This window comes from Microcoleus sp. B3-A4 (assembly GCF_036705385.1).
Lineage (GTDB): Bacteria > Cyanobacteriota > Cyanobacteriia > Cyanobacteriales > Microcoleaceae > Microcoleus.
The window spans coordinates 93,554-151,224 of the sequence record NZ_JAUBUI010000002.1 but is presented as its reverse complement, the minus strand read 5'-3'; the positions used below and the strand labels follow the sequence as shown (position 1 = coordinate 151,224).

Here is a 57,671-nt window from a genome sequence, read left to right as displayed (position 1 = left end):
TTGTCAATTCAATATCTTCACCCTATCTTTTATCTAAAACTGTATCATCAAAGGTTAAATCAGCGTCAAGATAAGCTGTAATCAGCGGTTCCACATGATCCCATAACAACTGAGGGGTGAGTTTTTATTGGATGAGATACCTATTAATCAAATCATGAATAATTTTTTATAATAAATGGTCTGCTAAAATGGGTTAACGTGTAGTTGATAGAACTGCTTAATAAATATTGACAGTAGGTGAGTTTTGTAAATCTCATCGGTACTGTAATTAAAATATTCTGATTATAGCGGTTGTCAATTGACCGGGGCAGCCGGATCAGTTATTTGCTCTGAAAGACTACATACACTCTTGGAATTCGATTTGTCAAGCCGTGTACGTAAGCGTTGCCCTCGTAGAGGATCGCACTTTCGGGCGATCGAAAATCCCTACAATGTTTTGCTCAGGTTGTCAACTTGTAGGTTAAGAGGACGAGTTGCGGTGAGGAGTGAGGGCCTGAGCACTCCTCACCATGTGCCAGTTGCGTAAGTCCTGACGAACTATGAACGGAATCTTTCCTTTTCCAGGGGGAGAGTTCCTCAATAAATAGACTTTTCGTTTAACCCTAGGCGATCGCATTCCTCCTAAACAGAAAAGAGTGGACTCTTTTCTAAGATCCACTCTCTGTTAAACTCTCTTAGGGCTAGCTTTAACAAGCTGGAGTTAAGCCCTTACTTTACCTAGTCCTTAATGATTCTCTTGTCATTAATGACCACTTTGTCTTTGAGTTCAGGACTGCCGGAGATGTGAAGATCACTATCCTTATTTTCCTCGGCGGATTCGGCTAGATATTGGGCAGATGACTTAACATCGTGCGCTGCACGTTTAGCAGATTGGGCTGCATTTTGGGCAGATGATTTAAAATCCTGCGCTGCACTTTGAGGAGATGGGGTTGCATTTTGGGCAGAGGACCTAAAATCAGGCACTGGAGGTTTAGCAAATTCGGCTGCATTTTGGGCAGATGATTTAAAATCATGCGCTGTACCTTTAGCAGATTGGGCTGCATTTTGGGCAGATGATTTAAAATCAGGCGCTCCACCTTGAGGAGATGGGGTTGCATTTTGGGCAGATGACTTAACATCCTGCTTAAACTCCTGCGCTGCACCTTTAGCAGATTGAGCTGCATTTTGGGCAGATGACTTAACATCCTGCTTAACATCCTGCGCTGCATTTTTAGCAGATTCGGCTGCGCTTTGAGCAGATGACTTGATTGATTCGGCTGCACTCTTGCCGGATGACTGAAGCGATTCGGCTGCACTTTTTATAGATGGCTCCACTGCCTTCGCTGTATCTTTTACAGTGGATCTAAGATCCTGAGTGGCACCCTCAATTTCCTGAGCTACAGCTTTGACAGAAGGCTTAACTTCATCAGCAGTACTCTTAATAGAGTCCGCTGCACTTTGTATAGAAGGCTTGACACCTTCGACTGTCTGCTTGACTGAATCTTTTACTTCTCTAATCGTAGGTTTGACTTCCTCGGATGCACTCTTGACTGCATCTACTACAGAAGGCTTGGCTTCCCTAACTGTCTCATTGACTGATTCGGCTATACCTTTAATCGAAGGCTTCGTTTCCTCAACAGTCTCCTTGACTGCTTCTGCTGTAGCTTTGATAGAGGGTCTAACTTCCTCAGCAGTTTCCTTTGCTACTGTCCCTAGCTCTTCTACAGTGTGTTTAATACCATCTGCTACGGTGTGTGCTGCATCCCCTAAATTATCTACAGCACGGTTAACAGTATCAGCAGTACCTTTACCAATCATAGCGCCAGCAACTGAGCCTGCTACAGCACCAATAATGCCTCCAGAGCGAGCACCTAGTATACCACCGACTGCTGCTCCAGCTATCCTCGCACCAATGCCTGAGCCTGATGATTGATCTTCCTGTGATTCTGCATTTTCCTTAGTCGGAACCTGAAGCTGCTGGTTCTCGCTATTTTCAACATTCTTTTCCTGGAAGTCAGGATTGGCTTCAGGCTGGTTAAAAGGCTGCTTATTATCAGTCATAGATATCCTTGGGTATTACTGCTACATTTACTAGGCTAACTATATACTTCTCCGAAAATGTACTGCCTAAGAACTAGATTTTGAGTGTTACTTAAGAAGTAGATTCTTAAAGGTACTGACCACTACGGCGCTAGCGGCTCGCTGTTCCTTCGACCATGAAGAAGCTGGAGGTGCGCGTTAGCGAAGCCCTCGAAGAGGAGCGCACATCTGGAACAGTCTTAGCTGAGCGAGCCAAAAATAACTCATTTATACAGACTTGCTTACAGATTAAATGATTAAGAAATCTTCTAAAATAATGTGGAGTCTCAGCTTATAATTTAACCTCGAAAAAAGTAAATAATAATATTTTTTAGAAAAATGGCGACTATTAAATAATTAAATTAAGTGAATTGTTTTGTAGACGTTGCTGATTTCCGGTAGGAAAGGCTAAATATCCAAGTCAGAGAAACCAGTATCCACAAAGATTGGGAATTTTCAACTGATTTTTTTCATACCCTGATTAAGCAACGCCAGATTTTGGAGCGATCTAACTCACGAGGAGAGATCTTTGAACAGCAACTTGACCGCTTTAGCCACCAGAGGCGATCGCACTTACGTGTAATTGGGGATAAGTTCGATCGCCCCCAACAACCCGCAAAACTTCAATTACTACCGGATCGTCGATCGAAGTGACAGAGATCGACTAAAGTAAACAGAAATTATTATTGGCGGTAATTAGAGTGATCGAGACTTTAGCAACAGGAGTCGCAGCAGCAGGTTCGCTGCTAGCATTGGGCGGGTTAGGCCTAGAGTTGAACTATCGCCGGACTGAAAGTCCAAATAAACTAGAACTAACAGCCGGAGAATGGCACTTAGCCATCTCGGAACCCAACCGCTATCTTTTAGTCGGGGAAATGGAGTTCCGCAACCTGACACAGCGGTTTGAGATTATGTTGCCGGAAGTGCGGGCGCAGGTGAAACTGCTGTCTGACGGAAGTTTAGATGGCGTTACTTCCGAGACAAAGGTGATTCCTTGCCACAAAGAGGCAGCAGCCAGAGCAGACGATTACTGGTTCGGCTATATTGTTAAAGCCCAAAAAACCACGAAAATTAAAGTTTCTGTAGACATTCAAGGGCAAGATTTAACCAAATTGCAATCAGCTTGGGTGCAAGTAAACTTCGTCACCTACGGCCCGGGCGGGCGCATCCCCAAAGTCCGTAACGTAGTAGTTCCCCTGCAATTTCCCAACTCGGACACCGTACCCATCGCCAGAAATGTCGGAGTTGCAGAAGTCTTGCCGATTCGCACTCACATACTGGCGGAATTGGACAATCCAGTCGAAATTGTCAAGCGGTACGTGCTGCCGCGCGCCCAGAAAGGCGATATTGTCGCCCTGGCAGAAACTCCCCTAGCTTTGATGCAGGGACGCTACCGCCATCCCAGCGAAGTCAAACCCGGATGGGCGGCAAAGCGAGTGTGCTTGTTTTTCTTGCCCACTTCGAGTTTGGCCACGGCTTGCGGGATGCAGACGTTGGTTGATGTAGTAGGCCCTTGGCGCGTAGTAGCGGCATTTGCGATCGGCGCTGTGGCCAAAATATTTGGCAAACCGGGAGTCTTTTACCAACTAGCAGGGGAACAAGCAAGGCTGATTGACGACGTTACGGGGACTTTGCCTCCCTTCGACCAATTTATTGTCCTAGGCCCGGACAATCCCCAGCAAGTTGTAGAAGAAATTCAACGAGAAACCGGACTTGCGGCGGCGATCGTAGACGCTAATGACTTGAAAGCAGTTAAGATATTAGCAGCGACCTCCGATTTATCGGTAACATTCTTAGAGCAAGCCTTGCGAAGCAACCCCGCCGGGAATGGTGACGAGCGCACACCGGTCGTTGTAATCCGACCTCTGCCACAAAAATCTTGAGTTGAAAACAGAAAATTAAAAATTCAAAAAGATGATTTGAAATTTTTAATTTTCGATCGCGCAAGAAAGGGAGAAGAATCAAAAGTTATAAGTTTTGAACTCAAAATTTACCCATTCAAAACTCAAAACTTCTCTAACTCTTCCCCTTTCTGAATTTTTATTTTTAAATTTCCATTCTCCACTTTTATGCTATGACTTCATTTCCCTCCCAAAACCAAAACCAGGTTGTGATTCGCCCGTTTCAGTATCGCGACATCGAGGTGATGGAACAACTGTGCGCGGAAACAGCCGAAGAGCCAGAAAACAGCAAGGGCGGAAGCTGCGATGTGGTACTAGGTAGAAAGTTGCAGCAGATTCGTCGCTGGTACGGACTACTAAAGATTTTTAGCTTGTTTCCCAACCCTTGTCAGTCCCTGTTCCGTGCCCACGTTGCCGAAGAAGAGGGGAGCGTTAAGGGCATAATTCAGATTTCTCCCTTCAACCGCACCCGCAGCACTTGGCGGATCGATCGCATAGGAGTAGACCCGGAAGCCCGCAGCAAAGGAATTGGTTCCATGCTGCTGCGGTACTGCTTTGAGGCAGTCTGGGAGGCGCGGACGTGGCTGTTGGAAGTGAATGTCGGCGACAAAACTTCCTTGGCTTTGTATCGGCAGAACGGGTTTCAGCCTTTGGCCCAGATGACATACTGGACGATCGCCCCAGAACGCCTGCAAGAAATGGCAAACTCGACGCCAGATTTGCCCAACCTGCTGCCCGTCAGCAACGCCGACGCTCAGTTGCTCTACCAACTGGATACCGCGTCTATGCCGCCCCTGGTGCGCCAAGTATTCGATCGCCACATTCAAGATTTCAAAACCAGTTTTTTCGGCGCTTTAGTCGAAGGTGTCAGACAGTGGCTGGGCAAAACCGAGGTAGTCAGCGGCTACGTGTTTGAACCGCAGCGCAAAGCCGCGATCGGCTATTTTCAGGTGCAGCTATCCCGCAACGGCCAGCAACCGCACGTCGCCCAGTTGACTGTACACCCGGCCTACACTTGGCTGTACCCAGAACTGCTGTCCCAGATGGCGCGCCTCGTTCAAGATTTCCCGGTTCAAAGCCTGCAACTGGCTTCCGCTGACTATCAGCCGGAACGGGAAGCTTATTTAGAGCAATTTGGAGCAGTGCGCGTGGAACACAGTTTGCTGATGTCGCGATCGGTGTGGCACAAATTGCGCGAGTCCAAGTTGGTCTCTCTCGAAGGACTCCAGCTATCAGAAATGTTGCAAAGCTTCCAGCCAACTCGCAAACCCGTACCCGGTCGGATGTCCTGGCTCGGCCCGATGGCTGGGGAAGCAGCAGCAGGGCCACCGTCCTGTGAGATTAAACCTCTGTTGGCTGACTCAGGAAACAGTCAAACGAATCAAGTTAACCCCTTGGGCGGCCAAAATTCAGAATCAGCAGCAACTGATGGCAGCAGCATTTTGCCTTTAAATCTGCCAGAGTTGCCTCTAGACGGCGGCTGGCCGGGAGAACTCAATTCTTAATAAGTGAAAGCAGAAGGTAAAAGGTATAAGGCAGAAAAAAAGAGAATTAATCATCCAAAAAATTCCTTTTTTCTGTCATAACCCGAAAATATCCCTTCTGCTTTTGATTAAAATTAACTTAAGATTACCTATCTTCTTCTTACTTCATTCTCTTATTCCTTCGCGTTCTTCGCGTCTTCGCGGTTGGTTAAATAAGATTATTTCCGCAAAAAACACTAAATCTAAAATCTAAAATCTAAAATCTAAACTTGATTGATTGATAATGTCCAACGATAAATTATGGATTTCAGCTCTGGGATTAGATATCGGGCTCAAACGAGTCGGCATCGCCGGGTGTGACGGCACTGGTTTAATAGCTACGGGCATTACAACACTGGTACGATCGTCCTTCGATCGAGACGTAGCTTATCTCCGAGAAATCGTGCGAGAGCGGAGAGTTCAAATTTTGGTTGCAGGTTTGCCCTACTCCCTGAGCGGAGAATTAGGCACTCAAGCCCGACAAGTGCAGAAATATGCTACTCGCATCGCCACAGCCTTAGAGCTCCCCCTAGAATACGTGGACGAGCGCCTGACTTCGGTTGAGGCAGAGGAATTGATGAAAACACAAGGGATTTCGGTGTCGCAAAATAAGGGTGCGATCGATCGCAAAGCAGCCGCCCTGATTTTGCAGCAGTGGTTGGACGAGCGGAGGCAAAATATCTGCACGCCTCCCAATCCTTGATAGCTGGTAACAAAGGCGTGATATCCTGGTTGTGCAAGTTTGCTACGCACACCTGTAACCCTTGACAAACTGGAGAAAATTCTGCTGTACCCCGGTACTGAAGAAGCACAAAATCGTGATTTGTCCTCAGTGTCGCTTGCTGACTCGACTGAGATTTAAACGCTGCACTCCTCGCCTGTGGAAAAGGCCGCGAGTCTCGCGGTTTAAGCTGGTGGACTGGCGATCGCCCACTTAGCCAGAATATCGCCACGAAAATTCCCCATTGTCAAGCAAACGTTACTGAATTATTGACGGAAAATAAGATACACGCGATGTCCTCATCCCCATACCGCAAAAAAGAGAATGGCAATTCCAACGAAGAGTCCGTCACCCTGACGGATGAAGTTGGGCGATCGCTGACTTGCCACATAGAATATTCTATGAATCTAGAAGGTCAAGAATACGCTTTGCTGCTTCCGATTGACTCGCCCGTAGAAATTTTTACTTGGCAGGGAGACGATAACGACGAAGCAGCAATTCCTGTAGAAGACGAGACCGAAATTGACAAAATTTTTGAGACAGCTAAAGTTGTGCTGCAAGAGCAGAACTTGACGCTCCGACGCACGGCGGTGACGCTGACTGTGGTTGGCGAATTGCCGGAATTTCCCGAAGAGGATATGGCATCCGATGTCGATCCGGATGAGGAGTCGGATTTCGAGGAGCTCATGTGGCTGACCAGTTTCTACCACGAAGAACAGGAATATGCCATTTATACGCCTCTAGACCCGTTCTTTATCTTGGCTAGAATGGATGACGACGGCAAGCCAGAATTGCTTTCGGAAGAAGAGTTCCAAAGGCTGGAACCGATGTTACCTATGCTGGAAGACCAGTTCTTTGACGATCTTGATTAGAGATTAATTGCAGACACAAGGTCTGATGGCAAAAAGCAGAATTTTTTACTATTTTATAAAAAAGTAAACTGCTCGCCCGATCGAACTTTTTGGAGATGGCCACTTCTGCCTTCGCGATCGGGCGTTTGAATTGGGCCGCGTGAATAGGGTCTTTTAAAGGGCTTGTATTCGTAACTTTTCGGTCATCAATCGCAGGTCATCAGTCATTAGTCGCTAGTTAACCGCCGCTTATCCAGGACAACGGACTATGAGTAAAGAACAAATGACAAAAGGCAGCGCGCGCGAGAGCCGAAAAGGTAATCCGCAAGTCTCTAAATGGTTGTTTTATCTGGCGTTGCTGCCGGCAATCTGGGGGGTTTGCGCTTGGCAGGGCTGGGCTTGGTGGAGCTGGGCTTCCGCCCCGCCTAAAATAGCTGAAACGTCAACTTCTCCGCCAGAGGATGCTGCTGTTTTGCTCCAAATCCCGGAGGGTACTCCCAGTCAAAAAATCGGGCGGGATTTAGAGGCTGCGGGGTTAATTCGATCGAGCTCGGCATGGAATATGTGGGCCCGCTGGCTGACTCTGCAAAACCGCGAGGGAGGTTTTCAAGCAGGAACTTACAAACTGTCGCCGACTCAGCCTCTGAGTGCAGTTGCTGACAAAATTTGGAAGGGCGAAGTCGTACAGCAGAGTTTCACGATTCCAGAAGGGTGGTCGCTGCAACAAATGAGCGCTTATTTTGAAGCGCAAGGTTTTTTCCCGGCTAAGGATTTTATGGCGGTGGCGAGTCAAGTTCCCTACGCTCAGTACCCTTGGCTGCCGAGCGGCCTGCCTCACTTGGAAGGGTTTTTGTACCCGGATACTTATCAGCTAGACGGCGATGCAATTAGCCCGGAAGCTGTCATTAAGCAAATGCTGGGTCGCTTCGAGGAGTTGGCTTTGCCGATATATCAAAAAAATCAGAAGAAAACTAAGCTGGATTTGAAAGAGTGGGTGACGCTGGCGAGTATTGTCGAAAAAGAGGCTGTGGTTGCGGGCGAGCGCAATCGTATTTCTGGGGTATTCAACAACCGTCTGAATAAGGGTATGCCTTTGGGTTCTGACCCGACGGTTGAATACGCCCTCGGCATTAGGCAAACGAAGGAAAAGCCTTTGACTTTCAAGCAGGTGGAAACCCCTTCTCCTTACAATACTTATATCAATGTAGGGCTGCCGCCAACTCCGATCGCATCTCCGGGAATAGCAAGTCTGGAAGCGACTCTGACTCCGGAAAAGACAGAATACCTGTACTTTATGGCTCGATACGACGGCACTCACATTTTTAGCCGCACGCAGGCGGAACACGATGCTGCGATTGCTAAAGTTGACCAGCAGTTGCGATCGACTCAATAGATAGGGGATGACTAATACAAAAGTAAAAAGTCAAAAGTCACGTAAAAGCAATAATTATTCACTTTTGATTTTTTACTTTTTTAATCTTTAACTTCCAATTTCTTATTTCTCAATCTAAACCTAAAATCTAAAATCATTATGACTTGGGGTAAAATACTACAGCCTGACTTAGTTCTCGGCGATTCAGTCATGAAGTTAACGGCTGATATTCTGCAGAAATATAATATTAAAGGATTAGTTTTGGATGTGGACGAAACTCTCGTTCCCATCACGGCAATGAATGCTTCTCCTGAACTCACCCTGTGGGTGGAACAAATAAAACCCGTAGTATCGCTGTGGTTGGCGAGCAATAATTTAAGCCAGACTCGGATCGGTCGAATTGCTGAGTCTTTGAATCTACCATACATCACGGGTGCGGCTAAGCCGTCCCGCCGCAAGTTGCGAAAGGCTATTAATGCAATGAATTTGCCGGTGGAACAGGTGGCGATGGTGGGCGACCGGCTTTTTACTGATGTTTTGGCAGGCAATCGTTTGGGTATGTTTACTATTTTAGTGGAACCAATGGTTGATGCTGGGTATGCGCTTCGCAAGTATCCGGTGCGCTCTTTTGAAGTTTGGGTTTCTCAAGCTTTGGGGGCTTCTCTGAAAATTAAAGATTAAAATGGGGAATTGGGCATGGGGCATGGGGCATGGGGCATTGGGAATTGGTAATTAGGAATTGGGAATTGGTAACTAATGGCAACCGACAACAGTCAACAGTCAACAGTCAACAGTCAACAGTCAACAGTCAACAGACAACAGACTAAAACTATTGTTGTTAAAATAGGAACTTCGACGCTGACTCGATCGACTACGGGAAACTTAGCTCTTTCAACTATTGGTGCGTTGGTCGAAATTTTAGCTGATTTGCGGCAGCAAGGTCATCGAGTAGTTTTGGTTTCTTCGGGTGCGGTTGGGGTTGGCTGCGCGCGCTTGGGTTTGACGGAACGCCCGCGAAATATTGCTCTGAAACAGGCTGTGGCGGCTGTGGGCCAAGGGCGGCTGATGCGGGTGTACGATGACTTGTTTACTACTTTGCAACAGCCGATCGCTCAAGTATTGCTCACCCGGGGCGATTTAGTGCAGCGTAACGGTTATGTTAACGCTTGCAATACTTTTCAGCAACTGCTCAGGTTGGGCGTGATTCCGATCGTCAATGAAAACGATACTGTGGCGGTAGACGAGCTTAAATTTGGCGATAACGACACGCTTTCGGCGCTAGTAGCGAGTTTGGTAGAAGCAGATTGGTTGTTTGTGCTCACAGATGTCGATCGGCTGTATTCCGCCGATCCGCGCAGCAATCCAGACGCGCAGCCGATCGCCCTAGTCCAAAGTATGGCACAGCTCACAGAATTTCAGGTGCAAACAGGAGATTCCCGCAGCGGTTGGGGAACCGGCGGAATGGTGACAAAAATTGAAGCGGCGAGAATAGCAACTGCATCGGGAGTGCGTACAGTCATCACTGACGGCTGCTTTCCTGGTAATATCCAGAAAATACTCAACGGAGAGTCGATCGGCACTCAATTTGAGCCTCAACCGCGCCCTGTAAACGCTCGCAAACACTGGATAGCTAACGTGCTAATTCCGGCAGGGAAACTATATTTAGACGCGGGTGCTGTCAAGGCAATTTCTCAGGGCGGAAAATCGCTTTTAGCTGCGGGTATTGCTCAAGTAGAAGGAGAATTTCAAGCTGATGATTCCGTGCAGTTGTGCGACGCAACGGGCAAGCAAATTGCTAGAGGGCTTGTGAATTATAGCAGTTTAGAATTGAGACAAATCCAGGGCTGCAAGTCCGACAAAATTGCTGAAATTTTAGGCTATGCAGGCGTAGAAACGGCGGTACACCGAGATAATTTAGTGATTGTTTAAACTAGCAAATATCGAGACAGTCGATCGCGCAATGAGCGAAGGCAGGAATTGAGGATATTTGCAACACAGTCTTGCAAGAATTTGTTTGGCTGTGTCGGAACAGCTCGTTCATCGCTTCTGTAAACAGTTCAAATACATTTTGTGCTAATTCTAAAGCTGCTTGGCATTCCGCATTAGTAAGTTTGATCTCTGCTAAAAGTTGCAACATCTCTGGCGCTTTTAAAATGTGATAATTTTCTAAACCCCCATAACCTCCTCCAAAATCAACAGATTCTTTTTGGGTAATTGGCTGTAATTCTCTTACCACTGCTAGCGCCGCTTCAAAAAAAACTTGGGCCGTTCCTTCGAGGGCTTCCACTAACACCAGTTTCTGAATGGGAGACGCTTTCCAAGCGTAGCGTTCGAGCACTGAACAAAGCGATCGAGTTTTTTTAGTTTCTTCACCCCAAAGCAGTCGGAAATCGCCGTAACTCATTAATTGGTTTAAGCCCAGTTCCTCTAGGTATTCTAGATAGTCGTGCCAATAATAGTTTTTTTTATAAGTATATTTATTAATGAGTTCCTGAACTTTGCTATTACTAGAAGATTCTCGCAGTACATATTTATTTAAATCGAGCAATCCCACAGCCAAAGGAGCGAGTACAGGCGCAAAAATTAGTCGTTGATTCGCGTGAATGTGTTTATTGGCTAGAAAGTCAAACAAGGGCAATTTTGCAAACTCTTGCTTTTTGGGTTCAATGAATGCTACAATGGCTTTCATACTTTTTTCGCCTGAATAGTTGCTGTCAAGATCATCTTCATACATCTGTTAATTATCTATATTTTCGAGCCTAAATAATTGTGTTTCTTATCATAGATATTTGTATTTTAGATCATAGGTAAGAGTGTTTGCAGTCACAGTAAATTGTGACTTGTATCATATTAGACCAGAAGTTCGAGCATCTTGTTCGCTAGAGATAAAATGTTCTACATTTAGATTGGATATTTCGGGCGTTGCTCAAAGCCACCCCACAAGAGTTTGATTATTTATTGACCGACAATTTGAAGGCTGATTAACTTATATAGACCAGTGAGCATTCTGCTCGCACTGCTAAAAAATGCTGTTTACACAATCGGGATGTTCCCTGCAAATCAGTCCTAGACGCAGAGGAGTCTCGAAACCAGGTTTCTTCGGATATTCATCGCTGCTCAACAAAAATTTTTCTGAGAAACCCGGTTTCTTTAACCCTTGGTTTTATTGCTTCTTCCCTCTTTCCTCTTCCCTCTTCCTTCTTCCTTCGGCCAGAAGCCTCAAAATGACAATTTCCAATTCTCAGAATTGCCTTTAGGTGCGTTGTGAGTTACTCTATCTTTTGGATCAGTTAACACAATTATAGGAGTTAATCTTGGAACGAACTTTTTTAGCGATTAAGCCCGACGGCGTACAGCGCGGACTCGTCGGCGAAATTATCGGTCGTTTTGAAGCCAAGGGCTTTAAGCTAGTTGGTATGAAGCTAATGACGGCGAGTCGCGAACTTGCCGAACAGCATTATGGCGTACACAAAGAAAGACCCTTTTTTGCGGGGCTGGTAGACTTCATCACTTCCGGGCCGATTGTGGCGATGGTGTGGGAAGGCGACGGCGTTGTGGCCTCGGCGAGGAAAATGATTGGCGCAACAAATCCTCTGAATTCAGAACCGGGGACAATTCGCGGCGATTTGGCTGTGAATGTCGGTCGCAATATTATTCATGGTTCTGATGCTGTAGAAACTGCCCAGCAGGAAATTAGTCTCTGGTTCAAGGAAGAAGAATTGAGTGCTTGGACACCTTCTTTAACTCCTTGGATTGTGGAGTAGTTTTGATATTCTCCCGATTGATTAATCGGGAGATATATCCTTTATCAAACAGATGAAATATCATGTTTCTGGCTGACTCAGAACGGTAAAATATAGAAGAGTTTGACATTTTTACTTGTTACCAAGCTATTCGTAGTAACGAGAAGAAAAAACGTTAATCGGAATTTAAAAACTCCAAATAATTATTAGTCAATTCTTTGACTGCTAATTCGTAAAACTGCTGACCGTGTTCGGGGGTTGCTAAGCCCGGATTTGAACCCATTCTCCCGTCGGGAAAGCGGCGGCGGAAGTCAGCAGCACCGTAAATTTTGTGCCCGGAACCGACTTCTTGCGAAAGCGGAGCTTGCTTGATTGCTTCTGGATAAAGATAGTGGGTTAAGGCGACTTCGCTGGGGGTGGCGTGGGAACCTTCTTGGTTTCCGTATAATTCTTTTGCTAGTTGGTAAACTGAACCGCACATGAACCAGTTGCCGATTTGACACTGGATTCGATCGGCAGTCGGTAAATTTAAGTCTGACAAATGCGCGTATGTCTCGGAAAATGCTGCTTTCATTGTCGCAATGTTGCCGCCGTGACCGTTAATGAAAAAATATTTCTCAAATCCCGCTTTTGCCAAAGATGTGATACAGTCCCTGATTACCAGTATCAGGGTCTGCGGTCGCAGGCTGATTGTGCCGGGAAAGCTGGTGTGGTGCAATGCCATCCCGACATTAATTGTCGGGCCGATTAAGGCATTGGCAGCTTCGCCGACACCGCGGGCGATCGCCTCGGCAGCAATGGCGTCAGTCCCGATCAAGCCGGTGGGCCCGTGCTGTTCGGTGGAGCCGATCGGGATAATTATGCCTCGGGAGCTTTCGAGATAAGCTTCTACCTCGGGCCAGGTACTCAAATGCAGCAACATGATAGGCAGTCTACAGAATTTTTACTTGCTATCGTCGATCGTAGCCGGCACGGGAAGAAAAAGGAATTTAGACCAACTTATTATTGTATTCTTAAAAAAAGCTCTACAGTGCGATCGCACCTTTACCGTTATATTACTTAACCTTAATAATTTAACGACTTGATTACCCAAACTTTACCTTTTAATAACCTTTTAAGAGTAGTATAGCAAGCATCTCCCTATAGATTGGGTGTTACGTGGTCAATTAACAGCGGGCAATGTTTTATGAAATTAACAGCGACCCCTAAAAATGACCAGACTTCTGAGGCCAGGACGCAGGCAGACAGCGCGACTTCGGCAACTGCTCTACGGCTGTATTCCTTACACGAGCAAGTAGCAAAGGTCGAGCGCGTGTCTGTGGGATGGACTGGCGAAGGATTCTAAGCGATCAAAGTTTCTGGCGATCGTCGTACAAATGATCGCAGCGCGAGAGTGCCTCAGCTACCGAACAAGGCCCCTCTCGCTAGCCACATACAAACATAACTCCCCCTGATATTTATGCCTTCTGCTGAATTAAGCGAAAGTCCTTCTAGGTTGGCTGTTGGACAAGCCGGCCGTATCTTGTTATTGGAAGGTGAAGACCTGTTGCGGGAAATGCTAGCTTTAGCCCTTAAAGAACAGGGCTACGAGGTGATGGTTACTAGCGACGGGCGCAACGCTCTGCCTTCTGTACAGGCTTCTTCGTCGTACCACGGTGAATTTGCCTTCAACCTGTTAATTATGGATTCAATTAACGGTTTGGATCTGTGTCGAATGTTACGGCATCAAGGAAATCCCGTCCCTATTTTGATTATCGGTGCTAGAGGAAGTGCCAACAATTGCGCTTTTTACCTAGAAGCCGGATCGGATGATTATCTGACCAAGCCTTTTGGAATGCGGGAGTTTATCGCTCGCTGTCGGGCGCTGATGCGACGCCAGCGCCTCAGTAGGTTACCGGAACCGAGGACGCTGCAATATAAGAGCATAACTCTGTATCCTGAAGAGTGCCGCGTGTTGGTTCGTGGTCTGGAAGTGAAATTTTCTCCTAAACAGTTTCGCTTACTAGAACTATTTATGAGTTATCCCCGGCGAGTTTGGTCTCGCGATCAGTTGCTAGAAAAAATTTGGGGCCAAGATTTTATCGGAGACAGCAAAACAGTTGACGTTCACATCCGTTGGCTACGCGAAAAGTTGGAAATAGATCCGGGCCAACCGGAATATATCATTACGGTACGTGGATTCGGCTATCGATTTGGTTAAATTTTTAAATCAGTTGTAGGGTTGCAAGTGGCAGTGGAATTGACGTAAGGACACAACATTTTTGTGTCCTTATTTGTCTGTGTAGGGTGTGCAATGCAAGAGCTTGAAGGCTCAACCTGTAGACCTATTGTAGCGACCGTTGCCGTTATCTTTTACTCTTGGCGATCGGTATAACTCAAAACCCCCCTGTCCACTCCCAACAATGAAGTTTCGAGCAATCTCCTGCAACCGCAACAGCCGCCACCATATCTGAACTGGGAATTAATTCAATTAAAGACCATCTCGATGCTTCTTCGGGGTTGTCTTCAACATTTAACAGCGCTGCAGGTTCTCCTGGTGCGAGGCTGACATCAAACTGATTCAGGGGAAGAGAAAGTCCTTTACCGACTGCTTTGATATAGGCTTCTTTGCGAGTCCAGCAGGTGAAAAAAGCGCGGGGTTGGAGATGTTCTGGGAGCGAACGCAGCACAGAGTTTTCTAAGGGCGAAAAAAACTTTTCAGCAATTTCCAGGCAAGGAAAGTTGGGATTGATGCCTTCAATATCGACACCAATATCTCGATTTTTGGTAATAGCAATTAGAGCCATGTTCCCTGAGTGAGACAAATTGAAACGCAGGGTATTTCCACCTTGGGCGGCGATGAGAGAAGGTTTGCCGTAGGGATTGTAGTCAAAGCGCAAAATGTGAGAATTTATGTTAAGATAGCGACTGAGAATTTCTCTCAGCGCGCCACGACTCACAATAAATTGCGATCGACCTTTTGGAAAGCGAAAACCCTCGGCTTTTGTCCGCTCGTCGGTAGAGAGAGTCTCTTTTAAACTCTGCAAGCAAGATTCTGTTTGAGCTAGAGAGACGCGCCAAACATGAATTTCGCCCAGATCCAATGTCAAGTCTAGGGGTGGAGAATTCCACGAATCAAAAGCAGTAATCATGTATTTATCTTTTTTTCTGAGTCACCTCATCTAGCATTCCCAGAAACAGGCGTCTGGCCTGTTCTACTTTTAGAAACAGGCAAGATGCTTGTTCTACAACAGATGAATTTCAATTGCAAGAATTAATAAATCCAGCGTTGTACAACTTTTCCTGCTAATTGCTGTCCCAACCAAGGCGTATTTGCCGATCGCGACTTGAGACTTGGCCCGTCAACATTCCAACTCATTTGTGGGTCGAACAAAATCAGCTCAGCAGAGACTCCCGGTGCAACCATGGGAGGGGTTTGTCCGAGACAAACGGCAGGGCCTGCGCTCAACACTCGCCACAGTTCTAAAGCCGAAAATTCGCCAGTTTCTACCAGTCCGTGCCACAGTAAAGGCAAAGCTAATTCTAAGCCGATCGCCCCGGGCGGACTATCAGCAAAAGCCACAGTTTTCTCCTCATAAGTATGCGGATTGTGGTCGATCGCGATCGCATCAATTACGCCATCTTTCACAGCTTGAATCAGCGCTAATTGGTCGCTGAGATTGCCCAACGGCGGTTCTAGGCGTAAATTCGGATCGTAGGGCAACGAAGCAGTCAGAGCATTTTTCCCGCCGGAATCTTTAGAGTTTCCTGAAATTGCCCCGACATTCAACAGCAAGTGCATCCAAGTCACACTCGCAGTCACCGGCAAACCCCGCGCCTTGGCATCCCGGATCAATTCCACGCTGCGCGCCGTAGAAACGCGCATAATGTGCACCGGAGTGTCCGCAGATGCCACCAACTCCAGAATTACCGCCAAAGCCGAAGTTTCCGCACTCGCCGGAATTCCAGGCAAACCCAAGCGCACCGACATCGCACCTTCTCTCACCGCGCCATTTCCTGCCAAAGTTCGATCGCACGGCCACAAAGCCACAGACTTGCCCAAAGGCTTGATATACTCCAGCAAACGCCTCACCAGAGCCGGATTAGACAGCGGCAAACCGTCTGCAAAACCTACCACTGGACACGAGGCCAGCTCGCCCAACTCTGCCATGTGCTGCCCTTTAACGCCCGCTGTCAGCGCTCCCCAAAAATACAAGCGGGGCAGCCCGGGCGGCAAATTGCGGATATGTTGCTGCAACAAAGCCAAACCGGCCAAATTGTCAACAGGTGGCGACGTATCTGGCAAAATCGCCACTCGCGTAAAACCCCCAGCCGCCGCAGCCTGCATCAAAGATTCCAGCGTTTCCCGATCCTCAAAACCCGGTTCTCCGCTGTGACTGTAGATATCAGTTAACCCCGGCCCCAAAATCAGTCCCTGGCAATCCCGCACTTCCGTGTCAGGGGGAAACTCAGCAATTTTTTCCTCAACTGCTTTGATATCACCTTCAGCAATCAGAATATCAGCGATGCGATCGCTCCCTGAAACTGGATCTAGCACTCGTACATTTTGTAGCAGTTCGCGGCTCATAACTTAAGATTTAAATATATTGAAGAAGAAAGTTCGGCAACGGATTCTGTAATCGATGTAACGGATGGAAGATGGAACCGCGAAGACGCGAAGGACACGAAGGAAGAAGGAAGAAGGAATAAAAGCAAGGGTTTTAGTAATTAAGAACGTCCTAACCATCTTGGCAGTTGCTATAAAAATTCAAACATTTTTCAGGCGGGTACTCGTAGCGGTGGGCAGTGGTGTTAACTTAGGCCTAAAAGCTTTGATAAATTTCGCTTTGACACGAGTCTCGATCCCCCTAAATCCCCCTTAAAAAGGGGGACTTTGAGAAGGCTTCTTTTCCCCCCTTTTTAAGGGGGGCTAGGGGGGATCGAAGGCCTAATCGTCAAACAGCAGACGGGTACTACATCTACGGCTTCGCGCCCAGCAATTTACCGATTACAGTGCTCCGGCTGCTGTTTTGTCAAAAACGCCGCCGCTCAAATGAGTTGTCACATTCATCGCTTGTAATACCGGCAAACCATCCGGGCCGTGGGGATAATCAATCACGCTAACGGCTCCGTTTCCTTGTTTGAATTTCCAGAAATGTTCGGGTTCCAAACCGAATAGGTGGCAGAGAATAGCTTTGTTAATGGCATCGTGAGCAACGACAATTCCAGTACCAGAAACAGAATGTACAATTTCTTGCCAAGATGCGATCGCCCGAGTCCAAACGTGCTGCAAATTCTCTCCTTCGGGCATTTGGACTGTTTCAGGAGATGTTTTCCATTCGTGTAGCAAACCCGGATAGGATTGTTCTATTTCTGATTCAAACTTTCCTTCCCAAAGTCCGTGGCTGATTTCTCTTAACTCGTCGCGGAGTTCCAGTTGCAAGCCGCCGTGATATTGGAGAATAATTTCCGCCGTTTCTTTCGGGCGCAGCATGGAACTGCTGATCGCAAAATCTAATTTTACATCCTTGAGAAATTCTGCCGCCCGCCGGGATTGTTCGCGGCCGTTATCGTTGAGAGGCACGTCAATTTGCCCCTGAAATTTACCTGCTTTATTCCAGTCGGTTTCGCCGTGACGCACCAGCAACAAGCGCGGCCCTTGGTGTCCGTCCCTCGGTTTGGGGAAAATTTCCCCGGTATGGGAAGTTAAATTCACCGATTCTAATTGAACTGCAACTTTCTTTTTTGGTTCTCCTGCTTTTTCGTTACTCACAGGGGAAGGGCCAAAATTAATGACACTAATTCCGCAATTTGACTGTTGAATTGATTGATAGTAATCCGGGGTAATTTCCGACGCGGTGGCGATGAGAGCGCGGTTGATTCCGTTGTGACCTACTACTAGAATTGTGCCGTCTTGGTGGCGCGATAAAAGTTCTTGCCAAAAATGACGGGCGTTAGCAAAAATTGCCAATACGGGAAAGTGTTCGATTTCTCCGTCAGCAGATGGCAGTTTCATGGAAAATTTGTCTGGCTGTCTTTGCCACTGCTGATATGCTTCGGGGAATTTGTCGATCGCATCTTGGCGCAGCATTCCTTCCCACAGAGGCAAATCGATTTCCATCAAATTATCAGTTGGCTGGAGTTGTGGCGGATTTGTCAAGCGCGACAGGATGATTTCCGCTGTTTCTTTGGCTCGTTGCAGGGGACTGGTATAGGCGGCATCAAAGGCGATACTGCTGAGTGTGTCGCCTACTTGCAGGGCGGTGTTGCGGCCTGCTTCTGTCAAAATCGATTTATCGAGGCGGCCTTGGATGCGGCGTTCTTGATTGTAGGTGCTTTTGCCGTGACGGACTAAGATAATGCGAGTCATTCGATTTTAGATTTTAGATTTTAGATTTTAGATTTAGCCTGCTACCCCGCTGCGGTTGCGCCGTGCGGATATTACCTCATACATCGCGGGTGTTTATGCCGCACTACTCATGTAGGGTGCGCCATAAGCACCGTTGGGCTAAGGTGTGAACCTTATGTATACATGGCGGAGCGAGGATTTGTGGCGTAAGTCTTGTTGAGGCGAGTCAAAAAGATGAGCCAGTGAAATTTTACCAGTTGTCGGGATACTCTCGTCTGCAACGACCTATGATTAAAGACGGAAAAGATTTAGCCACGGATTCGCGCAGGACGGAAAAGCAGGAATGACACTGAAGCGGGTTATTTTAGGTATTTTAACGGCGATCGCGATCGCCATGGTCGGTTTATCTTTACTTGCTAGTTGGAATCAGCCGCAAATTCAAAGCCGGCTGGAACTCTACCAGACAAATTTGCTGCTGCACGCCTCGGAGTGGCAAGGAGAAAATAATCAGAGTGCTAATTTAAGTTCGGCGCGCACCAATATTGTCGGTGCAGATCCTTTAAATACGGCTTTGACACAATATCAAGAAGCGCGAGACTCGACTCGCAAAACTCTCGAAACAACTCAATCACAATTTAAAGTAATTGAGTCTGCCATCGCCTCCAAGTCTGATGATAATACTCTGAATTTGGCTCAAAACAAGGCTTTGTCAGAGTCTATCGATCAACAGTCAGTGCTGCTAAACGAACTTGACTTGCGCTTGGGAATTTTGCAGGCAAGCAGTGGCAAAACTGAGGCGGCTCTCCAAACTTGGACAAATTTAGTTGAGCGCTACAAAACTCAAATAGATTACGACTCTTCGGTGGTAACTGCTCAAGTTTTAACTGGAATTTGGAGCAATCCGGCTCAACTGCTGCCGGATGCCGAGTCGCGCATTCAAAAGTCTTTGGATGGCTGGTTTCGCTATCGCGCTCTAGCTCAACTTTACAAGCTGCAAGAACGTTCTAAAGATCTGGCGGCGCTACAAGCAGCAGAGCAAGTAACGGCTGAGCAAGCTGTAGAAAAGTTGGCAATTATAGTTGGCGTCCCGGCGATCGCACTTTGTATTGGCACGGTTTTGCTGGTTGGTTTGAGCGTGCAGTGGTTGTTGCAGCGGAAGCAGTTAGATACACCAGGTTCCGGCCCGGTGTTGGCGCGAAATGCGAGCTTGACTTGGGATGTGCCTTGGGACGGCGAGATTGTTTGGCAGGTGCTTGTGGTCGGCTTTTTCTTTGTCGGGCAAATCTTGATTCCCTATTTGTTACTGCCAGTTTCTCTGGCTGTTTTAAAACTCAATCCAGCTACTTTTGACCCGCGCAACAAGGCTTTTTATATCTTTGCTACTTATTTGTTGCTGTCGGGTGGGGGGCTTTCGGTACTGTATTTTTCGGTCAAGTCTTTTTTGCCTTTGCCGGAAGGTTGGTTTCGGATTAATTGGCGGGGAAGTTGGTTTTTGTGGGGATTTGGCGGCTATTTTGTTGCTTTGCCTTTGGTAGTTTTGGTGTCGCTGATCAATCAGCAATTTTGGCAGGGACAAGGTGGCAGCAATCCGATTTTGCCGATCGTTCTTGAAGGTAGGGACAACGTGGCTTTGGTGGTGTTTTTCGGTACTGCTGCGATCGCCGCTCCGCTTTTTGAGGAAATCGTGTTTCGAGGCTTTCTGCTGCCTTCCCTGACTCGCTATTTGCCTGTTTGGGGGGCGATCGCAGCTTCTGCTTTCTTGTTTGCGGTGGCTCACTTGAGTGTCTCGGAGATTCTGCCTTTGGCGACTTTGGGTGCGGTTTTGGGGTTTGTGTATACGCGATCGCGCAATCTCCTTGCTCCTATGCTTCTCCACAGTCTTTGGAACAGCGGTACTCTCCTGAGTCTGTTTCTTTTGGGCGGCGGCGCAAGTTAATTCCGGCGGTTGTTAATAATTGTGAATTAACCGAGTTTTTTTGAGAGCGATCGTCAGGGCGATCGACTCTTGCCAAAAACAGCACTAGGGTGTTCGGTCCGCCCCTTATATCTAGCCCGGTAAAATAACCGGAATTCCTATAGGGGCGGGTTCACCCTAATCTGTAATATCAGCAACAGATCCAGATCTGCCCGCCCGGGCCCCTTACTTTAGCGGAAAAATAGGGTTTAACATGGAAGTAGTATCTTGTCGGCTGATGATTGAGAAACTGACCCGGGCGATCGCACCAAACGGAAGTTGACAATCCGGCTAATTTATAGCTAAATTTTAATTTAGGATGAGGCTTAAACCCATGAGCAATTTGAACAGCCGCAAGTTAGAGGGAACGCCGAGTTGGATGCGTTTCGCACCCTACGGAGCCTTAGGTCTGTTAATATTTTCTTTCAATTCAGGCAGCGAACTAAATTATTTTTTGAGAGGCTACTTGGTGATTCTACAGGCTCAAGTCGGTATAGTTCTGCTGTATTTTGTGATGTCTAAGTTTCGTAAAAACCCAAATAAATGAGTAAAAATTAGTAAGATTACTTAGCTCGATCGTCCAAGGTCGCGCATTAAAAGTAGATCGCGGAAGTAAAAATAAAAAAACAGGGGAAAGTAAAAATGGTAAAAGATAAAAGCGTAGCAGTTGTGTTAGCTTTCTTTGTAGGAGGTTTCGGAGTTCACAAATTTTATTTGGGCAATAACTTAGCAGGGGTATTATACTTGCTATTTTCTTGGACATTAATTCCGTCAGTGATCGCATTTTTCGATTTTATTGGCCTGCTACTGATGTCGGAACAAGCTTTTCAGGTACAGTACAATGGCGGAATGTTGCCGTCTGGGTATGCCCTCAGAGCGGCAAAAGATGTTACTGGGGCGATCGGCGAATTAAAAAAACTTTACGATATGGGCGCAATTACCGCCGAAGAATATGAAGAAAAACGCCAAAAACTGTTGCGAGAATTGTAAATAAGAACGCAGAAAAAAGAAGGAAGAAGGAAGAAGGAAGAAGAAAGCCCACTATTAAAAAAGTGGGAGTGAAATAAGTAAGTGTGAGATCACAGCTATTTAAGGATAAAATTAAAGTGTCTCAAGATTTATACTGGCTGCGTCAAACTCCAAACTGGGTGTGGTATTCTTTTATTCCCTACTTCGGCGGATTGGCGATCGCCTATGCAGGCCAAAAGTCAAATATTCGCAGTTGGATGGGATGGGGTGTTGCAATTACTTTAGCAGCACTAGCGGTATCTTCTTCAACTAATTTGGGTACGATCGTCTGGATTGCTCAAATTGTTACTGCTTTTAGTTTGAAAAAGCGCTATCTGATCAAAACCGCACCCAGAGGCATACTGGTTCCTGCAACTGCGACGAATGCCGAAGAACTAGCAAACGTGCGCGGCAAAATAGATATTAACGAGTGTACCAAAGACGATATGGTCAGAATCTTGGGTTTGCCGATCGTCTACGCCAACGATATTGAATCGTTGCAAAACGAAGGCTACATTTTTACCCACGCCGAAGAGTTATCAGAAATAGCCGGAGTTCCCGAAAGCCACGTCAGACGCATCGCCCCGATGATTTGCTTCAGCTACAATTATCAAAAAGAATTGCAGTTTACTTGGAAACGGTTAAACATTCTTTCGCCGGAAGAGTTGATCGCCAGCGGTTTAGATCGGACTGTGGCGGAAAAAATAGTTAGAGAAAGGCAGAGAAAAGGCGCTTACAAATCAGTTGTCGAAGTCAAGCGGCGGACGGGACTGCCTTTTGATTCCTATCGCCATATTTGTTAATTTGCAGTTGTTAGCACGAACAGCTTATGACATAAAAATTAGAAGTTGACCGAGAAGAAGTGTATGATACAGATTACCTGAGATGGATTGAAACCACTGTGGAAAAGTTGCGGGTTCGCGACTATTCAGACATCGACTGGGAAAATCTAATTGCAGAAATAGAAGACATGGGGCGAAGTGAACGCCGGAGTTTAGAAAGTAATCTGGTAATAATTATCCTGCACTTGCTCAAGTGGCAATTTCAACCATATCAAAGAAGCGGTAGTTGGAAAGGCAGCATTGCCGAACATCGCAGACGCATTCGCAAAGCTATCAAAGATTCCCCCAGTCTCAAACCATATCTTGAAGAGGTATTGACTGAATGCTATGCGGATGCAGCAGAACAAGCAACTGCTGAAACTGGATTGCCTGTAGAGACCTTTCCGCAATTATTTATGTATCTACACTTCGGTCGAGGTTCTAGATTCTGAATTTTTGCCAGATTTTCTGCCAGATGAGATGATTCAAGGGTAGTATGGCAAAAAAGGTCGATCGCCTCCCGGTAATTGACATTAAATGCACGGGCTGGCAAAAATCTCCCCCAGAAGGCGGACTCAGCGAAATTATAAAAAAAGTATTTATCCTCTTGACATTTACACAAAAAAATGATATTTCAGTATATTGTGAAACTCCTACTTTTCCCTAGCATCAACTCCAAGCCAGGGTAAGTTTTCAAGAATCTACCTTAAATATCAGTGGTAAGCTATCTGAATTATTATTGAAATGCAAAACGACACAATAGTAGCAGTACCGCTAACATCAAATTATGTCTGACTCTCCTCCATCCCAAATCTCCCCAGAAGCTGCACCGGAAAGTGCTGCTACCGAAAACCGCAGCGCCAAAACTAGGCAACTGTTGGGCATGAAAGGGGCCGCTAGCGGGGAAACTTCTATCTGGAAGATTCGCTTGCAATTGATGAAACCGATTACCTGGATTCCCTTAATTTGGGGCGTGGTTTGCGGGGCTGCGTCTTCTGGAAACTATGTTTGGAACCTAGAGAATTTCTTGATCGCAGCAGCTTGTATGTTGATGTCAGGGCCGTTGCTGGCCGGGTACACTCAAACTTTGAACGATTTTTACGATCGCGACATCGACGCCATTAACGAGCCCTACCGTCCAATTCCCTCCGGTATCATCTCGATTCCCCAAGTAGTAACGCAAATTTTGGTATTATTAGCCGCTGGGATTGGGGTGGCTTATGCTCTAGACTTGTGGGCGGGTCATGAATTCCCGATAATGACTGTTTTGACTCTCGGCGGCGCGTTTCTAGCTTATATCTACTCTGCGCCCCCGCTGAAACTCAAGCAGAATGGCTGGTTGGGAAATTATGCCCTGGGTGCTAGTTACATTGCCCTGCCTTGGTGGGCTGGTCAAGCTTTGTTTGGTACACTAGATCCCACCATTATGATTTTGACCCTGTTTTACAGTTTGGCAGGGCTGGGAATCGCGATCGTCAATGATTTCAAAAGTGTCGAAGGCGATCGGCAATTAGGGTTAAAATCTTTGCCAGTGATGTTTGGCATCAGCACAGCAGCTTGGATTTGCGTGTTAATGATCGACATCTTTCAAGCTGGGATTGCAGGCTACCTGATCAGCATCCACCAAAACCTTTACGCTGTCATTCTGCTGCTGCTGATAATTCCCCAAATTACTTTTCAGGATATGTACTTTTTGCGTAATCCCCTGGAAAATGATGTTAAATATCAGGCAAGTGCTCAGCCTTTCCTGGTTTTGGGTATGCTGGTAGCAGCCTTGGCACTGGGTCATGCGAGTTAAGCAGAGTTTTGAGGTTTGAGTTAAAAAATTTTGAATTCAAAAAATCTAATTCACTTCTCAAAAAAAAATACCAAGCTCTGCAGCGTTAAGAAAAGTTTTGAATTTTGAGTTGTGAATTAAAAAGTTTTTAATTCAAAAAATCTAATTCAAGGCAGCGTGTTATTCAAGAAAAAATGTCGAATTAAAAATTAAGAATTTAAAAAGGCTAGCTTTTTTAATTTTTAATTTTTAATCGGACTTGATGAGGTTTGAAGGTCTGAACGTGGCAGAATTTTTCTCAAATATCAAAGATACATTGAGCAAAGTCACTAACGCAATAAGCGGTAATTCCGATCGAGAACCGCCGAAAGCTGCGAAGGGTAATAAGCTCAACTCGCCGGAATCGGAGGCGGAATTTTCTACACGGACAAGGGATGAGCGAGGGGAGTATGTGGTATCAGAAGATGCTGCACCTCTAGAAGAGTCAGAATATTTAGAGTCAGAATATTTAGATTCACAATATTTAGAGCCAGAATACGCTCGATATCCAATAGTCAAGCGCGATTGGGAAGGGTTGAAGCGCTTAATCGCTTGGTTGGAAATTGAACCTCAAGTTACTAGCTTGCAAACCAAGGGAAAAGAATTGCTGCAGCCGGGATTAAGTTTGCGGGGAACTAAATCACCCCAAAAATCCGATAGTAGCGAATTGCGGGAAAATAGGGAATCGCAGAACACCGAACTGCAGAGACATACGGAACTACAGGAAATTAGCACACCGCAGGAAATTAGCACACCGCAGGAAAATAGCGCACCGCAGGAAAATACTAAAAAACGGAGCTCCCGCCGCCCTAGATTTTGGATAAGTTTAGGTGTTGCCAGTATAGGCGGGGGCGCTTTAATCTACGGTTTATGGATTTTGTACACCTTAGACAAAGGTTTGCCGGATGTTAACGATTTGTCAGCCTTTAACCGCGACGGAACGCTGACAATTAAGGCAGCAGATAATACGATTTTGTTGCAGTCGGGGCCTGCAACCAGAGATAAACTGAAACTTAAAGAAATTCCCGAATTGTTGGTTAAAGCTTTTATTGCCATAGAAGACCGCCGTTTTTACAAACATCGCGGGGTGGATTATCAAGGTATTGTGCGCTCCATTGTTTCTAATTTGATAGAAAGAGATTTAGTGCAGGGTGGCAGTACAATTACGCAACAATTGGCTCGCGTTGTTTTTCTCAATCAGGAAAGAAGTATTAGGCGGAAAGTCCGGGAAGCTCTTTTAGCTCAGAAAATAGAGCGAGAGTTGAGTAAAGACCAAGTTTTAGAACGGTATTTAAATCTGGTTTATTTGGGTTCGGATGCTTACGGGGTGGCAGATGCGGCTTGGGTTTTCTTTAGCAAAACAGTCGATAAATTAACTTTGGCAGAGATGGCAACTTTGGCGGGTTTGCCGCCGGCACCGAGCGAATATTCGCCTTTGGTTAATCCGGATATTGCTAAGAAACGCCGCAATCTTGTGCTGCAACAAATGCAGGAAGCGAAGGTAATTACAGAGGCTGAGGCCAAGGAGGCGATGGCGCAACCTATTGCTGTTAAACCAAGTGCGCCGAAGCGATTTAAAGTAGTCGCGCCTTATTTTGCTAGTTACATTCGGAAGGAATTGCCGCGCTATGTTTCTCAGGATGCTTTGGAAGCTGGCGGTTTGACTGTTGAGACGACGGTGGATTTGAAGTGGCAGAAAATAGCGGAACAGGTTGTTAAAAATGCGATCGAAGTTGATGGCAGCCGTCAGGGTTTTGAACAGGCCGCTTTAGTTTCTATGGACACTAAGACTGGGGAAGTTAAGGCCCTGGTGGGCGGGGGAAGTTTTAAGGAAAGTCAGTTTAATCGTGCTACGCAGGCTTTGCGGCAGCCCGGATCGACGTTTAAAGGGTTGGTTTATGCCGCGGCGATGGCGGCTGGTTTTTCTCCCTATGACGGTTACGAAGACGAACCAATTATTATCGACGGCTATCAACCGAATAATTATGGCAAAAAATTTAGCGGTTGGCGATCGATCTCTGATGCTTTGACGCGTTCGGTGAATGTCGTAGCTGTGAAGGTGTTGATGGATGTGGGCTTTGAACCGGCGATCAAAGTAGCCAACGATATGGGAATTAAGTCGAAATTGAGTCCGATTTATTCCCTAGCTTTGGGTTCTTCGGAGGTGAATTTGCTGGAGTTAACCAATGCTTACGGTACTTTAGCCGCGCAAGGGAATTTTATTGAAGCCCACGGAATTAAGCGGGTGATTAATCAGCGGGGAGATGTGATTTATCAGGCTAATTTTAAACCGAAGCGGGTTTTGGATAAGGATAGTGCTGCGATTACTACTTGGATGTTGGAGGGTGTTGTGCAAGACGGTACGGGGGGGCCTGCTGCTTTAAACGATCGCGCTGTAGCAGGCAAAACTGGTACTTCGGAAAACGTGCGGGATTTGTGGTTTATTGGTTACATTCCGCAGGTGGTGACTGGCGTTTGGTTGGGGAATGATGACAATTATCCCACCTGGGGAACTAGCGGTACGGCGGCGTATAATTGGCGCGATTTTATGAGTCAAGCTGTTAAGGGAATGCCGGTGGAGAAGTTTCCGAAGTTGCCGGAGTTGGAGGGCCGCAAAGGCAGTATTAAGGCCAAACCGGTGCAGCCTAAGAGGATTATTCGGGGGATGATTGTGAATGAGGATGGTGCGATCGTGCCTTACAATCCTAATCCTGAACCGAAGTATTACCCACCGCAAGAGCCTGCTTATCAAGAACCTGCTTATGAAGAGCCTGCTTATCAAGAACCTGCTTATCAAGAGCCGGCTTATGAAGAGCCAGCTTATCAAGAGCCGGCTTATTAAACTATCGGTTTGGAGTAAGGACTTTAGTTTTTTTTCAATTGCTTTAGCCTCACCATAAAAAAGCCGTCCATGTGATGTCTGTGCGGCCACACTTTCACCCATCCTTCGGGTGATGGCTGTACGGGTAAATCAATGGTTGGCGGTTCGATTTGCCAGTGAGGATTGCTGTCTAAGAACGATCGAATAACTGTTTCATTTTCCAAGGGATGAATCGTGCAAGTTGCATAAACTAATACGCCGCCGGACTTGACAAATGTCGCTGCATTTGCTAGCAATTCCGATTGCAGTTGAGATTGTTGTTGAATGTTTTCGGGCGTGTGATGCCAGCGGGCGTCGGCGCGGCGGTGGAGGGTTCCGAGGCCGGAACAAGGTGCGTCTAGTAAAACTCTGTCTGCGAGGTTAACAAACTCTGGAAAATGGCGGCTGTCTCCGGTATGAATTTTAATGGATTTCATCTGGAGTCTGTCTGCATTTTCTTTAAGTTTTTTGAGTCTGCTGGCGGTTTTGTCGCAAGCATAAATTGTGCCTTCATCCTGCATTAATTCGGCACTGTGGGTGGTTTTTCCCCCCGGCGCGGCGCAGGCGTCGATAATGGTTTCCCCTGGCTGGGGCGCTAGTAAATGGGTGACTAATTGAGCGCTGCTGTCTTGAATTGTCCACCAACCTTCGCTGTATCCGGGGAGGTTTTGAATTGCGCCGGTGCTGCCATTTAGCCTTAATGCTTGGGGTAAGTGGGGGATTCTGCTAGTTGAAATGTTGTGGGATTTGAAGGCAGCTTCGATTTGGGCGATCGAGCTTTTTAAAGGATTGATTCTCAGGTCAATTGTGGGGGATTGGTTGAACCATTCACAGAGTTGTTCGGTTTCGGTTTCGCCTATTTGTTCGATCCACAATTTTACCAGCCATTCGGGGAAGCTGTGCAGAATTCCTAGGCGTTCGACGGTTGATTTATAATTCGTAACTGTTAATGGGTTTAAGTTGTTATCTGTTAAACGGATGTATTGGCGCAACAAACCGTTGACAAAACTGCTGAGTCCTGAAAATCCGTTTTCTTTTGCTAGTTGAACGGTGGTGTTGACGGCGGCGGAGGGGGGAATCTGGTTGAGATATTCGAGTTGATATAAGCCTAAATGTAGGATGGTGCGGAGTTCTGGCGGTTGTTGGGAGGATTTCTTTGTTGCTAGTTTGTCGATGATGAAGTCGATCGATCGCATTCTCCTGACGCTACCGTAAACTAATTCTGTGACTAAACGCCGATCGAGGTCGTTGAGTTGAGAATTGCTGAAAGCGCGATCGAGTGCGGCATCTGCGAATGCACCGCGGCGGTGGACTTCGCGGAGTGCGAGAAAAGCTATTTGGCGGGGATTTTGCATGGGGAATTGTTGATATGTCAAGTTATTATAGGTTGTTGGAGGATTGAAAATAAAAAATAGAAATCACGGCGATTGAAATCGCATCTATAAAAACAAAGATAAGACGGCGATTGAAATCGCGCCTATACAAACGATGTCCGCCCCTGCGGACGGAAGAAAATAACCCGGTTTTAACCCCCCGGTATTTTTTGTTCAAATTTCGTCGGGATTGATGCCCATTTCTCGCAATTTCTCGGATAGGCGATCGGCTTTTTGCTGTGCTAACTCTTTATCTTGCCGTTCTTGTTCCATTTGTTGCTGTGTTAGTTCCATTTGTCGCTGTGCTGATTCCTGTTGTCTTGACAACTCCACATAAGACAAAAACTTCTGTCCATCAGGCCGATAAATTTCCAAGTCTCCCGATGCAGTTTGAAAACGGATCTGCAAACGCGGACTCACCCAACCATCCATTAATTCAATATAGTTGAGTTTTCCATCAGAACGCAGCCAACCAATTAATTCATTATCCTCTGGACTGTAGACATAATATTCTTCGACTCCATAATCCTGGTAGAAATTAAACAGCTTAAACAGTGCTCCGATTCGATTTCCCGGCGAGAGGATTTCAAAGACAACTTGCGGGGCGATATTATCTTCAAGCCACTGTTGGTAGGAACCTCTGTCACCTTTGGGTCTGCCAAAGACTACCATAGTATCAGGTGCTTGGCGAGTTTTGTTATCTCCTTCGACGGGATACCACAGCAAATCACCTGCTACAAAGACATTTTCGTTGTCTTTGAATAAGGCATCTATTCCGCCTTGAATTTTTACTATTAATTGGAACTGTTTGGTATTGTCAGACATGGGTTTTCCGTCGCTGTCTGGGTAGATGATTTCTGGCAAAGTTTGAGAGGGAATTGTTGTTGTCATGGGGATGACTCCATTGCTAGTAGCATCAATTTCTATTTTATATCTATTTTAGAGGACTTACGCATGGGGCCCAGAAACCGGGTTTTTTTAGGAAAATACTTCCTTCGTACTCGAAGATTAGGTAAAAAACCCGGTTTCTTTGTCGGAGGGCGTAAGTCCTGTTTTACTTATTCTGGTTTTGTTGACACCAATGGTTCTAATAAATTGCGTTCTTCTATGGGAAGTTCTAGCAAAACTCGTCTGTCGCCCTTTGTTTCCTTATAGCGGACAGCCGCTTTCAGCAGGCGGATGGGAATTTGGAATTGTTCGTAGTTGCTGGTTAGTTCTTGCCACAACTCTAACCAAGTGCGGGCGGCTTTGTCGCTGACCATTTCTGACATTAGTGCGGGGATGTTTCGCACGATTCCCTGTCCTAAGATTGAGAGATATTTATGTTTTTCGTAAACTGCAATTAGGCTGGTGATGCGAGGTTTCCAGACGGCTACATTCTTGTTTGCGAAGAGGTTGAAGAAGATAAATTTAAACTTGTTTACCCTGGTGTTACGATTCTGACCTGTCCCTAGATTCTTCTTTGCGAATAGGTTGCTGATAATTAATATTGTGTTATTTTCATCAGCTTTGTGGTCAAGGTTAAGGCATTGAAAGGCATAATCTAATGCGGTGATTCCTTCATCCCAACGATTCAATTCTAGAAGGGAAATAGCACGTTTGAAGAAGACAGATAAATCTTGAAAACCAAGTTTTATTGCTGTGTCATAATATGCTAATGCTTCACTGTAGCGTTCGAGATGATCCAGAACGCAGCCTCGGTCAAACCAAGCATCTATATAATTAGGATCGATTTCGATCGCTTTGTGATAAGATGCTAACGCTTCTTCATAGAGATTGAGAGAAAATAGCAACCAACCTCTGTTAACCCAAACTAATTTCTCATTGGGGTCAATCTGGTTCGCTTTATCATAGGATGCTAAAGCTTCTTCATAACGTTTTAGGTGGCTAAGTACAATTCCTCGATTGTTCCAAACCAGCGCATAATTGAGTTCAAGCTCGATCGCTTTGTCGCAGGATGCTAAGGCTTCTTCATAGTGATCGAGCTTACCTAGTACATAGCCTCGAAGATGCCACATGATCGCATTATTCGGTTCAAGCTCGATCGCTTTATCGTAGGATGCTAAGGCTTCTTTATAGCATTCGAGGTTGTTAAGTACACCACCTCGGCTGTTCCAAGCCGACAAATTATTGGGTTCAAGTTCGATCGCTTTGTCGTAAGATGCTAAGGCTTCTTGATAGCGTTCAAAGTTGTTGAGTAGATCGCCTCGCAGCTCCCAAATGCTCGCATGATTGGGTTCAAAGTTGATCGCTTTTTCGCAGGATGCTAATGCTTCTTCATAGCGTCCGATCATACTGAGTACCAAAGATCGGTTAACCCAAGCCCAGTTATAATTGGGTTCCAGTTCGATCGCTTTGTCGTAAGATGCTAAGGCTTCTTCGTAGCGTTTGAGGCTGTTGAGTACATGGCCTCGTCGAATATACCAAACGCTCGCACGATCGGATTCGAGCTCGATCGTTTTGTCCCAAGATGCTAAGGCTTCTTCATAGCGTTTGAGGCTGTTGAGTACATCGCTTCGGAAAATCCAAGCTGACAAATTATTGGGTTCAAGCTCGATCGCTTGGTCGCAGGATGCTAAGGCTTCTTCATCGCGTTCAAGATTGTTGAGTACATAGCCTCGCAGCTCCCAAAGGCTCGCATGATTAGGTTCAAGCTCGATCGTTTTGTCATAGGATGCTAAGGCTTCTTCATAGCGTTCAAGGTTGTTGAGTACAGCGCTTCGGAAAGCCCAAGCCGACAAATTATTGGGTTCAAGCTCGATCGCTTTATCATAGGATGCTAAAGCTTCATCGTAACGTTTTATTTTTTTAAATACATCACCTCGACTGTTCCAAACGAACGCATAATTGAGGTCAAGCTCGATCGCTTTGTCGTAGGCTGCTAAAGCTTCTTGATAACGTCCGAGGTTGTCGAGTATATCGCCTCGACTGTCCCAAACTAACGCATAATTAGGATCAAACTCGATCGCTTTGTCGTAGGATGCTAAGGCTTCTTCATAGCGTTCGAGGTTTTTGAGTACAATACCTCGACTGCTCCAAATCCACTCATAATTAGGTTCAAGCTCGATCGCTTTGTCATAGGATGCTAAAGCTTCTTCATAGCGTCCGAGGTTGTTAAGTACATAGCCTCGACTATTCCAAGCCAACCCATAATTATGGTCAATATCGATCGCTTTGTCGTAAGATGCTAAAGCTTCTTCGTAGCATTCAAGTTTGTCTAGTACATTGCCTCGAAGATGCCAAAAACTCGCATTATTGGGTTCAAGCTCGATCGCTTTCTCCCAGGATACTAAGGCTTCTTCATAGCGTTCAAGTTTGTTGAGTACACTGCCCCGAAGATTCAAAATGCTCGCATGATGGGGTTCAAGCTCGATCGCTTTGTCGCAGGATGCTAAGGCTTCTTCATAGCGTTCGAGCCTACCCAGTACAAGGGCTCGGTCAACCCAAACCCAGTTAAAATGGGGTTCAAGCTCGATCGCTTTTTCGTAAGATGCTAAAGCTTCACCGTAACGTTCAAGGTCGTTAAGTACACTGCCTCGACTACTCCAAGCCGGCCAATTATTGGGTTCAAGCTCGATCGCTTTATCATAGGCTGCTAAAGCTTCATCGTAACGTTCAAGGTCGTCAAGTACACTACCTTGACTACTCCAAACCCACGCATCATTGGGTTCAAGTTCGAGCGCTTTGTCATAGGATGCTAAAGCTTCTTCATAGCGTTCGAGGTTGTTGAGTACACTCCCTCGATGGTTCCAAGCCGACGCATCATTGGGGTCAAGATCGAGGGCTTTTTCGTAAGATACTAAGGCTTCTTCATAGCGTCCAAGGTAGTTGAGTACATGACCGCGAATATACCAAACCGACGCATCATTGTAATCAAGCTCGATCGCTTTATTGCAGGATACTAAGGCTTCTTCATAGCGTCCGAGGTAGCTGAGTACATATCCTCGAATATGCCAAATAATTCCATAATTCGATTCAAACTCGATCGCTTTGTCGTAAGATGCTAAAGCTTCTTCAAAGCGTCCGAGGTAGCTGAATACATAGCCTCGACTGTTCCAAATCCACGCATTATTGGGTTCAAGCTCAATCGCTTTGTCCAAAGATGCTAAGGCTTCTTCATACCGTTCAAGGTTGCTGAGTACATGACCCCGAAGATACCAACTGCTCGCACCATCGGACTCAAGCTCGATCGCTTTGTCGTAAGATACTAAGGCTTCTTCGTCGCGTTTAAGGTTGCCTAGTACATTGCCTCGAAGATGCCAAATACTCGCATGATTGGGGTCAAGGTCGATCGCTTTGTCGCAGGATGCTAAAGCTTCTTCATAATATTCAAGATTATTGAGTACATAGCCTCGACCATACCAAAGACTCGCATGATTGGACTCAAGTTCGATCGCTTTGTCGCAGGATGCTAAGGCTTCTTCATAGCGTCCGAGATTGTTGAGTACAGAGCCTCGAAAATGCCAAACATTCGCATAATTGAATTCAAGCTCGATCATTTTGTCGTAAGATACTAAGGCTTCTTCGTAGCGTTTAAGGCACTTAAGTACATGACTTCGAGCATACCAAAGGCTCGCACTCTTGGGTTCAATTTCGATCGTTTTGTTGAATGAGGCTAAAGCTTCTTCGTAGCGTTCGAGTTTGTATAATATACCGCCTTGCATCATCCAAGCTTGCCAATCTTTGGGTTCTAGCTCGATCGCCCGATCGAAGGATTCTAATGCTTCATCATAACGTTCGAGATTGTGCAAGCAATTTGCTTTTTCCAACCAGTCCTGTGCCTGACCGCGAATTACTACCAGTTTATTTGCTAGATTCAAAGTAGAAACATAGTCTTTCTTCTCCTTGCAATTTTCAATTTCCTGCACGCAAGCTGCTACGCGAAGGTTTTCATAATCATCTGTTTCCCTTGCCTGAAGCGCACGCAGTAGATATTCTCGCTCAAATACAGCATTAGGCGGTAGTGTTTCCAGACTTATATGATACTTCAAATGACTTTTTTCAGAGCTATTATCAAGTTGCTCTTTCCCGAGTGCAGTAAATCTTACCCCCAAGCGCTCCAATCGCTGTTTTAACTCTTGTGGAGTGTACCACAGTCGCAAAAAATCCACAATCAAACTAATCGGCCCGCCCCGATACTTCTTCACATCCATGCAAAAGCGCATCAGCACTTCTTTAATTTCATAATACGACTCGCGCCCACTCGACTCACTCGTTACATAACCCATTCCCGACAGTTGCTTAAGTTGGCTGGATGCTGTCTGATGCGTTATAAAACAGCGTTGGGCAATCTCTTTAACCATGACAGCCCCGCGCCGATCGCACAAAAATTCAACTATCTTGCGTTGCTGTGGCGAAAGCCATGCCATCCGCGCCTGATAGTACGGTGTCAATTCATCCAGAGTTTGCAAAAATGATTTCACCAGTTGATCGAGCGAGTCGCGAGTCAAAAATTCCGCAAAAATCATATAAACTCGGTGGTTGCCGCCAGCCAATTGATGGATTGCTTCAATTCGAGAACGTCCGGTTGGTGTTTCTATGAATAATTCTAGTTCTTTGTTCCCCTCTAATTTAGCGATATTTTTCAACAAGCAGACAACTTCATCTAAATTTAGCTTTTCTAAAGAGTGGAGATTGAAAAAGTCGTAGAATGGCGCTTTTTTATTGTCTATTCCTTTGAATAAATGCTGAGATGTCGCGAAAATCGTACAGAAAGGATAAATTTCTAAATAGTCTCGGAATTGCTGCTGCCCGCTGTCGCCCAACCCTTCAAACAAGTCATCCAGATTTTCTACAAGTAAAAGGAGAGTGCGATCGCCCGCAAAATCTTTCAGCAATTCTGCTGCTGTCTGTTGAGCGCTATCGGGCGATTCATCGTAAAGCGATTCTACCCGATCGAACAATTCAGCCTTGTATTCAGCCGGATATTCGGATTGGAGCGATCGCAAAATTCGCAGGAGCAAATCGAGAAACGACGTGACGCCCCACTCTTCCTCCCGCAACCAAGCAATCAGCACTTTGTCCCGCAAATCCTCCATTTTGGAAACGCGGTGATACATTAGCGAGACTAAGTGCGTCTTCCCAATACCTCGCATCCCAATCAATAGGTGATGCTGCTTGATCGGCTTGAGGATGCTCAACCGGATTGACTCGACTAGCTCGTTTGCCAAATCGTGACGCTGCACCAACATCTTCTCTAAATCTTCGTGCTTCATCAGACTGGGCGTGAAGCGAGAGACAAGTGTACCTTTCATACTGTCAACCCCCTAGATAGTAACTGGGAACGAGAAATTATGGTGGCTCCGTTTTCCATGAAATGCTTGTTATACAAGGTTTTTAAGGTGTGTACGTTTAATTTACCATATATTTTAAAATGTACGTTATTTCTATTGTATATTTTTTAAAGCAGTGTTAGACTGCCCTTAACAAGCAAACAAGCGCCCCTAGCTGTAACTAGAGACGCTTTCGATCGCTTATCCGTTTTTTCGGGAGCGACTGGCTGCAACCAGTAGCACTCTCATGTTGTTTATGGTCTATATAGACCGAGGATTTCTCATGACTAATTATAACAGCGAACAGCTCAATCTGTTCACCCAGCCGATCGCAGTTTCGGTGGAAATGGGCTGCACAGTTGAACGTGCCTCCGAATTAGTACAACGCTCAAGAAGCTCAATCTATGATGGGCTAAAGAAAAATAAACCGTATCTGCGGCAGGTTCCCACAGGTACATGGCAAGTTTACTCTACAGGCAAAAAAGATGGCTCAATTCTTGTGAATGTTGCCTTCATTTATTCTCCAAAAGATAAGAATTGGAGACTTGCTTGAACTCAAATCTCAAGGCTGCGTTAGTCCAAAGCTTAATGCAGCCTTCTGCCTCTTCGGTTGCTGAGGAAAACAGCAAGCAGAGCCTCCAAATCTGCGTCCCCAGGCAGAGCGGGGAAACAAGAAAAAATTTGAAAAATATTCCTTAAGACTTGTTACAATACACAAAACTTCATACTTTTCCCAACTCTGGATGACCTTTTTCAACGCCTCCGAACCCCTAATCCGCTGCAAACAGGAACATCTCGACGTACAAGACCGCGAAGGCCTGTTGCAACTCCGCTGGCAAATTGGAAATATTACTCTTTTCTCAGGATTTTATACCCGCATCGACCAAACTTTTCTGCTTTGGGGTTTGGTGACAGGGGGGATTTTTTTTACGGCTCAGTTTGTCCCCATCAGTTGGAGCTTTCAGGCGATTCTGTGGTCAAGTTTGACTTTAGTTTGCACTGTGGCAATGACCGTTTTGACTTTGTTTTGGGTAAGAGTCGAGCGAGTTAGCTGGATTCTTTACTCTTGGGCGATTTTGATGATAACTGGTTTGGTTCTGACGGATTGCAGTATTTTTGCCGGTTGGGGAAGTTTCTTGCTGCACCTTTGCGATTTGTGGTTGGGGTTGAGCGCGATCGGCTATTTGTTGACGGGACTCGGTTTGCGATCGCGCACTTTTCTCCTGATTGGACTAACCCATTTATTTAGCATCCCTCTATTAACTTTTGTTGCACCTTGGCAATATCTAACCACAGGAATAATTATGGCGGGCTGTTTGTGGTTATTGTCCGAATTGCAGTGGGATATGCGATCGCCGATCGACAATACTTTGCTAAGCGCAGAACAGAAAGAATTTAACAGAATTCAACAGCAACTGCGACAGAGTGGCCCGATTGTATCCGAATAAATCGCAAATGTAAAGAATTCTGTACAATAGCTAACACTTTCCATAAATCGTAGACAATAGAAAGATACAGCATCAATAAAAAACAAACTTTAACCAGAACAGGAGTTTTGCTATTTGACCTGTGAATCGCCAACCTAAGGAGAACGGTGTCCGGGAAGCGACTGGCGAACAAATGCTGTACTTGCGACGATAAAAGTTAATTCGGGTTGACAGTAGTTGTGGAAATCAAAAAGTGGTGCAGGGTTTTTACCGTTTCCCCTGCTTTGCAGTCTTCTCGGAGAGGCTAAACCCTCTACCAGAACAGCCTGAGGAGATTGGCACAAAATTCGACAGTTTGTCAGGCGGATTTTTGAGTCAGCGTGTTTAATAAAATTGGGAAAATGCTCGCTTAGAGCTTTGCAGGACTTACTATTAAACAAGTCCTGCTTTATGATGGAAAATTTAAATTATTTTTCACTCTGACGTGCCTTTTCGCAATATCTCCCTTACTTCCATTAAAATCTGTCCCAACATATTTTTGCCGCTGCCATCTTTACCGCAACCCCAATAGTAATCACTTGGGGAATTTTCGACTATTTCCTCCTTGCCAGTAGCTAGTAAAAGTTCTCTAATTTCGGCATGAGTTTCAAATTTGCGGAGTACGGCTTTTCTCATGATATCATCTTTGACTTGTTCCCAATCTTTGCGGAGGGGACGAGAGCGATCGCGCCCCATTTTTGCGGCATCTTTCGGCGTTTTTGCTTGGCGAATTTGGTTGCAATGGGCCGTTTTGGGAAACTTTTGTGCTTGAAAATAATGTTCGGTAGTTGGCCAATATTCTCCGTATAACTCGAATCCATGACTGGAAAAATTAGAAAAACAGCCGTATTCGCTGCCAGTGGTGTAGAAGTAGATAGCCATAAAGTCTGCGATTTCAATTTCGTTAATAATCTTGGTTAATCGTCAGTTTTACCTCTCTGGATTATCCAATACCTTCAACCGCAAATCAATAGTTTCAAGATGGGAACCGATGTAAGACAGCAGGGCGTAGATGAATACGATCACCCCTACCATTTCCAAAATTTCCTCAACACAAACCATCAAACCGTATATCAAGTTTCGTTTAGTTACCGCATCTGCATAATAGCCAGTAACCATTTCCATGCCAAGTGCTCCACCGACATATATACTGCCTGCTAGTAAGAAAAAGTTTCTTGTTTTCCGGGGTAGGTGCCGGAGAAACTTGAGATAAGCCAGCGCAGTAACCCCAACAAAAATCGCCCCCGGAATTACCCAAATGAAGTAAAAAATTCCCCCTAAATTCAGTGCCTTTCGCAAGTCGTTAATAATTAATATTTCGTGCAAACTCAATATTTCATCTAAAGAAAAAAATACAAACATCAACGCCAGCGCTTTCCAGTGTCCAAAATACCGATCGCCCTGCTTCTTCTTAGCACTAGCAATAATACCTAGCAAAATCGCGCAAAACAGCAAAGTAAATGACGAGTACCACGAAGGATAATTTATTTCTTGGTCTAAGTTAAACAAACTAATCCAGCGTTCTTTATAGTTAAAACCGTAGCGCAGAACTTGTACGATGCAACCAGCAACAGCAAAGAAGAGCACCCAAATGCTGAGAGAGAAGGCAACTCTCTTCGGCGAAACAGAAATAAGGAATTTCATCAAGTTTTTGATAAACTAGAACAAGCAAAATCAAACTATAAAGTAAAAAGTTACAAATCGCAAGAGCGGCACAATCCGCCACCTCTGATTTTTATTTAGAAAAAATTACCAATCACTGACAATGCACGTTCAAATTGAAACTTTCACTGTCCGCAAGCGGTTTGCCCTTACCATCAGCCGCGGTACAACAGCCCAAAGTACCAATTTATGGGTGAAGCTAGAACACGAAGGCATCGAAGGCTGGGGAGAAGCTTCGCCGTTTTCCACAGGTTCTCGGCCCCAAACTACCGAAATTCTGCTAGCCGCATTGCAGGAAGTCGCACCGCTGCTAGAAAAGTTTACTCCGTTCGATCGCCAAAAAATCGAACAAGTATTAGCAGAGGTCAAGTTACCCTCAGCCGCCCGCGCCGGCATAGACATGGCAATGCACGACTGGCTGGGCAAAAAAGCAGGCTTGCCGCTGTGGAAAATGTGGGGATTAGATCGATCGCGCATCGTCCCCACCTCGGTCACAATCGGCATTAATTCCCCGTCTGGTGCAAGAGAAAGAGTGCACGATTGGTTTGGCAAAGATGTGACAGATCCAGGAAGTATCAAATACCGCGCCGTTAAGGTTAAATTAGGAAATCCCGAAGGAATCGAAGCCGACAAAGCTATGTTAATAGCAGTTATAGACGAAGCACCAGCTAACCTTAAAATCAGTGTAGATGCTAACGGCGGTTGGAGTTTGAAAGATGCAGCAGAGATGTGTCGCTGGCTGGAAAAATACCAGATAAATTATGTCGAACAGCCGCTTTCACCCCTCGCCGATATGGATGAATTCTCAGAACTGCACCGTCAATCGCCGCTGCCAATTTTTGCTGATGAAAGTTGCTTTAATAGTTTCGATATACCCAAGTTAGCGCACTGCGTCCACGGCATCAATATCAAAATGATGAAGTCAGGGGGATTGACCGAAGCAATGCGGATGATTCACACAGCAAAAGCCTGCAACTTGCAAGTAATGTTCGGCTGCTATTCAGATAGCGCGATCGCAAATACAGGAGCAGCACAACTTTCACCGCTAGCTGACTATTTGGATTTGGACAGTCACTTAAATTTATTAGACGATCCTTTCACCGGTGCGATCGTCGAAAATGGGTGTTTGCTGCCAAACGGGCGATCGGGATTGGGAGTGCGGCAAATTGAGATTGGAGAATAGAAGTAAGTAGGTCGGCGCAAATAAACTTTACCATGTAACAGAAGATCAAGCTATCATAAACTTTGCGATTGCCTTCCTTCGGCTCGCGAAAGCTAAAGTTTCACTTACTGCGTCCAGGCCTGATGTATTTTCAAGCTTCCTCTACTTACAGTAAACCAATGACTAAAAACTATCTGATCAAAAATGGCAAAGTTGCTATCTTACTGCATGAGGGAATTCTCGGCCCTTCCGGCAAAACAGGCTTAGCATTTTTGCGTTACAGCGAAGCACAAATTGTAGCAGTAATAGACCGCCAATGTGCAGGACAATCTTTACCTGAATTAACGGGTATTCCTCAACAAGTACCGATAGTTGCTTCCGTTGCAGAAGCACTGCAATGGGCGCCGGATATTATGTTAATTGGTATCGCTCCTTCCGGCGGTGTTTTGCCGCCGGAATGGCTGCCAGAAATTAATCAAGCGATAGCAGCAGGTTTGTCAGTTGTCAACGGTTTGCACGCTAAACTAGCACCTTTGATAACAGTTCCTTTAACCGAAAATCAATGGATTTGGGACGTGCGTCAGGAACCGAAATCTGTCGGTGCGATCGCCTCTGCCGCCGCCGCTAAATTAAGCTGTCGTCGCGTGTTAACCGTCGGCACAGATATGAGCGTTGGCAAAATGTCAACCAGTTTGGAACTCAATCGCACTTGCTTGCAGCGGGGTTTGCGTTCTAAATTTTTGGCTACCGGACAAACAGGTTTAATGATCGGAAATGAAGGCATTCCTTTGGATGCAGTGCGAGTTGATTTCGCGGCTGGTGCTGTCGAACAAATGGTGATAAAATTGGGTTCTGAATGCGATATTCTGCACGTAGAAGGGCAAGGTTCGCTATTGCATCCGGGTTCGACGGCGACTCTGCCGCTGTTGCGGGGTTCGCAGCCAACCCACTTAATTTTAGCCCACAGAGCCGGACAAACTAGCATTCGCAATCACCCGCACGTATCGATTCCTAAGTTATCAAAAGTGGTCGGATTGTACGAAATGTTAGCTGCTGCTGCGGGTGCTTTTTCAGGGGGAAAAGTGAGCGCGATCGCCCTCAACACTCATCACTTAAATGAAGCAGATGCGCTGTTAGCAATAGCTGAAGTTCAAGCAGAAACGGGATTGCCTTGTACCGATGCGGTAAGGTTTGGCGCGGAGGTCTTGTTGGAGGCGATCGACAGTTGATATGCTGCAATAAATTACAACTAATAAATAACTACATAAAACTATGACACAAAGCATTCAAGAAAAAACACTGATCCTGCTAGATGTCGAAACAAAATTTAATTTTCAACTTTGTGAAGACGAGCAATTCTTCCGGGAGTGGATTGACGATTTACCGGAAATTAGCGATGACAAAAAGCGAGCGCTCGACAACGTAAAAGCAGGTTATATCAACAGTGTCAAGTATGCAATGCTGGAAGATACCGTAAAAATGGTGGTACTGGCTCCCATGCTATTTTTAGCAGATTTCTACTTGACTCCCTTTCACATAGAGGCAGAAAAATCAGTAGAACTGACTATTGAAGATGAAGATACAATTGTCAAGGGTAGCATCGATCTCCTGCTATTGCTGAAATCTTTTTTGGTAGTTGCGATCGAAGCAAAACGCTCTCAATATTCCGTTGAAGCTGGGCTTCCTCAGTTACTATTTTATATGCTGAATGACCCCAGCCCCGAACCAGTAACATTTGGGCTTCTGACAAATGGTAGCAGCTTTCGATTTATCAAAATGACCAAGCAAGACACACCGCAGTATGCCGTCTCTAAACTTTTCGATATTGCGAATCCCGGAAATGAACTTTACGAAGTTTTTCGCATTTTGAAGCGGCTAGCTGGTATAATTTCCAGTGACAACAGTTATACTTAAATACACTATCTGGAACTCGACTCTGAAAATAAGAATAAATTTACTAAAGCTCATTTTATGGAATCATAATGAATGAAAGTTTTTTTTCGTTGCCGTCTGAATGCGCCATCCGCCCAGCCTCAGTTCAAGATATCAAATCAATTAGAAAGTTAGTGTGGAGCGCCAAACTCGATCCAACTCAGTTGCGCTGGGAGCAATTCTGGGTCATCGAATGCGAGGGAAAATTGGCAGCTTGCGGACAGTTGCGGAACTTTGCGGGCGCGCAAGAATTGGGCAGTTTGGTGGTGGCGAAAGATTGGCGCGATCGAGGTTTGGGAAGCTACCTCACAAAATATTTAATTCAACAAGCTACAGAACCGCTATATTTAGAATGTTTGGGAAAGCGACTCGCATCATTTTATACTCGCTTTGGTTTCGTAGAAGTTTCCGTACAAGAATTGCCGCAGTCGCTTAAATTCAAGTTCGGTTTTTCTCAATTAGCTAAAACTTTATTCAAAATTCCTGTAACAATTATGCAGTATCAAGCAGGTTGTCTATAATTATGACTTTTATGAATTTAAAATTCTGAATTTATGAATTGATTTTAAGTTCGACCTGTTCAATAATTGGATAACAGGGTGCGATCGACCTGCATCGCTCAAAAACTCCTACCGCCTCCTGATATCTCCGTCAGTGTCGATCGCCTATTTTCTATGCCTAAATAGGTAGGTACAAATCAACATCGCATGGGGAGGGCGGGTGAGTGCCCTAGTAAAGTGGCTTAGATCATAGATCCGCGCCCTTACTGACCCCTAATGGCGCACAGGGTGTCAGAAACCGGGTTTTTAGCCGTTTGGTGCGTAAGTCACGCATTAGATATGTACGAATATTCCGGATTGGGCGATCGAGACTGCGTAAATTCATAATTCACTGTTTGCGGTAGTCCACTTGACTAAATTGGCACAGCTACAAGCCTGATAGGTAGGCAGAAACCTTTGCAAAATCGTTGTTGGCCGGTTGACAAGTGTCCTGTGCCAGTACCAGACTCGGAAAGTGGACTGGCGATCGCACCAAAGATATTGGACTCCTGGCAAATTAGTAAGTGTAAAGCAAGTGAGTCACAACCCAATCAAAAAATTCAACCCAAAAATTCAACCCAAAAATAAAACATCTTCCCAGCAGCAGTAATGCGGAATCAGTCAAGCGCTAATGTAGCTAACAACATCTACCCCAGAGGTAAATCCCACCAACTGCTCAACCATTAAATCCTTAATTCAATACCTCGGAATTACTGGATTTAGACTCCCCGCAACCGCTTCTCAAACCCCCTCAACATTTCAAAAATTCTTTTCCTTTTATCCCGATAGAACGACGCAAGGTAAGAAGAATGAAATATTAGGGCAATCAATTAATCTCAACCGAGGAAATGCAGCCTCTCAAATAGCATAAACAGAGAATTACACATCCATATATTTGAAAACAACAGGAGTAAATATCATGTTCAACGTAGTAAAAGCTTTCGGCTCGATTTTCTCTACCCAAGGATACAGCGGAGCTAACAATATGCTCATCAAAAATTACATCAACACCAATTTCCACTACTTCAACGAAGAAGCAGTAGTTGATGAATCGATTTACCCGAATCAAACAGGTCGCGTCCGCTTCCAAGGTAGCTGGTGGCCCGCACGTTGCGATCGCCAAATCACCCTCACACCGGGAGACACCGTTTATGTCATCGGCGTTGACAACATCACTCTGTTAGTTTCCCTCGCTCCCGCAGACTAAATCAGAGCATGAACAACCTGGTAATCAATTTCAACCAGGAAATGCTACTTTTCAAAGAACACAAAATAGGCGATTAAACTTCGATATATTTTAACACAAAAGGAGTCAACAAAATGTTTAACGTAATAAAAGCTTTCGGTTCTATTTTTTCTACTCACACCTACAGCACAGAAAACAATCTCTTAATGGATAACTACATCAACACCAATTTCCACTACTTCAACGAAGAAGCAGTCGTTGATGAATCGATTTACCCGAATCAAACAGGTCGCGTCCGCTTCCAAGGTAGCTGGTGGCCCGCACGTTGCGATGGCCAAATCACTCTCACACCGGGAGACACGGTTTATGTCATCGGCGTTGACAACATCACTCTGTTAGTTTCCCTCGCTCCCGCAGACTAAACTAGAACTCGCTCTAAACCTTTTCACGCTCAGAACCCCGACTTCTTCAAGAAGTCGGGGTTCTGACTATTCTGTTTTTTAGTGGCTATTTGGCGATCGCTTCCACTCAACACCTGACGCAAGACAGCAATATCTACCTCAGTTTATTTGCCAGTAGAAATATGGCTGATCGGGCTACAATAAAATGGCATTGAAGATGCGTACTATACCATGCCAAGATTGGTAAATGCGATCGCTCGATAGTTTGAGTAGCGATCGCATCCACTCATTTTTCATATTTTCGCTTGTCGATTTCGGCGATCGGCAACGACAAATTTTTCTCAATCTACTCGTTTAGCATTTAGCTTTTATCTATTTCACTCTCCTCATCTTTCTGCAATGCAGTCAAAATTAGAAAGCACAGCTTGAGCAGAAACAGCAGAAACCCTGCTTGGGGATTGAGCCAGGTGGCAACACCCACTACAGTAAACTCGATTACTTTGAGCAATTTTTTCTTATTTGAACTTTTCATGTTGGTCATCTTCGTTGAAACTATCAACAATCTGCCAAATGCAAGATAGGAGGCTGGTTTTAGATACGATCGCCTAAAGCTCAGGTTATGTACAAGTTTGTCCAAGTTACGATCGCGTCGCTATAATTGGAGAAACCTGAAACCACTACATGACAGAACCTAGCGGGCGATCTCTCAGGCTATCGCCAACTCAACTAAAAAAGGCGGACATCGCATTAGCAAAATTTGGTAGCAAATCCGATTTGGCTGCTCAATTACAGATGTCGCGTACTACCATCAACAAATTTTTCAAAGGTGAACCTGTTCAGCGCAAGCAGTTTCTTTGCATCTGCAAAAAGCTCAAACTGAAATGGGAACCCGATGATGAAGTCGTTCAGCAGAAAGGTAAACCACCGAGTTCAGTCTCAGATCCGCCTGCTGAGAGCGAGAAAGATGACATTGATGCGTTAGTTCAGCAGGTACGATCGCGCCTCCACGATGACATTCAACGGTTGCACGGGACCATGCCGCTTTGGGGCATCGATCGTTGCGTGCCGTTGGGTGGCTTGTTTGTGGATGTCAATATTCTGGAGAAGCTGAGCAGTAGCGACAAGTCGGAATACGATGATTTGTGCCAAGATTTCAGGAACAATCCCAGCCATCGAGGTTTAGATGGCATTGGCTTGGGCAAGGAACAGAAACGAGTGCCGGGGTTAGAAGTGCTGGCGAAGAATACAAACCTAATGGTGGTGGGCAAACCGGGTTCGGGGAAAACCACGTATTTGCAACGAGTGGTGACGGAGTGCAACGCAGGGAATTTACAAGCGCACCGGATTCCGGTTTTGATTAGGCTGCGGGATTTTGTGAGAGATGGACGTAAGCTTATCTATTCACTAAAGCCTTATCTAGAGAAGTGTTGGCAGTTATCAGATGTAGAAACGCTACTGAAGCAAGGTCGGGTACTGGTTCTGTTCGATGGGTTGGACGAGGTGACGGGAGAGGATGGAAAGAATATCACTGAGGAAATGAAGAAGTTTGCTCGTGACTATCCGCAGGTGCAAGTAATTGTGACGTGTCGAACGCAGAGTTTTACTGGCGAAATGGACTGGAAATCTCTACGCTTTCAGTTTGTGCAAGTGGCGGATTTTAATGAAGGCCAGGTGCGATCGTTTTCAGAACATTGGTTTAAGACGGTTATGGGGGATGAGTCAGGAGGATTGGCGAAAGCGCGAGAGTTTTTAGAACAACTATTTTTAGAGGCAAATAAGCCGATTCAGGAGTTAACGATTACGCCGATTTTGCTGAGTTTGACTTGTGGAGTGTTTCACCAGACGGGGAAGTTTTACTCGAAGCGTTCCAAGCTTTATGAAGAAGGGTTGGATTTATTGCTAGAGCAGTGGGACAAGTCGCGGGAGATAGAGCGAGATGAGATTTATCGGGATTTGTCGGTAGAGCGAAAGCTGGAGTTATTGAGCTTTCTGGCAGTGAAGAAGTTTGAGCAAGAGCAATATGTGTTGTTTAAGCAGGCGGAGATTGAGGGTTATATTGCCGAGTTTTTGGGGATTGGGCAGCGGGATAGTCGATCAGTATTGAAGGCGATGGAAGCGCAGCATGGATTGTTGATTGAGCGAAGTCATAAAGTTTGGTCGTTTTCACACCTGACGTTTCAAGAGTATTTAGTGGCAAGATTTTTTCTTGAGATTTGTGATTGGATCGAACTAGCAAAACAGGTTGTGAAGCCGAACTGGCGAGAAATATTTTTACTGGTTGCTGAAAGCTCTAAAGAGCTGGACGATCTCTTTTTAAACATGAAGCTTCAGATCGATCTGCTGTTGGCTAACAATACAGAATTACAAGAAATCCTAAATTGGCTAAATTTGAAAGCAATGTCGCTCGAAGCACCCTATAAACAATCAGCAATTCGTGCTTTCTATTTTACTGTTTTTACAGCAAGTATAAATTTTTTTGATACTATATTTCCTAAACATTTGGCTCCTGCACTATTCCTGGATTTTGAATTAATGCGTGCATATGCACGCAGGCAAGATAAAAGTTTTAACTCGGATTTCTCCATCGCCTGCGCTCTTGACAGTTCTCTCAATCAAGTAATTGGAATTGTTCATAGTCACGGACACAATCTTCATGATGAACTTATTATTCCTCGTGCAGACGCACTCCGTAATATACTAAAACGTCTGATAAATTCAAGATTTGACTACCCTATAAAGCCCAAACAAGCTTTGGAATTTTCAATAAAATTCGCTAGAGATTGTGTCTTGCCCCTTCCCTTCTATGAAGGTTTGCAAAATTTGAGCGAACAGCTAAGTAACTCTACGAAAAGTTATATCCAATTATATGACGACTATTGGAAAAATAATAGCCTTAGAAATGATGAGTTAGATGATTTAGTGGAAGAGTGCAATAAAAAATGGATAATCGAAGGAAAAAACTGGAGTGACGAGCTAAAAGAATTAATGATGAAATATAGAGGGATGAATCCCGATTTGAATTTAGAAGAAAATCATCTTAAGCTTCTGCAACTATATTATCTTGCCAATAGTACACTTGTAAGTTGCTTAAATAATGCTGGTGGACTTAAGGATCGAACGAGAAAATTAGTGGAAGATTTCTTATTTATTGCGATCGCCGAAATCGAAAAACGCAAACGTGAAAAAGCAGAGTAGGGCAATTCGCTATAAATCCTGTCTTATCTAATTTCGGCAGGGTTTATTTGAATAAACCGTGCCTTGAGTATGCTTAAATAAGTTTAGACACATACTAGCCATATTGAAACCAGTGAACTTTCAATCAGTCATTGCAACTTTGAATCAATTCTGGAGCGATCGAGGCTGCCTGATCGCCCAATCCTACGACACAGAAAAAGGTGCAGGAACCATGAATCCCCACACCTTTCTCAGAGCAATCGGCCCCGAACCTTGGTCAGTCGCTTACATCGAACCCTGTCGCCGCCCCACCGACGGACGCTACGGCGAAAATCCCAACCGCTTCCAACATTACTATCAATATCAAGTTTTAATTAAACCCTCTCCTCCCAACATCCAAGACATCTATTTAGACTCTCTCAGAGCATTAGGAATTCGCCCAGAAGACCACGACATTCGTTTCGTAGAAGACAACTGGGAATCGCCCACCCTCGGAGCTTGGGGCGTGGGCTGGGAAGTCTGGCTCGACGGCATGGAAATCACCCAATTTACCTACTTTCAACAGTGTGGCAGCATTGACTGTCGCCCCGTCTCCATTGAAATTACCTACGGACTAGAACGCCTAGCAATGTATCTCCAAGAAGTCGATGCCATGACGAAAATTCAGTGGAAAGATGGCATCACTTACGGCGACGTTCACCTGCAAGGAGAAATAGAACAGTGTACTTATAACTTTGAAGCTTCTAATCCAGAATTGCTGTTTACTCTATTTGGATTGTACGAGCAAGAAGCGGAACAACTGACAAAAAAAGGATTGGTTTTGCCTAGTCTTGATTATGTGTTAAAATGTTCTCACACTTTCAATTTACTCGATGCTAGAGGCGTGATTTCGGTAACGGAAAGAACTAGGTATATCACCAAAATTCGCAATTTGGCGCGGCGAGTGGCTCAGCTTTATTTGGAACAGCGCGAAAAGCTGGGTTTTCCTTTAGAAAAATCTGTAAAAGTTTGAGCTTGAGTTTGATTGTGGGGCGGGCATCTTGCCTGCCTTAAGAACGGGCAAGATGCCCGTTCCACAAAGAGTGAGTTGGATTTGGGAGTGGGCATATTGCCTGCCTCAAGAACGGGCAATATGCCCGTTCCACGAAAGCCATATTTTTAATTAATTAAATGCCTAATTATTCGGAAAATAATACAGAAACAAATCCTCAACTGCGAATTGATAATGTTAGTTTAAAAACACCGATCGCCTCAAGTCATTTGTTGGAAAATATATCATTTCAGGTACACAAGGGATCTCGCGTGGCAATTGTTGGCCCTTCAGGTGCGGGGAAAACAACGCTGTTGCGGTTGCTAAATCGGCTCAGCAGTCCCACCAGCGGCTCGATTTATCTGGAAAATACAGAATATAGCCAAATACCTGCGATCGAACTCCGCAAACAAATCACCCTCATCTTGCAAGAATCCAAGCTTTTGGGAATGTCGGTGCGAGAAGCATTGGCTTATCCTTTGAAGCTGCGGGGGGTGACTCCATCAAACATTGCTGAGAGAATTAGCGGGGCGATCGAACAACTGCACATACCCCAAGAATGGCTCAATCGCACCGAATTGCAGCTTTCCACAGGCCAAAAACAGCTCGTGGCGATCGCCCGCGGCATCATCCTACAACCAAAAATCTTGCTTTTAGACGAGCCAACATCCGCCCTAGACGCAGGAAAAGCCGCCCACCTTTTGCAAGTATTGATACAGCTAACAAACGGCAAAACCACAATTGTAATGGTAAACCATCAATTAGAATTAGCCGAGCAATTTAGCACGCGAATTCTGCATTTACAGCGCGGAAAGCTCATCGAAGATTTGCCCTCTCATCAAATAAATTGGGTGCAACTGCGGCAAAATTTAATCCAAGCAGAAGCAGAAGCCCAACAAGAATGGTGAACAAGCTAAAAAACAATTTCTGCGACTAGATACGCGGTGGAAATCCCCGAACCTTTTTCTAAAGTTGCGCCTAAAGCTGCTTGAATCTCTCTGAGAGATGCGATTGCACTTGTATTTGCTTGGTTTAACCTCTGGTTGCGTAATTAATTTGGATGTTTTAACCGCAGAGGGCGCAGAGGGCGCAGAGAAAGAGAAGATAAGAGGGAAAGAGAGAAGTGTACAAATTGTTGAGGATTGCTAGAGATACAGTCAGATATTAGCTTTGGGAATCTTGTTTAATGTTGGCATTTGTGATTTTACGCTAAATCGCTACTGCGGAATTAAACCCATTTTTTGATAAAGTGGTCGGACTATGTTTTTTAAAGCTGGCAACTGTTTGGTAAAAACTATGGAGCCTAAAACACAAATTATACCTCCAATGATGACTGTATTGGGAGCGCCGATATAATTTGCCAATCCGCCGCCAACTAAATTCCCAAACGGTGTCACTCCAAAAAATGCCATCGTGTATATGCTCATCACTCTTCCGCGTTTGTCGTCTTCCACAATTGTTTGCAAAAATGTGTTTCCTCCTGCAAATTGGATAATGAAACCAAACCCCACAAACAACATCATGATTAAAGACAGCCACAAGACGCGGGACAAACCAAAACCTATCAGTCCGAATCCCATAATGGCCGGTGAAATTGCAATGAATTTGCCGAGGCCAACTATACTTTTGCGAGAAATCAAATAAATCGCCCCCGCAAATGCTCCGACTCCCGAAGCAGCCATCAAAAAGCCTAGAGTTTGTGGGCCGCCTTGCAGAATTTTGGTGGCAAAAATTGGGACTAAAACTGTGTGCGACATTCCCGCAAAACTGACTAATGCTAATAGCAGTAAAATTGCTCGAATCGGGGGAAATCCGAAGGCATAAACGAATCCTTCTTTTAATCTTTGTAAGGGTTTGGTATTAGTTGCTGCAATTTTACGGGCTTTGATCTGCATCGCTAATAAGCCTGCAATTACAGCGATGTAGCTGAGTCCGTCAATCAGAAAGCAATAACTTGGGCCGACTGTAGCTATCAGCAAACCTGCAATCGCTGGGCCGATTAGTCGGGCTCCGTTGAACATGGAAGCGTTGAGGGCGATCGCATTTGCTAAATCTTCTTTCTTTTCTACAAGTTCCGGTACAAAAGCTTGCCGTGCCGGCGCGTCAAAGGCATTAATTGCGCCTTGAAAGAAACTCAGTACCAGGAGCTGCCAAATGTTAACGACTCCTGTTAGCGCTAAAAATGCTAGCGCTAAGGATTGAACCATCGCTAATATTTGAGTGGCAATTATGACTCGGTGGCGGTTCCAGCGATCGATTAAAACTCCTGCAAAAGGCAGTAAAATTAATGTGGGGATTTGACTTGTAAATCCCACCACGCCGAGCATCCAAGGTGAATCGCTCAAATTGTATACAAGCCAAACAGTAGCGACTTGCGTCATCCAACTACCAATCAGTGAGATGCCTTGTCCTGCAAAAAACAGGCGATAGTTTCTCGATCGCAGGGCTGGAGGAAGTTGTATTGTTTTGATTTTTGCTAGTAGATTCATGCTGCAAGTACGGCTAGAGCAATCCTATTTGATTGGTAAACATTTTTTAGGGTAGCGCCCCTAAGCCTACCCCTAATTAGCGAAGGGCAACCATCGGGGGACTGCCCCTAAACTTATTTTACGAATCCTTGACAATTGCGATATGAGCCGGAGGTTCTATTTTACAACTCCCGAAAACCAGGATTTGAGTATTGTTAAATTTTTGCCCGTAGCAAAACTATCGCCACAGTTAAATTTAACTGTGGCGATCGCTTGATTAACGAGAAATTCTTTCCCCGAACTCTTCCCTCAATTAATGCTCAACAGCCAAGTACCGAGGTAACGCAGCAAGGGAACATCCCCAGGGGTGCGGATGCGGACGTTGAAATGGTACATTCCGCCTGGAGATGGGTTTCTGACGTTGGAGAGTACAACCTCAACATTGTTGCCTGCGGCAATTGGTTCTTTGGGATAAATTTCTATGAAACGATTTTCTTTGTCCCAGATCACTTCTTGCAATTCTATTGTTTTGTCTTTGACGCGCACTTTAATGTCTTTTTGGTCGAATTCGCCTTTGTAGTAGTCTGGATAGGATATGTTGAGTTGGGCGATCGCCAAACTTACTTTCTTGGAAGGAATTCGCAGCCGATATCTATCGCCGCTCATCCCGGCTGTACCGTAATCCAAGCGATAGCTTAATTGGTTGGCGCGCTCGGGGCCTCCGAAAATCGTGAAGCCTGGCATGGACTGGGCTAAACTGATGGCGGGTAATCCAGCCACCAAGCAACCTGTAACCGCTAGTGCTGAAAATAATCGTCGCATAACAACTCCTCTAATTAAACTTTTGGTGAACCTTAAATATTGCTCGCCCGAAATTTGCGATCGTGCCTACAATATATCGAATGTCTCAGCAATTTGATGAGGGCGAGCGACCGCCGGCTGAGGTCACTTTTTTTTGCGTATTTTTTGCGTAATACTGATAACAGACATTCAAACTACAGAAGTAGGCGACATAAAATTATATCATAATCGGTGGCAAACTGAACAATTTAGCGAATGGGAATGTATAAGATAAGTTAAAGATACGGGTCGAATTTGGGCGATCGGCTTTAGTATCAACGAGGGAAGTTTAGGGCAACGGCTGCTTCAATGTAAAGGAAGGCATCGGGCGATTAAAAATCGCACTTCAAGAAACCTGCGGAGGCAGGTTGTGTCTGTGCAGGCGCGGTTTCAACCGTCCTAGGAAGGCTTAAATAAGGAGAGTGTATGAAATTAGCGATCGCAAAAGAAATAGCAGCAGGAGAACGCCGGGTGGCTTTAGTACCCGACGCTGTAGCCCGATTAGTCAAACAGGGCGTCGAAGTTTGGGTTGAGGCCGGTGCCGGCGCACAATCCTTTTTCTCGGATCTTGCTTACGAAGAAGCGGGAGCTCAGGTTGTCGCCGATACCGCTAGGGTGTGGGGCGAAGCCGATGTCGTCGTCAAAATCGGGGCCCTGCAAGAATCAGAAGTTCATCAACTCCGGGAAGGAGGCGTTTTCATCGGATTTTTGAATCCTCTGGGAGATCCAGCTTTAGTGCAGCGTTTAGCCGATCGCAAAGTAACGGCATTCAGCATGGAAATGATCCCGCGCACCAGCCGCGCTCAAAGCATGGATGCGCTGTCATCTCAGGGTAACGTTGCCGGTTACAAAGCGGTACTGATCGCAGCCGCAGCTTTGCCGAAATATTTCCCAATGCTGACAACGGCGGCGGGTACAATTCGCCCCGCGAAAATATTGGTAATGGGTGTGGGCGTTGCTGGCTTGCAGGCGATCGCCACGGCGCGTCGTTTGGGTGCGGTAGTCGAAGCCTTCGACATCCGCCCGGAAACAAAAGAACAAGTGCAAAGTTTGGGCGCTAAATTCCTTGATGTCGAACTCAAGGAAGAAACCGTCGCTGCCGGAGGTTATGCTAAAGAGCTATCAGAAGCGGCTAAAGAATACACCCGCCAAGTGCTCACCCAACACGTCAGCGCTTCCGATGCAGTGATTACAACCGCTCAAGTTCCCGGCAGAAAAGCACCTATTTTAGTTACTAGAGAAATGGTTTCTCAAATGAAGCCCGGATCGGTAATTGTTGACCTCGCGGGCGAACAAGGCGGCAATTGCGAATGCACGGAAGCGGGGAAAGATGTTGAATGGAACGGCGTTAATGTCATCGGCCCGATTAATGTGCCCTCGTCGATGCCTGTCCACGCTAGCGAAACTTACTCGAAGAATATCTCCTCTTTACTTCAGTTGATGGTGAAAGATAAGGAACTCAATTTGAATTTTGAAGACGATATCATTGCTGGTGCTTGCGTTGCCCGCGACGGTGAGATTAGCAACCAGCGAGTTCGCGATGCTTTGGCCGCTCAAGCTTCAGCAGTCAGTTAGATTCTGTCGTTATGAGGCAAAGTCCGGCAGTCCGATAGTCCGGCAGTTCGATAGTCCGGCAGTCCGATAGTCCGGCAGTCCGATAGTCCGATAGTCCGGCAGTCCGGCAGTCCGATAGTCCGATAGTCCGGCAAGGGTTGAAACCCCTGCCTCAAAGCTCAAGTCCTCTGAAGAGGACTGAAGAACTGATTAAATATCTCCAAAAAAGGCTTTTTTGAACAGGCAAGATGCCTGTTCCACAAGAATTATTGGAGATGTTTATTAGTCCTCTTAAGAGGACTTTTGCTATGAGTCAGGGAATTCATTCCCTGGCGGAGTGGCGGACGCAACCGGGAACGAGTTATTTCCAATTACCAATTACCAATTGTCATGGCAGAAGGATTGATTGCAGGTTTAGTGGTGTTTACTCTAGCGTCGTTTGTGGGATTTGAAGTAATTAATAAAGTCCCGCCGACGCTGCACACACCTTTGATGTCGGGATCGAATGCGATTTCTGGAATTGCCGTTTTAGGTGCAATTCTGATTTCTGGCCAAGGCAATGTGACTGTTACTTCGATTTTGGGGACGATCGCGATCGCCCTAGCCACAATTAACGTTGTCGGCGGTTTCTTAGTAACCGATCGAATGCTGCAAATGTTCAAGAAAAAAGAGGTTAAAGCGTGAGCGATTTTCTGCCCAGTGGCATTCAACTAGGTTATTTAGTTGCCGCATCTTTGTTTATTATCGGTTTGAAACAGTTGGGTTCCCCTGCAACCGCGCGTCAAGGGAATGTGTTAGCTGCGATCGGGATGTTAATTGCGATCGTCGGTACGTTGCTGGAAAAGCAAGTAGTCAGCTACGAATTGATTGCTGTCGGAATTATCGTCGGTTCCATTTTGGGAACAATTATGGCGAATACCGTGGCGATGACGGATATGCCGCAGATGGTGGGTTTGCTTAACGGTTTCGGGGGCGCGGCTTCTGCACTCGTTGCTGTGGGGGAGTTCTGGCGCTATCTCAGCATCCCGGAATCGCCAACTCCAGACGCGACAATCACGATCCTTTTGGGTGTGTTGATTGGCGGAATTACTTTCACTGGTAGCCTTGTGGCCTTTGCGAAACTGCAAGAATTGCTACCGGGTGCGCCAATGACGTTTCCGCTGCAACAGCCGTTTAATGCCATGCTGGCGATCGCACTTTTAGCCGGCAGCGGTTATATGCTGTTTAATCCGGAGGATGTGCCGGTATTCCTGGGTTTGGTGGCGATTTCCAATATTCTGGGAATCATGTTTGTGCTACCCATTGGCGGTGGCGATATGCCCGTGGTGGTGTCGCTGCTTAACTCTTATTCGGGGATTGCGGCGAGTGTGGCTGGGTTCATTTTGATGAACAATATGCTGATTATTGCTGGTGCATTGGTGGGCGCGTCGGGGATTATTTTGACGCAAATCATGTGCAAGGCGATGAATAGATCCTTGGGTAGTGTGCTGTTTAGCGCCTTTGGTAGCGGTGGCGGAAGTGCTGGGGCTGCTGCTGGGGCTGCTGGTGCTACTGACAAAACTGTTCGCAGCATCAATCTCGAAGAAAGTGCGATGATGTTGGGTTATGCGCGATCGGTTGTAATTATTCCCGGTTACGGAATGGCTGTAGCGCAAGCACAGCACGCCGTGCGCGAGTTAGCCGACGGTTTGGAAAAAATGGGTGTTGACGTGAAATACGCAATTCACCCGGTGGCTGGGCGGATGCCGGGGCACATGAATGTGCTGCTGGCGGAAGCAAACGTGCCTTATCCGCAGTTGTACGATATGGACGATATCAATCCGCAGTTTGACGAAACTGATGTTGCTTTGGTAATCGGGGCTAACGATGTAGTGAATCCGGCGGCGCGTCACGATACGGCGAGCCCGATTTACGGGATGCCGATTTTGGAGGTTGATAAGGCCAAGCATACGATCGTAATTAAGCGCGGGATGAGTGCTGGTTTTTCCGGTGTAGATAATGAGTTGTTCTACAAGGATAAGACGATGATGTTGTTTGGTAGCGCTAAGGATGTGGTTGCCAAATTGGTTTCTGAGGTGAAGCAGTTGTAGGATTTTTTAACCGCAGATGAACGCGGATTAACGCGGATGATTAAACCCGGTTTCTTGGAGAAACCGGGTTTTTGTTGGGATTTTGTTTTGGTGTTGTTTTATGCAATGCTAGCTGGGTTCACATATTCACGCTCAGATGGGTGTATGTGAAAATCCTTGTTCTCTGGCTTTTTGAAACCATTTATCTGCTTCAGTGCGATCGGCTGCTACACCATCAGCACCGCAAAGATAAATTCCTGCTAAGTTGTTTGAGGCAACACCATAGCCTTGCTCAGCGGATTTGATGTACCATTTAATTGCTTCTAACATCATCATTTCTCGACCTAATCCTAAATGGTACATACTGGCAATTATGCACTGGGATGCAGCATTACCTTGTTCGGCTCGTGGTTTTAACAAGGTAAAGGCTTGGGTATAATCTTCGTTATTAAAAGCGGCTAGACATTTTTTTTACGTCAGACATTAAAGACGTTTAATAAATTCTATATACTAGATTAGCATTAAATGAATTCAGGAAACATTTCCATGAACCGGCAAAAAATACTCCAAGATGCAATTGAGCAAGATATGACTGTTGAAGAAGCTGCTAGTTTGCTCTATGTGTCGCAAGAGTTTGTGGTCAAATTGCTCGACAACGGGAAAATTCCCTATGGAAAATTAGGAAACCAGCGGCGGATTAGTTGGGCAGGTGTGATCGCCTATAAACAGCAGCGTACTGTTAAGCGCCGCGAAATTCTCAAGGAATTAGCTCAGTTTAGCCAAGAAGAGGAATTGCATGAGACCAGAGTATACAGCTAGCAGGTTGATTCCTTATCCTGTTGTTTTGGATTCCTGCGTGATATTTCCTATGCACTTGCGCGATACGCTACTGAGAGATTTTCCGCCAGATGCTTTAAATCCTTGGGGCATTACGTCCCAGATACTTGTGTTGATTTACAAATATGCAGTTTTGGATTATAATGTAGGAGACTTAATAAACACCTTGGATAGACAAGGCGGTAATCCCGAAACCGTTAGGGGGGTGTGAAGCTTAAAAGCGTAGCGCTAAAAGGCAAAGGAATACCCTTGCTATAAATCAGTAGAGTTACAAATATATATCGGAATTTTTTTAATATAAACAAACTTTTTTTGTATGGAACTTTTTAACTGCACGAATTCTCTTGAGAAAATTAGACAAGAGTATAATGTCGGAGGGGGGAGAAATATCGCTTTTGCAGTATTCCAAATTGGGAATGATTCTGGCAAACTAATAGGAATCAGCGGCAAATCAACCCGTCTAGGAACGGTTGAGTTACCTACGCAGCCCTTTTTTAAAACCTTTCCTGTTCCCGATGGGCATTCGCGAGCCTATGACAGTGAATATAAGCTGCTTGAGGAGCTAGCCTCTCGATATGGCCAGATGCCAAATATTGAAGGAACGGTCGATTTATATACAGAGCGTCCACCTTGTGATTCTTGTAGTTCGGTGATTAAGCAGTTTTGTCGGCTGTTTCCAAACATTCTGCTGACTGTGAATCATGGAGGACAGCGTGAGAAGGTACTGAGGGAGTTGGCTTTCTAATGCTCCGGCAATAGCCATTCGCGCATATACAAATGAAACCCGCCGGCGGGTTTCACAATCCTTTTTAAAAGAGTTAATAGCCATGTATCTAGATCAAGTCAAAGAAAGGCTCAAAGAACTAAAATTGGTGAGTTCGGATGAACTGGTGGCCTGTACTTACCCTGAAATTACAGAGCTTGAGAAGAAGTTAAAATTCTCGCTCCCCGAAGCCTATAAAGAGTTTCTCCTCTGGATGGGGAAGAGTGCTGGTCAAGTCTTACAGGGGTCGGACTGTTTTTTTGAACACCTACCTTATTTAAAAGAGTGGGCTGTCGAACTCTTAGAAGAAAATCACTTTCCCAATACTCTGCCAGAAGATGCGTTTGTTTTCTTTATGCACCAGGGTTATCAATTTAGCTTTTTTAGACTTTCTGAAGGAGATGATCCACCCACTTACTCCTACTGTGAAGGGACAAACCAAACCTCTTTCACTAGAAGTCATAATAGATTCAGTGCATTTATGGCGACCGAGATAGAGCTGCACGCCAAGTATTTGACGGCTTTTGCTAGTTAGGAAGTATGTAGAGGTGAAAAAAGCCAATCGCATTTATGACTCTACAAGAATTAGAAACTCAAATCTCAACGTTAAATTCAGCAGATAAAGCAGCGGTTATAGAAATTTTACTTCAAACCTTAAGCAGTGGTTCTCTAGGCATTAAAAAAACTCCCGGCGTGTGTGGCGGCGATGCCTGTGTTGGCAATACTCGCATACAAGTTTGGGTACTGGTGGGTTATCGCCGTCTCGGATGCAGCGATGCTGAAATTTTTAAGTGCTATCCCCATTTGACGGCGGCTGATTTAGTCAATGCTTGGGCTTATGCTGATGCTTACCCAGAAGAAATTGAACAAGCAATGAAAGAGAATGAGGAAGCCTAAAACATGGCGCGAATTTGCTATAACAAGACTTACAGACTCCGACAAAGAAACCGGGTTTTTACCGAATCAGTCCGCAGCAACAAAGTATTTTTGTAAAAAACCTGGTTTCTGGGCCCCCATGCGTAAGTTCTTATAATTAAATCCCCCATTGCTCCCAAGATTAGGTAAAATTATTGGCGTGTCTGAGGATAAACTATATGCGCTGGGTTCGATATATTGCGATCGCGATCGTCAATGGTTTCGGTGTCGTCATCGGTATTATTTGGGTTGCAGTCCCCACAACAGTGGCTCAACCTTCCCTAAACTACCAACTCGCACTCTCTGGGCGACAGCCAGACGGCGAAACTCCGCAATCCCTTTCCGAACTCTACAAATTGCGCGATCGGCTCAAAGTACAATTAGATAACCTTGCCAAAACTCCCGACAGCGCCCCGTTTCCTGCAGAACTTTGGAAATCCGCAATCAACCGCCAGCAATCCCAAACTCTGGCCCAGCAACTCCAAAACGTTCAAAGTCAGATTCAAATAGAAGAAAGAGCCAAATATAATTGGGACGATGCTGCTAAATTAGCCGCCCAAGCAGTCTTAATTGGACGCACTTCTAATCCTTCTTCTGCTACTTGGGAAGAGTCCCAGCGGCTGTGGCAGTTGGCTATCAATACGCTGCGACTCATTCCCCACGATTCTTTTTTGGCCGATCGGGCGATCGACAAAACCATCGAATACCAAGGAAACCTCAGTGTCGCTACCTATGAAATGCAAGTCGCACGTTCTGTTGAGAAAGTTAGAGCCGAGGAAGAAGAGATAAGAGAGCGAGCCCGCAAAGAGCAAGAGAAAAAAGAATTTGCTCGTCGAGAAATAGAGAGAAAAGAGCAAGAGAAAAAAGACCGGGCTAGAAAAGAACTTGAAAGGCAAGAGTTTGAAAAGCAAGAATTAGCCAGAAAAGAACTTGAAAGGCAAGAATTAGCCAGGAAAGAACTTGAAAGGCAAGAGTTTGAAAAGCAAGAATTAGCCAGAAAAGAACTTGAAAGGCAAGAGTTTGAAAAGCAAGAATTAGCCAGAAAAGAACTTGAAAGGCAAGAATTAGCCAG

At 45.5% G+C, this 57,671-nt stretch carries 52 protein-coding genes and 1 pseudogene; 38 read left to right on the top strand and 15 right to left on the bottom strand.

All coding sequences use genetic code 11. The features are described 5' to 3' along the window. Nucleotides 1–717: 717 nt before the first annotated feature. On the bottom strand, nucleotides 718–2,040 hold the full coding sequence (locus tag QUB33_RS02155; protein WP_333346610.1) for a hypothetical protein: 1,323 nt from the start codon (nucleotides 2,038–2,040) through the stop codon (nucleotides 718–720). Between the two features lie 719 nt (nucleotides 2,041–2,759). Between QUB33_RS02155 and QUB33_RS02150 the strand changes: the two genes are divergently transcribed. The 7 genes from QUB33_RS02150 (at nucleotide 2,760) to proB (ending at nucleotide 10,355) form a co-directional block, all read left to right on the top strand. Beyond that, the gene (locus tag QUB33_RS02150; protein ID WP_333346607.1) at nucleotides 2,760–3,941 is read left to right on the top strand and encodes a F420-0:Gamma-glutamyl ligase; all 1,182 of its coding nucleotides are present in this window, start codon (nucleotides 2,760–2,762) and stop codon (nucleotides 3,939–3,941) included. 191 nt (nucleotides 3,942–4,132) lie between these two features. After that, nucleotides 4,133–5,464, top strand: a complete 1,332-nt coding sequence (locus tag QUB33_RS02145) for a GNAT family N-acetyltransferase (protein ID WP_333346605.1) — start codon at nucleotides 4,133–4,135, stop codon at nucleotides 5,462–5,464. Nucleotides 5,465–5,726: 262 nt separating this feature from the next. Continuing rightward, nucleotides 5,727–6,185: a Holliday junction resolvase RuvX gene (ruvX, locus tag QUB33_RS02140; RefSeq protein WP_333346602.1), complete on the top strand. Its 459-nt coding sequence runs from the start codon at nucleotides 5,727–5,729 to the stop codon at nucleotides 6,183–6,185. A gap of 311 nt (nucleotides 6,186–6,496) precedes the next feature. Further along, nucleotides 6,497–7,075, top strand: a complete 579-nt coding sequence (locus tag QUB33_RS02135) for a DUF3727 domain-containing protein (RefSeq protein WP_333346599.1) — start codon at nucleotides 6,497–6,499, stop codon at nucleotides 7,073–7,075. Nucleotides 7,076–7,322: 247 nt separating this feature from the next. Beyond that, the gene (gene mltG, locus QUB33_RS02130) at nucleotides 7,323–8,447 is read left to right on the top strand and encodes an endolytic transglycosylase MltG (protein WP_333346596.1); all 1,125 of its coding nucleotides are present in this window, start codon (nucleotides 7,323–7,325) and stop codon (nucleotides 8,445–8,447) included. A gap of 138 nt (nucleotides 8,448–8,585) precedes the next feature. Beyond that, on the top strand, nucleotides 8,586–9,107 hold the full coding sequence (locus tag QUB33_RS02125) for a YqeG family HAD IIIA-type phosphatase (protein WP_333346593.1): 522 nt from the start codon (nucleotides 8,586–8,588) through the stop codon (nucleotides 9,105–9,107). A gap of 75 nt (nucleotides 9,108–9,182) precedes the next feature. Next, nucleotides 9,183–10,355, top strand: coding sequence for a glutamate 5-kinase (gene proB, locus QUB33_RS02120; RefSeq protein WP_333346590.1), 1,173 nt, complete (start codon nucleotides 9,183–9,185; stop codon nucleotides 10,353–10,355). A 1-nt stretch (nucleotide 10,356) separates the two neighbouring features. On the opposite strand, the gene QUB33_RS02115 is transcribed toward proB, so the two are convergent. Continuing rightward, a complete protein-coding gene (locus tag QUB33_RS02115; protein ID WP_333346588.1) occupies nucleotides 10,357–11,115 on the bottom strand; it encodes a hypothetical protein in 759 nt (252 codons plus the stop codon). A 625-nt stretch (nucleotides 11,116–11,740) separates the two neighbouring features. Between QUB33_RS02115 and ndk the strand changes: the two genes are divergently transcribed. Further along, nucleotides 11,741–12,190 carry a nucleoside-diphosphate kinase gene (gene ndk / locus QUB33_RS02110; RefSeq protein WP_190658714.1) on the top strand — a complete coding sequence of 150 codons (450 nt, stop codon included), beginning with the start codon at nucleotides 11,741–11,743 and terminating at the stop codon, nucleotides 12,188–12,190. A gap of 154 nt (nucleotides 12,191–12,344) precedes the next feature. On the opposite strand, the gene QUB33_RS02105 is transcribed toward ndk, so the two are convergent. Next, the gene (locus QUB33_RS02105) at nucleotides 12,345–13,091 is read right to left on the bottom strand and encodes a creatininase family protein (protein ID WP_333346585.1); all 747 of its coding nucleotides are present in this window, start codon (nucleotides 13,089–13,091) and stop codon (nucleotides 12,345–12,347) included. A 264-nt stretch (nucleotides 13,092–13,355) separates the two neighbouring features. On the opposite strand from QUB33_RS02105, the gene QUB33_RS02100 reads away from it, so the two are divergent. Both QUB33_RS02100 and QUB33_RS02095 read left to right on the top strand, forming a co-directional pair. Next, nucleotides 13,356–13,514, top strand: coding sequence for a hypothetical protein (locus tag QUB33_RS02100; RefSeq protein WP_333346582.1), 159 nt, complete (start codon nucleotides 13,356–13,358; stop codon nucleotides 13,512–13,514). A gap of 114 nt (nucleotides 13,515–13,628) precedes the next feature. Then, the gene (locus QUB33_RS02095; RefSeq protein WP_333346579.1) at nucleotides 13,629–14,369 is read left to right on the top strand and encodes a response regulator transcription factor; all 741 of its coding nucleotides are present in this window, start codon (nucleotides 13,629–13,631) and stop codon (nucleotides 14,367–14,369) included. A gap of 175 nt (nucleotides 14,370–14,544) precedes the next feature. Here QUB33_RS02095 and QUB33_RS02090 read toward each other — a convergent pair whose 3' ends face one another. The 3 genes from QUB33_RS02090 to QUB33_RS02080 form a co-directional block, all read right to left on the bottom strand. Next, nucleotides 14,545–15,300 carry a 4'-phosphopantetheinyl transferase superfamily protein gene (locus QUB33_RS02090; RefSeq protein WP_333346577.1) on the bottom strand — a complete coding sequence of 252 codons (756 nt, stop codon included), beginning with the start codon at nucleotides 15,298–15,300 and terminating at the stop codon, nucleotides 14,545–14,547. 122 nt (nucleotides 15,301–15,422) lie between these two features. After that, nucleotides 15,423–16,736: a dihydroorotase gene (locus QUB33_RS02085; protein WP_333346573.1), complete on the bottom strand. Its 1,314-nt coding sequence runs from the start codon at nucleotides 16,734–16,736 to the stop codon at nucleotides 15,423–15,425. 420 nt (nucleotides 16,737–17,156) lie between these two features. Continuing rightward, on the bottom strand, nucleotides 17,157–18,518 hold the full coding sequence (locus tag QUB33_RS02080) for a histidine phosphatase family protein (RefSeq protein WP_333346570.1): 1,362 nt from the start codon (nucleotides 18,516–18,518) through the stop codon (nucleotides 17,157–17,159). A gap of 322 nt (nucleotides 18,519–18,840) precedes the next feature. Between QUB33_RS02080 and QUB33_RS02075 the strand changes: the two genes are divergently transcribed. The 8 genes from QUB33_RS02075 to QUB33_RS02040 all read left to right on the top strand — a co-directional run bounded on the left by QUB33_RS02075 (nucleotide 18,841) and on the right by QUB33_RS02040 (nucleotide 26,938). Then, nucleotides 18,841–20,433, top strand: coding sequence for a type II CAAX endopeptidase family protein (locus QUB33_RS02075; protein ID WP_333346567.1), 1,593 nt, complete (start codon nucleotides 18,841–18,843; stop codon nucleotides 20,431–20,433). Between the two features lie 352 nt (nucleotides 20,434–20,785). Next, nucleotides 20,786–20,998 carry a hypothetical protein gene (locus QUB33_RS02070; RefSeq protein ID WP_333346563.1) on the top strand — a complete coding sequence of 71 codons (213 nt, stop codon included), beginning with the start codon at nucleotides 20,786–20,788 and terminating at the stop codon, nucleotides 20,996–20,998. Between the two features lie 95 nt (nucleotides 20,999–21,093). Beyond that, nucleotides 21,094–21,441 carry an NINE protein gene (locus QUB33_RS02065; RefSeq protein ID WP_333346560.1) on the top strand — a complete coding sequence of 116 codons (348 nt, stop codon included), beginning with the start codon at nucleotides 21,094–21,096 and terminating at the stop codon, nucleotides 21,439–21,441. Nucleotides 21,442–21,557: 116 nt separating this feature from the next. Continuing rightward, nucleotides 21,558–22,262 carry a helix-hairpin-helix domain-containing protein gene (locus QUB33_RS02060; protein WP_190738345.1) on the top strand — a complete coding sequence of 235 codons (705 nt, stop codon included), beginning with the start codon at nucleotides 21,558–21,560 and terminating at the stop codon, nucleotides 22,260–22,262. Nucleotides 22,263–22,321: 59 nt separating this feature from the next. Continuing rightward, nucleotides 22,322–22,732 (top strand): DUF29 domain-containing protein, encoded by a 411-nt coding sequence (locus QUB33_RS02055; RefSeq protein WP_445299497.1) that lies wholly within the window; start codon nucleotides 22,322–22,324, stop codon nucleotides 22,730–22,732. A 44-nt stretch (nucleotides 22,733–22,776) separates the two neighbouring features. Beyond that, nucleotides 22,777–22,947, top strand: coding sequence for a hypothetical protein (locus tag QUB33_RS02050; protein WP_333346556.1), 171 nt, complete (start codon nucleotides 22,777–22,779; stop codon nucleotides 22,945–22,947). Between the two features lie 120 nt (nucleotides 22,948–23,067). Beyond that, nucleotides 23,068–24,078: a chlorophyll synthase ChlG gene (chlG, locus tag QUB33_RS02045; RefSeq protein ID WP_006633316.1), complete on the top strand. Its 1,011-nt coding sequence runs from the start codon at nucleotides 23,068–23,070 to the stop codon at nucleotides 24,076–24,078. Between the two features lie 241 nt (nucleotides 24,079–24,319). Beyond that, complete coding sequence (locus QUB33_RS02040; RefSeq protein ID WP_333346717.1) at nucleotides 24,320–26,938, top strand: PBP1A family penicillin-binding protein; 2,619 nt, start codon at nucleotides 24,320–24,322, stop codon at nucleotides 26,936–26,938. A 23-nt stretch (nucleotides 26,939–26,961) separates the two neighbouring features. Here the strand turns inward: QUB33_RS02040 and QUB33_RS02035 are convergent, their stop codons facing one another. The 3 genes from QUB33_RS02035 to QUB33_RS02025 all read right to left on the bottom strand — a co-directional run bounded on the left by QUB33_RS02035 (nucleotide 26,962) and on the right by QUB33_RS02025 (nucleotide 34,583). Further along, nucleotides 26,962–28,311, bottom strand: a complete 1,350-nt coding sequence (locus tag QUB33_RS02035; protein ID WP_333346552.1) for a 16S rRNA (cytosine(967)-C(5))-methyltransferase — start codon at nucleotides 28,309–28,311, stop codon at nucleotides 26,962–26,964. Nucleotides 28,312–28,503: 192 nt separating this feature from the next. Continuing rightward, nucleotides 28,504–29,220: a Uma2 family endonuclease gene (locus QUB33_RS02030; RefSeq protein ID WP_333346550.1), complete on the bottom strand. Its 717-nt coding sequence runs from the start codon at nucleotides 29,218–29,220 to the stop codon at nucleotides 28,504–28,506. A 167-nt stretch (nucleotides 29,221–29,387) separates the two neighbouring features. Continuing rightward, nucleotides 29,388–34,583, bottom strand: coding sequence for a tetratricopeptide repeat protein (locus tag QUB33_RS02025; RefSeq protein ID WP_333346547.1), 5,196 nt, complete (start codon nucleotides 34,581–34,583; stop codon nucleotides 29,388–29,390). 301 nt (nucleotides 34,584–34,884) lie between these two features. Between QUB33_RS02025 and QUB33_RS02020 the strand changes: the two genes are divergently transcribed. Together QUB33_RS02020 and QUB33_RS02015 are read left to right on the top strand one after the other, a co-directional pair. Next, a complete protein-coding gene (locus QUB33_RS02020; RefSeq protein WP_333346544.1) occupies nucleotides 34,885–35,154 on the top strand; it encodes a hypothetical protein in 270 nt (89 codons plus the stop codon). Nucleotides 35,155–35,344: 190 nt separating this feature from the next. Then, a complete protein-coding gene (locus tag QUB33_RS02015; RefSeq protein ID WP_333346541.1) occupies nucleotides 35,345–36,049 on the top strand; it encodes a hypothetical protein in 705 nt (234 codons plus the stop codon). Nucleotides 36,050–36,502: 453 nt separating this feature from the next. On the opposite strand, the gene QUB33_RS02010 is transcribed toward QUB33_RS02015, so the two are convergent. After that, nucleotides 36,503–36,949, bottom strand: coding sequence for an NADAR family protein (locus QUB33_RS02010; protein ID WP_333346538.1), 447 nt, complete (start codon nucleotides 36,947–36,949; stop codon nucleotides 36,503–36,505). 48 nt (nucleotides 36,950–36,997) lie between these two features. Further along, entirely contained in the window at nucleotides 36,998–37,711 is a 714-nt protein-coding gene (locus QUB33_RS02005) for a hypothetical protein (protein ID WP_333346536.1), read from the bottom strand. A 121-nt stretch (nucleotides 37,712–37,832) separates the two neighbouring features. Here QUB33_RS02005 and QUB33_RS02000 point away from each other — a divergent pair, with 121 nt between their 5' ends. From QUB33_RS02000 to QUB33_RS01975, 6 genes are all read left to right on the top strand, one after another. Continuing rightward, on the top strand, nucleotides 37,833–38,912 hold the full coding sequence (locus tag QUB33_RS02000) for a dipeptide epimerase (protein ID WP_333346533.1): 1,080 nt from the start codon (nucleotides 37,833–37,835) through the stop codon (nucleotides 38,910–38,912). Nucleotides 38,913–39,070: 158 nt separating this feature from the next. Further along, nucleotides 39,071–40,120, top strand: a complete 1,050-nt coding sequence (locus QUB33_RS01995; RefSeq protein WP_333346529.1) for a DUF1611 domain-containing protein — start codon at nucleotides 39,071–39,073, stop codon at nucleotides 40,118–40,120. Between the two features lie 43 nt (nucleotides 40,121–40,163). Continuing rightward, on the top strand, nucleotides 40,164–40,805 hold the full coding sequence (locus QUB33_RS01990) for a restriction endonuclease subunit R (protein ID WP_333346527.1): 642 nt from the start codon (nucleotides 40,164–40,166) through the stop codon (nucleotides 40,803–40,805). A gap of 68 nt (nucleotides 40,806–40,873) precedes the next feature. Continuing rightward, nucleotides 40,874–41,344 (top strand): GNAT family N-acetyltransferase, encoded by a 471-nt coding sequence (locus QUB33_RS01985; protein ID WP_333346524.1) that lies wholly within the window; start codon nucleotides 40,874–40,876, stop codon nucleotides 41,342–41,344. A 937-nt stretch (nucleotides 41,345–42,281) separates the two neighbouring features. Beyond that, on the top strand, nucleotides 42,282–42,569 hold the full coding sequence (locus tag QUB33_RS01980; protein WP_333346521.1) for an NfeD family protein: 288 nt from the start codon (nucleotides 42,282–42,284) through the stop codon (nucleotides 42,567–42,569). 113 nt (nucleotides 42,570–42,682) lie between these two features. Then, nucleotides 42,683–42,970 (top strand): NfeD family protein, encoded by a 288-nt coding sequence (locus QUB33_RS01975; RefSeq protein WP_333346518.1) that lies wholly within the window; start codon nucleotides 42,683–42,685, stop codon nucleotides 42,968–42,970. A gap of 340 nt (nucleotides 42,971–43,310) precedes the next feature. Here QUB33_RS01975 and QUB33_RS01970 read toward each other — a convergent pair whose 3' ends face one another. Continuing rightward, nucleotides 43,311–43,490, bottom strand: a complete 180-nt coding sequence (locus QUB33_RS01970) for a hypothetical protein (protein WP_333346515.1) — start codon at nucleotides 43,488–43,490, stop codon at nucleotides 43,311–43,313. A 542-nt stretch (nucleotides 43,491–44,032) separates the two neighbouring features. Here QUB33_RS01970 and QUB33_RS01965 point away from each other — a divergent pair. The 3 genes from QUB33_RS01965 (at nucleotide 44,033) to QUB33_RS01955 (ending at nucleotide 48,061) form a co-directional block, all read left to right on the top strand. Next, nucleotides 44,033–46,144, top strand: coding sequence for an NACHT domain-containing protein (locus tag QUB33_RS01965; RefSeq protein WP_333346512.1), 2,112 nt, complete (start codon nucleotides 44,033–44,035; stop codon nucleotides 46,142–46,144). A gap of 112 nt (nucleotides 46,145–46,256) precedes the next feature. Then, a complete protein-coding gene (gene glyQ, locus QUB33_RS01960; RefSeq protein ID WP_333346510.1) occupies nucleotides 46,257–47,135 on the top strand; it encodes a glycine--tRNA ligase subunit alpha in 879 nt (292 codons plus the stop codon). Nucleotides 47,136–47,293: 158 nt separating this feature from the next. Beyond that, complete coding sequence (locus tag QUB33_RS01955) at nucleotides 47,294–48,061, top strand: ATP-binding cassette domain-containing protein (protein WP_333346505.1); 768 nt, start codon at nucleotides 47,294–47,296, stop codon at nucleotides 48,059–48,061. 309 nt (nucleotides 48,062–48,370) lie between these two features. Here QUB33_RS01955 and QUB33_RS01950 read toward each other — a convergent pair whose 3' ends face one another. Together QUB33_RS01950 and QUB33_RS01945 are read right to left on the bottom strand one after the other, a co-directional pair. Then, nucleotides 48,371–49,642 (bottom strand): MFS transporter, encoded by a 1,272-nt coding sequence (locus QUB33_RS01950; RefSeq protein ID WP_333346503.1) that lies wholly within the window; start codon nucleotides 49,640–49,642, stop codon nucleotides 48,371–48,373. 288 nt (nucleotides 49,643–49,930) lie between these two features. Next, on the bottom strand, nucleotides 49,931–50,443 hold the full coding sequence (locus tag QUB33_RS01945) for a DUF2808 domain-containing protein (RefSeq protein WP_333035270.1): 513 nt from the start codon (nucleotides 50,441–50,443) through the stop codon (nucleotides 49,931–49,933). A gap of 444 nt (nucleotides 50,444–50,887) precedes the next feature. On the opposite strand from QUB33_RS01945, the gene QUB33_RS01940 reads away from it, so the two are divergent. From QUB33_RS01940 to QUB33_RS01930, 3 genes are all read left to right on the top strand, one after another. Further along, entirely contained in the window at nucleotides 50,888–52,036 is a 1,149-nt protein-coding gene (locus tag QUB33_RS01940; RefSeq protein ID WP_333346499.1) for a Re/Si-specific NAD(P)(+) transhydrogenase subunit alpha, read from the top strand. A gap of 369 nt (nucleotides 52,037–52,405) precedes the next feature. Continuing rightward, complete coding sequence (locus tag QUB33_RS01935; protein WP_006633295.1) at nucleotides 52,406–52,699, top strand: NAD(P) transhydrogenase subunit alpha; 294 nt, start codon at nucleotides 52,406–52,408, stop codon at nucleotides 52,697–52,699. Beyond that, nucleotides 52,696–54,105, top strand: a complete 1,410-nt coding sequence (locus QUB33_RS01930; RefSeq protein ID WP_333346496.1) for an NAD(P)(+) transhydrogenase (Re/Si-specific) subunit beta — start codon at nucleotides 52,696–52,698, stop codon at nucleotides 54,103–54,105. The genes QUB33_RS01935 and QUB33_RS01930 overlap by 4 nt, the downstream gene beginning before the upstream one ends. A 132-nt stretch (nucleotides 54,106–54,237) precedes the next feature. On the opposite strand, the gene QUB33_RS01925 is transcribed toward QUB33_RS01930, so the two are convergent. Then, nucleotides 54,238–54,504: a hypothetical protein gene (locus QUB33_RS01925; protein WP_333346494.1), complete on the bottom strand. Its 267-nt coding sequence runs from the start codon at nucleotides 54,502–54,504 to the stop codon at nucleotides 54,238–54,240. Nucleotides 54,505–54,630: 126 nt separating this feature from the next. Between QUB33_RS01925 and QUB33_RS01920 the strand changes: the two genes are divergently transcribed. The 6 genes and pseudogenes from QUB33_RS01920 to QUB33_RS01895 all read left to right on the top strand — a co-directional run. Further along, entirely contained in the window at nucleotides 54,631–54,903 is a 273-nt protein-coding gene (locus QUB33_RS01920) for an excisionase family DNA-binding protein (RefSeq protein ID WP_333346491.1), read from the top strand. Next, nucleotides 54,881–55,132, top strand: coding sequence for a hypothetical protein (locus QUB33_RS01915; protein WP_333346488.1), 252 nt, complete (start codon nucleotides 54,881–54,883; stop codon nucleotides 55,130–55,132). The genes QUB33_RS01920 and QUB33_RS01915 overlap by 23 nt, the downstream gene beginning before the upstream one ends. Before the next feature lie 105 nt (nucleotides 55,133–55,237). Then, nucleotides 55,238–55,666, top strand: a complete 429-nt coding sequence (locus tag QUB33_RS01910) for a deaminase domain-containing protein (protein ID WP_333346485.1) — start codon at nucleotides 55,238–55,240, stop codon at nucleotides 55,664–55,666. 82 nt (nucleotides 55,667–55,748) lie between these two features. Beyond that, complete coding sequence (locus QUB33_RS01905) at nucleotides 55,749–56,219, top strand: SMI1/KNR4 family protein (RefSeq protein ID WP_333346482.1); 471 nt, start codon at nucleotides 55,749–55,751, stop codon at nucleotides 56,217–56,219. Nucleotides 56,220–56,254: 35 nt separating this feature from the next. Continuing rightward, a complete protein-coding gene (locus tag QUB33_RS01900; protein WP_333346479.1) occupies nucleotides 56,255–56,581 on the top strand; it encodes a DUF433 domain-containing protein in 327 nt (108 codons plus the stop codon). A gap of 197 nt (nucleotides 56,582–56,778) precedes the next feature. After that, a pseudogene (locus tag QUB33_RS01895) lies at nucleotides 56,779–57,671 on the top strand (protein-arginine deiminase family protein); the annotation flags it as partial.

Coding starts and splice junctions, on each gene's coding strand:
- QUB33_RS02155 (WP_333346610.1), bottom strand. CDS start 2,040: ATGACTGATAATAAGCAGCCTTTTAACCAGCCTGAAGCCAATCCTGAC.
- QUB33_RS02145 (WP_333346605.1), top strand. CDS start 4,133: ATGACTTCATTTCCCTCCCAAAACCAAAACCAGGTTGTGATTCGCCCG.
- ruvX (WP_333346602.1), top strand. CDS start 5,727: ATGTCCAACGATAAATTATGGATTTCAGCTCTGGGATTAGATATCGGG.
- QUB33_RS02135 (WP_333346599.1), top strand. CDS start 6,497: ATGTCCTCATCCCCATACCGCAAAAAAGAGAATGGCAATTCCAACGAA.
- mltG (WP_333346596.1), top strand. CDS start 7,323: ATGAGTAAAGAACAAATGACAAAAGGCAGCGCGCGCGAGAGCCGAAAA.
- QUB33_RS02125 (WP_333346593.1), top strand. CDS start 8,586: ATGACTTGGGGTAAAATACTACAGCCTGACTTAGTTCTCGGCGATTCA.
- proB (WP_333346590.1), top strand. CDS start 9,183: ATGGCAACCGACAACAGTCAACAGTCAACAGTCAACAGTCAACAGTCA.
- QUB33_RS02115 (WP_333346588.1), bottom strand. CDS start 11,115: ATGAAAGCCATTGTAGCATTCATTGAACCCAAAAAGCAAGAGTTTGCA.
- QUB33_RS02105 (WP_333346585.1), bottom strand. CDS start 13,091: ATGTTGCTGCATTTGAGTACCTGGCCCGAGGTAGAAGCTTATCTCGAA.
- QUB33_RS02100 (WP_333346582.1), top strand. CDS start 13,356: ATGAAATTAACAGCGACCCCTAAAAATGACCAGACTTCTGAGGCCAGG.
- QUB33_RS02095 (WP_333346579.1), top strand. CDS start 13,629: ATGCCTTCTGCTGAATTAAGCGAAAGTCCTTCTAGGTTGGCTGTTGGA.
- QUB33_RS02090 (WP_333346577.1), bottom strand. CDS start 15,300: ATGATTACTGCTTTTGATTCGTGGAATTCTCCACCCCTAGACTTGACA.
- QUB33_RS02085 (WP_333346573.1), bottom strand. CDS start 16,736: ATGAGCCGCGAACTGCTACAAAATGTACGAGTGCTAGATCCAGTTTCA.
- QUB33_RS02080 (WP_333346570.1), bottom strand. CDS start 18,518: ATGACTCGCATTATCTTAGTCCGTCACGGCAAAAGCACCTACAATCAA.
- QUB33_RS02075 (WP_333346567.1), top strand. CDS start 18,841: ATGACACTGAAGCGGGTTATTTTAGGTATTTTAACGGCGATCGCGATC.
- QUB33_RS02070 (WP_333346563.1), top strand. CDS start 20,786: ATGAGCAATTTGAACAGCCGCAAGTTAGAGGGAACGCCGAGTTGGATG.
- QUB33_RS02065 (WP_333346560.1), top strand. CDS start 21,094: ATGGTAAAAGATAAAAGCGTAGCAGTTGTGTTAGCTTTCTTTGTAGGA.
- QUB33_RS02050 (WP_333346556.1), top strand. CDS start 22,777: ATGGCAAAAAAGGTCGATCGCCTCCCGGTAATTGACATTAAATGCACG.
- chlG (WP_006633316.1), top strand. CDS start 23,068: ATGTCTGACTCTCCTCCATCCCAAATCTCCCCAGAAGCTGCACCGGAA.
- QUB33_RS02040 (WP_333346717.1), top strand. CDS start 24,320: ATGAGGTTTGAAGGTCTGAACGTGGCAGAATTTTTCTCAAATATCAAA.
- QUB33_RS02035 (WP_333346552.1), bottom strand. CDS start 28,311: ATGCAAAATCCCCGCCAAATAGCTTTTCTCGCACTCCGCGAAGTCCAC.
- QUB33_RS02030 (WP_333346550.1), bottom strand. CDS start 29,220: ATGACAACAACAATTCCCTCTCAAACTTTGCCAGAAATCATCTACCCA.
- QUB33_RS02025 (WP_333346547.1), bottom strand. CDS start 34,583: ATGAAAGGTACACTTGTCTCTCGCTTCACGCCCAGTCTGATGAAGCAC.
- QUB33_RS02020 (WP_333346544.1), top strand. CDS start 34,885: ATGACTAATTATAACAGCGAACAGCTCAATCTGTTCACCCAGCCGATC.
- QUB33_RS02015 (WP_333346541.1), top strand. CDS start 35,345: ATGACCTTTTTCAACGCCTCCGAACCCCTAATCCGCTGCAAACAGGAA.
- QUB33_RS02010 (WP_333346538.1), bottom strand. CDS start 36,949: ATGGCTATCTACTTCTACACCACTGGCAGCGAATACGGCTGTTTTTCT.
- QUB33_RS02005 (WP_333346536.1), bottom strand. CDS start 37,711: ATGAAATTCCTTATTTCTGTTTCGCCGAAGAGAGTTGCCTTCTCTCTC.
- QUB33_RS02000 (WP_333346533.1), top strand. CDS start 37,833: ATGCACGTTCAAATTGAAACTTTCACTGTCCGCAAGCGGTTTGCCCTT.
- QUB33_RS01995 (WP_333346529.1), top strand. CDS start 39,071: ATGACTAAAAACTATCTGATCAAAAATGGCAAAGTTGCTATCTTACTG.
- QUB33_RS01990 (WP_333346527.1), top strand. CDS start 40,164: ATGACACAAAGCATTCAAGAAAAAACACTGATCCTGCTAGATGTCGAA.
- QUB33_RS01985 (WP_333346524.1), top strand. CDS start 40,874: ATGAATGAAAGTTTTTTTTCGTTGCCGTCTGAATGCGCCATCCGCCCA.
- QUB33_RS01980 (WP_333346521.1), top strand. CDS start 42,282: ATGTTCAACGTAGTAAAAGCTTTCGGCTCGATTTTCTCTACCCAAGGA.
- QUB33_RS01975 (WP_333346518.1), top strand. CDS start 42,683: ATGTTTAACGTAATAAAAGCTTTCGGTTCTATTTTTTCTACTCACACC.
- QUB33_RS01970 (WP_333346515.1), bottom strand. CDS start 43,490: ATGACCAACATGAAAAGTTCAAATAAGAAAAAATTGCTCAAAGTAATC.
- QUB33_RS01955 (WP_333346505.1), top strand. CDS start 47,294: ATGCCTAATTATTCGGAAAATAATACAGAAACAAATCCTCAACTGCGA.
- QUB33_RS01950 (WP_333346503.1), bottom strand. CDS start 49,642: ATGAATCTACTAGCAAAAATCAAAACAATACAACTTCCTCCAGCCCTG.
- QUB33_RS01945 (WP_333035270.1), bottom strand. CDS start 50,443: ATGCGACGATTATTTTCAGCACTAGCGGTTACAGGTTGCTTGGTGGCT.
- QUB33_RS01940 (WP_333346499.1), top strand. CDS start 50,888: ATGAAATTAGCGATCGCAAAAGAAATAGCAGCAGGAGAACGCCGGGTG.
- QUB33_RS01935 (WP_006633295.1), top strand. CDS start 52,406: ATGGCAGAAGGATTGATTGCAGGTTTAGTGGTGTTTACTCTAGCGTCG.
- QUB33_RS01920 (WP_333346491.1), top strand. CDS start 54,631: ATGAACCGGCAAAAAATACTCCAAGATGCAATTGAGCAAGATATGACT.
- QUB33_RS01915 (WP_333346488.1), top strand. CDS start 54,881: ATGAGACCAGAGTATACAGCTAGCAGGTTGATTCCTTATCCTGTTGTT.
- QUB33_RS01910 (WP_333346485.1), top strand. CDS start 55,238: ATGGAACTTTTTAACTGCACGAATTCTCTTGAGAAAATTAGACAAGAG.
- QUB33_RS01905 (WP_333346482.1), top strand. CDS start 55,749: ATGTATCTAGATCAAGTCAAAGAAAGGCTCAAAGAACTAAAATTGGTG.
- QUB33_RS01900 (WP_333346479.1), top strand. CDS start 56,255: ATGACTCTACAAGAATTAGAAACTCAAATCTCAACGTTAAATTCAGCA.